The sequence below is a fragment of the Parapedobacter composti genome (assembly GCF_900112315.1).
Taxonomy (GTDB): Bacteria; Bacteroidota; Bacteroidia; order Sphingobacteriales; family Sphingobacteriaceae; genus Parapedobacter; species Parapedobacter composti.
The window spans coordinates 1-57,671 of sequence record NZ_FOLL01000004.1; the positions used below are offsets into that span (position 1 = coordinate 1).

Genomic DNA, 57,671 nt, shown 5'->3' on the forward strand with positions numbered 1-57,671 from the left:
ATCCCCACGCAGGAGGAGGCAGTCAATTACTTCAAGGACATCCCGGGCGGCCGGACCGCCCAGCAGCAGGCACAGGCGTTCAACGCCTTCATCGACGGCAATGAATACCTGTCATCCAGACGCGGCGACTTTACGGAGCGCAACGCGGGACGTACGCCCTGGAACGTGCAGGCCGACCTGCGCCTGGCGCACGACCTGCCGGTCACCGGAAGCGGGCAGTTCCTGACGCTATCGGCCGACATCGTGAACCTGACCAACCTGCTGCACCGGAAATGGGGCGTTCAGTATTTCTCGCCGAACACGTTCAATTCGACCAGCTCGGTGGGGCTGACCCCGACACTGTTCCCGCCGCAGCAGAATGCGGGCAACTGGCCGGTGTTCACCTTCAGCGACCCGGGCAGGCCCTACAGCATCGACTACTTCAACTCCCGCGCACAGGTGCAGCTGGGGGTGAGGTATACGTTTTAAGACAGCAGACAATAGATAACAGACAATAGACATGAGAATGGAAAGGCAACTGAATACCATGATAGTAGGCTGGTGCCTGCTGCTATTGGTGGCAGCGGTACAGGGCTGCAAAAAAAACGAAATGGAAACACCTGAAGCCGCGCTGCAGGTGGAAAGCTATTATCCGAATTCGGGAAAGGGCGGTACGCTGGTAACCATTATCGGCCAAGGATTTGGCAACGACATCGGTAAGCTCGTCGTGAACTTTGGCGGTAAACCGGCGGAAGTAATCAGTGCAAAGGGGGAGACCGTGGTCGTTCGTTCGCCGGCCGACGGAATAAGCGGCCCCATAGCGGTAATCAAGGGCAGCACGAGCCTTGAAATCGGCACATATACTTATCAGCTGTTAAGTGTGCAATCCGCACATCCGCTTAATGGACCGGCAGGTAGCAACATCACTATACGAGGCGAAGGATTTTCCAGCACAGCAGGTCCCGCAAAAGTGGCGATCAATGGAAATGAAGCCCAGGTAGTACTGGTAACGGATACGTTGATTGTAGCCAGCGTGCCCGAAGGCAGCGGAAAGGGAAAAATCGAGGTCAACGTAGACGGCGAAACATCCGCTGGCCCCGAATTCCAGTATCAAGCCATCTATTCCATTAAACCGGCGTCCGGCGGCAAAGGCACGCGCGTAACCATTCAAGGGGAAGGCTTCGCCCCCGAAAAAGAAAATAATATCGTCCGGTTCCACGGCAACGTGCAAGCGACGGTTGTGGAAGCTACGGCCGATCAACTGGTAGTGATGGTGCCCGAAGGTGTTGAAACAGGCGTCATGTCCGTGACGGTTAATGACGTTCGCACCACCGGGCAGCTATTCACCGTGGTTCCGCCCCCCACCATTACGGAAGTCAGTCCGTTAAGCGGTCCTGGGGGTACGCAAATGACCATCAGGGGGCAGCAATTCAGTACCATATTGGATGAAAATACGGTGTTGATCAATGGGCATGAAATAGCGGTTACTGCTGCCACTGCCAATGAATTGAAGCTGATGCTACCGGGAGGCACCGGCAGCGGCAAAGTGGTAGTCATTGTCAACGATCAGCAGACAGAGGGGCCGGAATTCCGGGATCAGACGCTCGGTATCCTGCAGGTAAGTCCCGAAAGCGGCCTGGCAGGTACTCAGGTAACGATCACCGGCACCGGTTTCAGCAGCAACGCGGCTGAAAATTCGGTTACATTCAATGGCGTTACCGCAACAGTTATGCAGGCAACCGAAAACAGTTTAACAGTAATAGCACCCGAAGGATTTACCACCGGCCAATTGATGGTGCAGGTGGGTGGGCTTTCAGCCTGGGCGCCCAAGACGTTCAACCGCGCAGGTGTCGTCACGCTTGCCGGCGGACCGGGCAGCAATGTGCTCCCGATGGGTATGTTGCGTATCGCTGTTGACGGCAACAAGCAGGTATATACGGTCACCCGCTCGCAAGTGTGGAAAATCAGTGCAGACGGCAGTCAGGTGACCTTGTTGGCCGGAAGCCCTTCTGCGGCTACTGGCTACGAAGACGGACAGGGAACCAACGCTACGTTTACCAATATGTCCGGGCTCGTTGTAGATCAGCAAAACAATATCCTGGTTGTGGATGGCGGTACCAGGCTGCGCAAAATAACGTCTGGCGGCACGGTGACTACGCTGACCACCGATCTGCCCTTTGTGTCTAACCTGACCATTGACGCCCATGGAAACCTATACATGAACAGAAGTTTCCAAGGCATGGTGAGATACAATACATCGGGCGTCCAATCTACCTACATCACCCATGCCGTTTACAACGACTGCCGTCCGGCAATCGACGCAGCAGGAACGGTATATTTCAGCGGCGACCAGTTCTACTCCTACCTCAGTATGCGCGTGGTTGCTGAAAACCGCTACGTTTCCCAGTGGGCGGGAACGGCCGGATCGGGTTTTGCAGATGGCCCTTTCAACAGTGCGCTGTTTGCGACGGCTATCCGGGCGCTGGTATTTGAAAATGAAAACAACCTGCTGATTATGGATTCCGGCAATCTTGCCCTTCGCCGCGCTCGATTGGATGTGCAGGAAATCACCACCATCTTCAAGGCAGAACGCGGTTATCAAGACGGAAGTTTCGCGGACGTCCAGATGAGCACCATTGCCGATATGGCCATAGCGCACGATGGCGATATCTACTTGTTGGATGGAGGCAACAATGCTATTCGGAGAGTATTCTTGAAGTAGTAAGCATACGCCGTGTTATACATGGCGGGTTAACCCCGGGCCGGAGCAGCAGCCGGTCCGGGTATTTTTTTAATAGGGTACAGTCAATGCGGGAAAAATCCCTACCTTTGGATTAAACCTTGCACCCATACTTTACAAGCGTTTGCTGCGCCTGTAGTCGCGGCTAATGCGGTATTGTTTGTGCCAGCTAATGACCAATTATAAAGATGAGACGAGTTTTTTTTATTCTGGCTTTTTTTCCCCTCACGGTTTTTCCTTGCGTATCGCCGAATGAAACTGAAGCGTTTGATATCGTTATTTATGGCGGTACGTCGGCTGCTGTCATAGCGGCCGTACAAGCCAAGAAATCCGGTAAATCGGTGATTGTAGTGTCTCCCGACAAACACCTTGGTGGCTTGTCATCAGGTGGCCTTGGATTTACCGATACTGGTGACAAGTCAGTAATCGGAGGTCTGGCGCGCGACTTTTACCATCGGGTGTACCTGCATTACCAAGACAGCGCTGCATGGCGTTGGCAGCAGCAAAAAGAATACGGCAACAAGGGACAAGGAACACCTGCTATTGACGGAGATGCCCGTACGATGTGGATTTTCGAACCGCATGTGGCTGAGCGTATCTTCGAGGATTATGTGCGTGAGTATAGCATTGATGTGCGTCGCGATGAATGGCTGGACCGCGACAACGGTGTGGCGAAGGAGGACGGCCGTATCGTGTCCATCACGACATTAGCAGGCAATACGTATCAGGGAAACATGTTCATTGATGCTACCTACGAAGGCGATCTAATGGCCGCGGCAGGGGTGAGCTATCATGTCGGACGGGAAGCGAACAGCCTGTACGGCGAACAGTGGAATGGCGTACAGGTAGGCGTGCTTCATCACGATCACTGGTTCAAATCGGATATCAGCCCCTATAAGATACCCGGCGATAGCACCAGTGGCTTGCTCTACGGTGTATCGTCCGAACCTCCGGGCGAATACGGGCAAGGGGATCACCGGGTGCAAGCCTACTGCTTTCGAATGTGCCTGAGTAACCATCCAGACAATCGGGTTACCTTCCCCAAGCCGGATAACTACAATCCGGACAACTACGAGCTGTTAGCGCGTGTATTCGCATCAGGCTGGAGGGAGACATTCCGCAAGTTCGATCCAATCCCCAACCGGAAGACCGATACCAATAACCACGGTCCGTTCAGCACAGACTTCATTGGGATGAATTACGATTATCCGGAAGCCAGTTACGAACGGCGGCGTGAAATAACCAAAGCACACGAAGACTATCAAAAGGGACTCATGTACTATTTGGCGAATGACCCTAAAGTGCCGGAAGAGGTGCGGCAGGAAATGGCGCAGTGGGGGCTGGCGAAAGACGAATTTACCGATAATGGCCACTGGCCACATCAGCTGTATGTACGGGAAGCCCGGCGTATGGTGGGGCAGTACGTAATGACCGAGCACGATGTGTTCGGTGAACGTGAAGTTGCCGATCCGGTCGGAATGGGATCCTATACGCTGGATTCGCACAATGTACAACGCTACGTAAAACCGGACGGCTACGTGCAAAACGAAGGGGACATCGGCGTAAAGCCGAAGAAGGGACCTTACCGCATCTCGTATGGTTCACTGGTACCGAAGCGGGAAGAATGCACGAACCTGTTGGTGCCGGTCTGTGTTTCGAGCTCGCACATTGCTTTCGGCAGTATCCGTATGGAACCGGTGTTCATGATTTTGGGGCAGAGTGCAGCGCTGGCGGCCTCGTTGGCTATTAATGCAGGCGTCTCGGTGCAGGATGTAACGTATCAGGAGCTAAAACAAACGTTGCTGGAAGAGAAGCAGGTATTATCGGCAGCCGTTAAGCCAATGGATTGATGAAAAGCGTGCCAACAGCACCTTAACTACCCCCTTTCTTCTGACCAATTTCCCCCGTCTCCCACGGCCCGCTTTGGGCTGGTCCACGGCGTGTCCACAAAATTCCAAAGAAAAAGCAAAGCAGGGGCAAAGCAGTCCCAAAGATACGGCGGGAAATAGTGGGGAGAAAGTCAGTAAAAAGTCGGGTGTTCGCAAGGCGGTATTTTTTTGCATGAGATGCAGAAAAATGATGGTGGAAGTGAGAATACCTTCTCCATAATTTGATAGGGAATGTAGCGTTTTTTTCGTCAACCTCGTTCTAAACAAGAAGCAAACGTATAGGCATTTAAGCCCAGTTATTTGCCCTATCACGCAACCGGAAACAATGGACTAACCACCAAATAATTAAACATATGATAGCCAAGGTAACAAAGTACACAATGATTCTCGTTTTACTTGCATCGTTGTCCTGCAAAAAAGAACCGAACGATTCTGATCTGGTATTCACAGAAACCTGTGATTTTTCAGGTTCCAAGGTCGAACGCGTCAGCAGGTTGAACGGTTCGCTCAGTTATACGAATAACATCATGAATCTTCCTCCCTCCGAACTTCCCCCCAACGCGGCGTATGTGTTTCTCATCAAGTCATCACCTCTTCTAAGGATGGTAGTTTGCAACATGCCGTCCGACTTTGAAATGGCCGAGGGAGAGTCAAGGAATGTGACATTCAGTGGGCGCGTTGTGGTGCTTCCCGATGAGGTCGACGCCTCAAGCGTCTCGATCGAATTGAGCTATTTGAAATTCGAATAACGCGATATTTTATGATTTTTAAAATTAACCAACCACTATCATGAAAAGAAAAAGCGTTTTACTTAAAGGAACTAAGACAAGAGGGCATTGAGATTAATGGCTGAATATTACGAACAGAACCTTATACGATATCGTGGAGAAAGGACTCGGCGGTAAGGTGAAGATTTTGATAGAGGTATAATGCTACTTCCCGTTAATAAAACGTCAAAACCCCAACCAGCGGACGGGTTTCTTTTTTGGTTAATCAGTATAAAGGGTTTCTTGTGGTACCAGCTGTACCATAACAAGCATAAATTAAGATAAAATGTGTCCTGTTAAATCGCGCTATTAGATGTATTTAGGCTGATTGTGAAAAATATTAGCAAACCGAAACAAAGCAAAAACAAATCAAACCGACAACAGATTTTGATTTTGTTGTCGGTTGTTGTCGGTTTTACGTATATTTGCTATGGTTAATATTTACAGCTATGACAAGAAAGATCGTGACGGGTAATTTCCCCGTCAATGTCCGTTTCAATCTGCGAGCCACCAAGCCCGCTAACAAGGAGACAGCAATTAACTGCATCGTTCGGTTTAACAATGAGCGCCTGGTAATTTCGGGCGTGTCCAAGGTGCAGCCCAGGTACTGGAATGCCGAAAAGGGAATGCCCACCCAGCATGCGGGGAACGCTGACTCCGGGAAAATCCGTCAGAAGCTTCTCGACGCCGATAAAACCATCAATAGGATATTTGACGACTATGTGAACGAACACAACGCATTTCCGTGCGATTTAAAGGCGTTTCATGAACTTTTACGCCGCAGGGTATTCAATATACCCGACGAGGTGGAAAAACCCGAATTCGACAACCTATTCGATTATCTGACCCATTTCATCATCCGGTGCGAAAAAGGGTTGAGGCTGAGCGATAAGGGACTGCCATTGACGGAAAGCAGCATCAAGACTTATCGCACCATGCTTCGCAATGTAAAGATGTTCAGGGATGCCGGGAATGATGTGTCGTTCAATGCGCTTGGGCTTGAATTCTATGAGGATTACAGGGAGTTCTTAACGCTGACATTGAGGTATGGTGCCAATACGGTGGGCAAGCACCTGCGTACTCTCAAAGCTGTTGTAAATGAAGCAAGGGAGGATGGTTTCACCGCTGCAATATTCTCAGGCAAGAGATACAAGGTTAAAAACGAATCGGTTACTAACGTCTACCTCAACAAGGGCGAACTGCAAAGGATATGGGAGCTTGATCTATCCGCAAACCCCACAACATTGGAACGGGCGAGGGACCTATTTATTATAGGGGCGAACACAGCGCTGCGATTTGGTGACTGGCTTAAGCTAGATCCAAGCCGGATGGTGGATGACATCATTGAAGTGAAGACGCAGAAAACGGGGGCTACCGTGGCTGTCCCGATTAATAGCATGGTAAAGGATGTCTTCGTCAAGTATTCGGATAGCCCGACCGGGTTGCCCAAGCCGATGACCAACCAGGAGCTTAACAGGTATATCAAGACAATAGCAAAGATGGCCAAGATTGACGAGCCGGTGGAGATCGAAAAGACCAAGGCCGGGAAGCGCATAACGGTCACCGTACCCAAGCATACCTTGGTGTCCAGCCATACAGCACGCCGCAGCGGTGCCACCAATATGTACATAGAAGGCATACCCACGCTTTCCATCATGAAGATAACGGGCCACACCACGGAGACCAACTTCATGAAATATATCAAACTGTCCGATAAGCAGCATGCACGCAAGGTATTGGAGGTCAGTAACCGTAAGAACCTGAAAGTAGTGGGAGGGGGGGAGTGATGCGGCCATATACATTTGAAGATTGGCTAAACAATAAGTTCGTTCATGAAAAAACGTGCTTCGATGTGGAATGCCTGAACGATAGTGAGAACTACTTAGAGCTAGTTCGGATGGGTAAAATGACCTATGACGTTTTAAACCATATTCAAAGCGAACAAAACAAAGCATATTTGTTTATGATTAACTATACCCTTGAATCCTATAAGGCATTTTTTGAAAGTAAAAGATTAGTCTCTTTGGATTATAAAAAACTAATAGAGTTAAAGGTAGAAGCAATTGAACAGCTTTTCGAAAGGGAAAAAATTCTCTATACTGACGTAATTACGCCAAGAATGCATCGTAAAATTAGATACGGAGCTAAATTTATAACATCCGACCAGTATAAAGGGTTTTTAAACGGACATTTGGACGCCAAATTTCCTCCTAGTTCTTCTTACTTTGGGAAAAACAGAATTAAGACACCAGATGGGCATGTGCGTATTGATAGTTACAGTTTGCCAATAGAAGATCAAACTGCTTATGCAAGAATGGAAGTACAAGTACTTTATCATAAATGGTTAAAAGATAAATTGTCAGAAGAGGTATCAAGTAACCATCAACAAGGCGATATTATCGACGAATCGGAAAACGAAAGTAAAATAGGCGTAAAGGCATGGGCAATAGTATTTTATTATACTATGAGAGGTGACGAAATTAAAATAAGCGATGTTGAAGAATTTAAAACGAAACATAACTTAAAGTGCTCAACTGATAGTTTGAAAAATAAAATCTATTCCGTGCGAAAAGAAATAACCGAGGCGGCGCCTAAACGTTCAATTATTAGTCAGATAGAAAAAGCGATAGATGTTTTGAGGTTGTACTATCCAGGAAAAGTATGGAGTGCAGAAGATAGTTTAAGGGATATAAAGGTAGACATCGATCACCAAAGCAACTAGTAATAAACATTTCTAAAATATAAATTTTTATCGTTGATTTTCAGCAGATTATAATTTTAATTTGTCAACAACCGGGTTAACAACTGGGTTGTTGATTAGTTACTTGCGGCCATTCTAAAACAAATAAGAATGGAACAAGTAATGTTTAGCACTTCTCTCAGCAAGCTGGAGCCCATATTCAAAGGGTGGGTTAGAGAGGTCTTAGCTGAAAACAAAGTCGCCAGCGAACAGCCTAAACCGCCAGCCAGGCGTCAAGAGGCAGCCAAATTCTTAGGTTTATCCCTTCCAACTTTGGATACCTTAATCAAGACTGGGCAAATAAAATCGTTTAGTATTGGCAGGCAGGTACGGATAGACTGGAAGGAGATAGAAGCCTTCTTAAATAAGAAAGGGGGGAGAGTATGACCCCGACCCCCAATAACTTTGTAAGTGACCAACGCAAAGTTAACCAAAAACCGCTTACAGTCCAAGAGATATTTCACCGGGCCAAGACCCAAAGAGCCAAACTCGTTATTGCATTGGAGCGAGCCGGAAGACCTTTGAGCATGCGCCAATTGGAATTGGCTACCGGAATAGAGCGCCCGACAATCTGCCGGAGGATTTCAGAATTGCAGGAATCCGGTTTGGTACGTATTGACCATTACGGAGTATGTACGATTTCAAGGTATCCAAAGGTAGGCTATTACGTAAACGTGAAAGGAGGTAGCCATGGGCAAGGAACACTCTTTTAATGTTGACGTAGCCAAAGAGTTCGGCATTCCGGCAGCTATAATTCTAAAAAACATCGCTTTTTGGATTGAGAAGAACGTTGCTAACGGGAAGAATCAATTTGACGGCCGCACATGGACTTACAATAGCTACAAAGCATGGCATGCACTATTCCCGTATTTATCGCAAAAGCAATTACGAACCACGCTAAATAAGCTTGTCGAAAAAGGTGTCTTACTGAAAGGCAATTTCAATCAAAGTACTTACGATAGAACTAATTGGTATGCCTTTGCCGATGAAAACCTATGGATGCAGACCCATTGCCCAAATGGGCAAATGGAGCGGACCAAGGGGGCAAATCAAACTGCCCAAGAGGGCGAACCTATACCAGATAGTAAACAGTTAATAAACTCAGATGGTATTGATGCCACGAAACCTGCGGTTTCTTTGGCCGATCGACAAAAAGCTTTTGGTAGGTCGTTGGAACCTTATGTGTCCAAGTACGGTGCAAAAATGATACGTGACTTTTACGAATACTGGACAGAACCCAACAAGCCTCAAACCAAATTCCGCCAAGAGCTTGAAAAGACGTGGGATACTGCACGCCGCTTAAGAACTTGGTCCGACAACGATAGCAGAAGATTGCCAAAAAGCCAGTTTCCGAAGAATGCAACGGATGGCAGGAACCTTACCAACATGTTTAACGACGCAATAGCATCAGGATACTAAAATGAAGGTTATACGCATATCTGATTACGTTGACTCGGTGATGGATCATCATAAGACCGGCACGCAACACGGAGCAAAGACCGGTTTTAAGTGCCTCGATGAGCTTATAAGCTTCAAACTTGGCTACAGCACCTACATCCTTGGTTTCGCAGCTGCCGGTAAGACCGAATTGCATTTTGAGCTGTTGATGAACCTATCTGCTAAATACGGGTGGAAACATGGGCTTCTTAGTGCTGAGGTAGGCGAGACCAAAGACGTGATAGCTGAACTTATCAAGAAGTATGTGCGCAAACCTTTCTTTGAAAGTGACCCTTACCATGCATCGGAAAAAGAAATATACCAGGCAATTAATTACCTCGACGAACATTTCTTCATTGCCCCAAGTGAAAAAGACTGGAACGTACAATCGATATACGAATATTTTAAGGCGATTGAGAAAGAAAACGACATTAAACTACAAACAACCAGCATAGACCCTTGGAATGATCTCGATGAGAATTTAGTTGATTTCGGGGGGCGTGAGGACAAATACCTTACCCATGCGCTTAAACATAGCCGGCAGGTTGCCGCTGCAAATAATTGGCACAACTTCATCATCACCCATGCAGCGAACATGCCGCCATTGGTCATGAAGTCTGTAACCGGCGGGGAAATCTATAATACGGCGGTGCCCACACTGCAAAGTTTTGCCGGCGGACAGGTTTGGGGGCGCAGGGCCATGAACGTACTTGGCTTATGGAGACCGAAGCGCGGCACGATAGATCCGCAAAGCGGGATGCCATTTGCAGACAACGAGGTCAGGCTTCTTGTATTGAAATCAAAACCGAAAGGCAGCGGAAAGGAAGGCAGTTGCAGCATCTATTGGGATTGGAAATCGAACAGGTATTATGAGAAGATTGGCGGCATGGATTTCTATGCGTTTGGTCACGAAGACAACAAAAGTTATTTGCAACCATCAATTGATTTTTATGATGCAGAGAAGGAAGAACCGGTATTCTGACGGGCAAAGTCAATCCGAATACTATGAGGCGCTGGCAATGTCGCTTCAATTCGAAATGGAGCAACGTAATGCGCTGTCCAGGCTGATAATGGACGCAAGGGTGGTATTGGTCGGCTTGATGGTAGAACTACGGTCACACGAAGCGAAACACGGCAAATCGACCAAGTCTATGGAGCGGATGAAGCAGTACGATACGATGATGGCCGCCCTTGATGAATCGGCAAGACTCGACAACGATAACTATACCCTGAATTGCACGGTAAACATGATGAAAGGGGAGATACAGAAATGGAAGCAAAAATACCAGGAAGCGGAACAGCAACTGGAAGCAACACGCAAGGCATGGGAAGCGGCGTAGACCCATGGGCCAAGGCACTATCGATATTGAAAAAATTGAAGCCGGGCCAGTGGCTGAAAGTCCGGGATGTCGCTAAGCACAATCCTGAATTTTTTAAGGAGATAGTGAAACAGTTGATTCGGGCGGGATGGAGTGAGTACGAGTTCAATGGAGAGTATACAGAAATACGAAGGCTTGATTTGCCGGATTACGCCAGGGCATATTACCGAGTAGAAGGGGATACTAACGATGTTATAAATAAAGCACGTTTTGAAAACAACAAAAAAGTACAAAATGGCGAGAGGGCTTAAAAAGGGAATGACAAAAACCTGATAAAACTTGACAAAAGTTAACATTTGAGCGATGACAGACAGGCAAAAAAATTCATCCGTACTGGATGAAAGGCATCAAAGAGGGTTTATTTCAGCGATGAGAAAGATGACATGGCAAACGCTATAAAATTTGGCCGTAGTTTAAACCACTGAAAAATTATCAATTAAATTGGCAAGATAACAACAACGATAAATCATGGAACACTTAGAAAGGACAATTGACATAGAATCAAAGGCAACTAAGACGAATTTCATTGAAAGAAATAACGAAGAGATAGTAACCGCTTTCGAAGCATTGAATATGGGAGGAAAAATTCGTTTCCTAAGCGATCTCCTGGAGAGCGAAGCAAAAATCCTAAACATCGACCGTGATGGATCCGGAAACGTCAGATTTGTGGTGAATAATGACAATTACATAAAATTGAAATAGAAATGGCAGTGAAATACACCATACCGATGCGCGATGATTTCGACCTGTTATGGCGGGCTGACATCGATATGCCCGGCTATTCCGGCGATACCATACAGTTAACGGGCGTTGGCCGTACCGCCATGGTTGCGGAATGGAATGGGGATGTTGACGAACCATACACACCGATAATCAGCTCCAAGGTTACGCTGCAATTCTACAACGAGGGAAACGTTGACATCGTGGAGTTGCAGAATTTGCAGGACATGGAGGCACGGGTACACGTGTACCGAGACAACGTGCTTTGGTGGACGGGCTACGTCGTGCCTGACGGCATACAGCGCAATTTCAGGGCTACCCCATACCCTGTCCAATTGGTGGCCACGGACGGGCTGGCATTGCTCAAGGACATCCCTTTCAATCTGCCGAATAACTGGCCCATGCCGGTAGGTGTATCAAACCGTTGCCCCATCAGCTTCATCCGGTACGTTCTTTACGGGGCAAACCACCTTAACCAGCGCCTTCCGTTGAGGTGGGCGTCGGAAGTAAAGTCGGTTAGGTACAATGACGACTTTCTGTTTGGCACGATGGAGTGGGGCGCACTCGGAGAGGCATGGAATAATCCGACCCTTGTTGAAGGCGGCCTTGATTCGTCAAGGAGCTGCATGTACATCCTCGAAAACATGGTTAAGTCCATCGGTGCAAGGTTTTTCCAGTTCGGCGGCAAATGGCACCTTGCCCGGATAAACGACATTACTGGCGGAACCTACAACTGGAAAGAACTAAGCACCGACACGAACACAGCCCCTACCCTATCCGAAGGCACGGAAGACCTTACTGCGGGGCTGAATGCCGTCTATTACCCATTCATAAGCGAAGACCATGTAATAACGAATAAGCCCGCGCTTACCGACGTGGTGGCTACGTATGAACACTACCAAGCCGAAAACATAATTCCGAACGGTGGATTCGACATGGTAGATACATACTACCAGATACCGTTCTATTGGGGTTTTTCCGATAACCCCGAATCGGCCGCATCTTTTGAAGCATACGATTCATTAATACCCGACAATTTTGGCAATTCCGTACAGCTATCATATCCGGTCACAGGAACCGTTGATAACCGTGCGATATTCACATTGATAGGCGGACTTCCGTTGGACGCAAATCTACTGTTCAAGCGGATGACGTTCGGATTCACGTTCATGCCACTCAATGGATTCCCTTATCAGCCATACAACCCGTCAGACCCAGACGACCCAAATGCCAATGTGATTAACTGGGATTCACACCCTCTAAGGGTAAGGATGTATTATAAAGCAAAAGACCAACAGGGGGTAGTACGTATACTTTACCTCAATGAGTATGGTTATTGGCAATGGGAGCCGGATGAAGGTTATCTGGTTCAGGATTCGTATAATGTAACTACAGGCGGCGGTGTAAGAACTCACAAAATATCTTACTCTGGATACCCAAAACAAGGAGACGTTATCAGGGTATTCGTAGACAACAGCGCCAACATTCTCCCTGATTTCCTATACGAACATTCAGTTACCGGTACCGAGCAGGGAGACATTGACACCATGTTGTCCAATTTTCAGGCATACTTGGTGTCTCAGGGTTTGGTTTCAGCCACGTATTCAACGACCGGCCCTTTCAGCGGATATATCCAGTTTACTATAAACGACAGTTTTACCGCAACAGTACATCCTTCGGTAACATCAGGGGCAAGCACCATCCTTCCCGGTAACTGGATACCTATATCCGTAAACCAAATGAAGATAGGCGACATCGCTTCCATAGTATTCCAGGGAAAGGGCGGTAACAGCGAAATACTGATGCCAGACCCCGGATTGCTGGACGGCCACCAATCAGTGGATACAGGTGTGCTACATATTGAATTTGCATTGCTTGAAGGCCAGCGGTACGTATTGGATGATGTATGGATACGTGTAGAGGAAAACAACGATGTATACCAGTCGCTAAATCCAGGAGCAACCCGCAAAAGCAACAGGCAGAATGTTAGTATTGGTATAAGCACGTCTTTCAGCGGCTTCTTCCTGTCCAACTACATGACCTCCTACAACAAAAGCAATGAGGAATTTTTGGTTACGGACGGGAAGCACCAAAGCAGCCTCACGGGGCTATTGGCTAACGCCATGATGCGATTCCGATACAAGCCTTCGCAGATTTTCAACGGAACAATCTACACCAACGGACGTGACTGGAAATTCCATCACATGTACATGATTTCGGCATTGGGCAACAATCTATTCCTGCCAATGCAATCAAAATACAACATCGAGACATGCCAGGTAACATTGGCCGTCATCGAAGCAAGGGATGATGAAAACACATTTGACGAAAAGCACTACGCCAGCAACGATGTGATACTATAAAATAAGTCGAACCAACAGGATATAAAAAAAAGATATGAATAACTCAAAAGCGCCCAAGCGATTAGATGCTTGGAAAACAGAACAGTATTTTTTCACCAAAAACAGGGGTGATATTGACTACATTATAGCAACAAGACTGGCTGACAATAGCGTTTTCATCGTCGAAAATGATGTTATCAGGGGTTTCTTGGCAAGCGATGCGGGACTTGATGCTGCGCTACAAGACGAAAGGGCTTTTGGCCATTTCCCGGTGCTCCGATTATCAGAAAGTGAACTTAATGAGGAATACAGCAGGGTTCACTTCTGCGGTAAGTACAGGCGGATAGAATTCAACTACACCGGCGTTGAGTATTTCAATGAAGCAGAAGCCACACTCAACAGGAACAACAGCGAAACCTCATCCGCTTATCAGCTGAATTGCTTTGCAGCGCTTGTATTTGCAGGATTCAAGGGTTACGAAAAGCGCTATAACATGCCCTCCGATCTGACGGTCAAACAGGTAGTGGCTGAAATCGGTTTTGTGAACAAACCTGCGATTGAAAAAATTCAGGGCATTTTCAGAGACACGATACAAAACGATCCGGATTTGGCTGAATGCTACGGATTTCAGTCGTTTTAACTGTTTGTAGCAATTGAACAATAACCATCGCAATTATAAAAATAGGAGACAGAAAACATGGCCAGACTAGAAGTAGGAATAGGCGCAACCAATAAGGAACTCAAATCGGTTCTTGCCGATTCGCAGACCCTTGTCCGTAATTTCTCGAATAACCTTCAAAAAATAAACCTAAACATTGGTGTCAACGACCGTATAAGCAAGCGAATCGGGGACACCAGACAATCATTGAGGTCGCTGGCGTCGACCGCCAAAGAAGTAAGGGGGATTAAGATAGACCTTACGCTTGGAAACGCCATCAACGACCTTAAAAGCCTCAATACACAGCTTGCTCAAACAAAAAAGCTGTATGGAGATATAAGAACCGTAATTCAATCCATAAACTCCACGGGACGGGCTACAGTTGGCGGTGCCGGAAGCAAGCAGGCGCTTGAAGCGGAAAAACTTGCGTTGGCACAGGCAAGAACCGAAGCGCAAAGGTATAAAAACGAAATAGCCCGCGTAAACACCGAGTTAGCCAATCTCCGATTGGCAAACGCCCAAGCGCGTCAATCCACGACGGCAGCGGCAGGAAGCTACCGGGAAGCCCAGCAGCGACTAACGGCGCTGGGTAGGGCAATAAGGGAACAGGCAGGGGGATTCAACGCCAATAACGCTGCCGTAAAGGCGCAAATAGCGGAATACCGTAAACTCAATGGACAGCTTAAGGAATTCGATGCGCTTATGGGCAACAGGCAGCGGAACGTCGGTAATTACCCATTAGGCGGATTGGGAGGCCAGTTAAAGGGATTGATAGGCACATACGCGTCACTGTATGCGGTGATGAGGGGGGCAGGTGCTGTCATATCCACCAACGTTAAGATTTCTGACAGCATAGCCGATGTTCAGCGTACCGCTGAACTTAGCAAGGACGAAGTTAAGGGCTTGGTAACTGAATTAAAATCTATTCCTACAAGGACTGGCCTCAACGAACTGCTTTCAATCGCTACGATCGGGGGCCAACTCGGCATAGCCAAGGACGAACTCGGCGGCTTTGTCCAGGCGCTGGATTTCCTTGGCGTGGCTTTGGCCAACGAGATACCCGGCGGTGCGGCTGTGGTGGCCGAAAGCCTTGGTAAAATCAATGGCGTTTTCCGTGTCGCGGAAACACAGGGATTAACAGCCGGTCAGGCTATGCAGAAAACGGGTAGTGCCATACTCGCGCTGGGACAGGCCGGTTTGGCAACAGGTCAGTTCCTTGTGGATTTCACCCAGCGTGTTGGCGGTGCCGCCCGGACGACCGGGATAGCATTACCTACGATATTGGCTTATGGCGCGGTGCTGGAAGAAGCCGGGGTGAGCGCGGAAGTCGCGGGTACGGCAATATCCAAATTGATAGGCCAGCTTGTCGCAAAAAGGCAGGACTTCCATGCGATAGCGCAAATAGCTGATTCCACACTGACACTAAAGCAATTCACTGGTCTGATAAATACGGATGCGGATGCCGCATTGAGAAAGTTCTTCGCCGGGCTTGCAGCCGGTGGAAAGACAACCACACAATTCTATGACATACTGAACAGTGCGGGCATCAAGACAGAGCGTTACCGGAACGCTGTACTTCTTTTGTCGCAGGATCAGGAGAAGCTCACAAAGCTGACGGCGTTAAGCACCAAGGAATACAATACCGGGGAAAAGGCCGCAGAGCAGTTCGCTATCAGAAATCTTAACCTTGCGGGCGTATTGCAACAGCTTGGAAGACGATTTACAGAAGCATTTGTAAACTCGGAAGCCCAGGGTGCCATTGCGCAGTGGCTCGGCCAAATGACCGGCCTTATCAGGGAAGGAGATGTACTTATCTCCAAACTCGGTGAAGTACGTGCCTCGTTCAGTGAACAGTCAGCGGAAATCAACAAACTGATAGACCGGTATGGAGACCTGATAATTAAAAAGAACAGAACCCACAAAGAAAGCGAGGAACTTAAATCGGTAGTCAACCAAGTTGCGCAGATATTACCATCAGCCGTGACCGAATGGGACAAATACGGCAACGCTCTATCGATTTCGATAGATAGGGTCCACAATCTTTCACGCGCCCACCAGCAGTTAGTAAAGGATATGAATATATCCACTGCTAAGCAGCTTAACGAAGATTTCAACGAAGTAATCAAACGCGCTGAAAGGTATCAACGGGCAATTAATAAAATGGCTGAATCCAATAAAAAGGGTTTTACGGATTGGCGCACAGGCACTAAGGGTACTCTCGATAATTTCCGGCAATGGCTTGCAGAAACCAACAGTGAGGCGTTGAAGATAGCGCAGAATCTTCAATCCATCGGGGCTGAACTGACACAGGAACAACGGAACCTCTTGGCCTATTACGGTCTTGACGAAGCAGGCGAGGCCATGAGGAAATATGATGCATCCGTCAAGAATACGACAGCATCAGTCAAAGGGCTTGGAGAAGCATTACAAGGAGTGAATGGGGACGGAAGCAACACGACTGGCAAAGGCGGCGTTAAAGCATCAGAAAAAGCTATCCTGACTCTTGAAAAACTTACCCAACTAAGAGAGAATGCTCACCTGGAGACGTTGACTGGATGGGAAAAGGAACTGCAGGCGTCAAAGTACCGGTGGGACAAGGAGCTGAACGACGCGAAAGACAGTATCGAGCAGCAGATTGAACTTAGAAAATACCAAGCGGCCGAAACGGCACGTATACTGAAAGATGTGGGTATGGAAACCTCATCAGGCAGGGTAGTGTTGAAGTCAGAACCTGCCGCATTAAAGGGGCTGACACGCCAACTGAATTTGGGGTTGGGTGAAGTGGTTCCGCAGGATTGGTCACGACAGATAGCTGAAAAGTTCAAAGAGGTCAATGCCCCCAATTTGGACTGGTCTGAATTCTCGAATGGACTGAAAAGGGTAACCAACCAATTCACTAGGAACATGATGGGCGCAATTGAGCAAATAGGTGGTATGACAGAAAAGAAAGGTAAGGATGTAATTGGATTATTGGGGAATACCATTATCGACTCATTCAGCGGGATAACAATGAACGTTGTGTCAAACAAGCTACAGAAACACCTCGATGAATCATTTGACAATCTTGGGAAAGGCTTAAGTGAGAATACCGGAAAATGGCTACAGATCGGCATCCTTGGAGCCGGGTTAGTAGGACAAGGTGTATCAGGAGTTTCTTCACGCACCAATTCCGGGACTCAAGCGGTGGGTGGGCTATTGAAAGGAGCAGCAGCCGGGGCTTCTTTCGGATCCGTTGTTCCTGTGATTGGAACAGCCGTTGGTGCCGCTGTAGGCGCAGTTATAGGTGGGATAGCGGGGTGGCTTGGTGGCGAGTCAGCAAAGAAGCAGGAAAAACTAACCGAGCAGCAGCTAGAGGAACAGCGTAAGCAAACAGCCTTGATGGAGCGGCGTAACGCCCTTTCCTACACATCACAAATCATAGGTCAGCAGACCAATCAGGGTTTGGTAACCGGGGTTGACCGTGACGAGTTCGGAAACATTCGATTCAGGATTGAGGGACGGGATTTGGTGGCGTCATTGGCAAGGACTGACATAGGAATAGGGAGGGGCGTATAGTTGGCAACAAAATCTGTTTTTTCCTTGCGAATACCGAAAATATTCCCCATTTTTGATATGCGAACTAGTCTTGGAGCAATCCAAGCAATTTATTTACTAACGATAAGCCCGGCGATCGGTTGCAAGTACCGAACTTTCTCTCTTCGAGACTAGTTCGCAGCGACCGGGCGTTTTTAAATCTATTTAGACATGGAAAAATGTCATCTAACCAATGGGGCTGCGAATCCCACAACCAATCAACATCAGGGTATTGACCCTAAAATCAGCAGGCAATTGGCCGAGATGGGATTTCGATCCTATCAAGCAGACGGAGGTTTCACCATCCACGAAAGGGACATTGGTACTATGGGTAAGATAGTAGTGTTCTATCCCAAATTCATGCAGTTGGTGATAGGCAGTGGCGGAGTACTTCATCTAACCAGCCAACAATCCCAATGATCAGCAATCTTGTACTGATGTTCAGTGCTAAAAACGAGGTCAACAGTAAAATTATTAACCGCGGTGTAGCAAGTTGCTGCATCAAAATTTGAAAAGAAATGGAAACTACAATCAAACTTGAAGTAAAACAAGAGGTTGCTCCAATCGTAGAGCAAATCGCCGAATTTGTCAATTCAGTTATCGACCCAAAGCAGTTAGCTGACAACCTCGATGAGGTGCTTTGCCTTTACGCCCAGGCTATCGCTAAATATCCAGAGGGACAAGAAATTTACGTATCCAACGATCATGTGGACAACGTATGGGCATTGAAAGAATTGATACGCCTGTTAAGGGGTGGCCAGGTCTGGCTGAGTGATGCCCTTGTGCAAAGGAACGCAGATTTTGCTGATGCATTGAGGATAATGCAGAAATACCTCATCGAGGGCAACAATAAATCATATCCATCAACCAATTCAAAATAAAGCCATGGCAACATACACGAAACCCGCAGACGGCAGGTACCTCATCGAATTGAATGAGGGTGAGGTATCCTATTTGAGTGAATTGTTCGATAGCCTTTTGGATGACAATTACAAGAATCGCTCAAATGATATGTCAAACATGAAATCAATGTTCGATGCAGCTTGCAAGGAAACGCCGCACCTGACCAAGGCTTACGCGGACACCATGAACAGCATAAACGAGACTTTTTTCATCCTTGCCGACAACAAGGAAACGATAAGGGAAATGTTTAACCTGTTCACGGGTATTTACAGAACACATATCCATAAATGTAAAACCAACAAACAACAAGACTATGAACTATCCAAATGACTTTTTGACTGCCGAGTGGTTGGATGACGAAGATAAGGCAAAATTGATGGCAGTGTACAGCACAGTGCGCTGTAGGGATGTTATCGGACAAGCGCTTCAAATGCTATATTTTGACAAACCTAACTCCAGCCCGTTTGATTATGGTACATTGGTCAGGCTTGTGATTCGGGCCTGTTCGTTAGAGCCTGTCAAAAGGCTAATCGGGAACGATGAAAGAGTACAGGAGGCGCTTGATTTGCTGGACAATATGTTGACGTTCTTTGATATTTTAAACGGAGACGATTTCCATACGCTCCTGTCAATTGACAAGGCATGCCAATACGGAGATGATCAGGGACGATATTCGCCGGCGATAGACAGGCTTTTCATCGAGACGAAAAGCACCCTGGAGCACAGATTGAAATCTATGGAATTGAAACCCGCGTCCTGAACCGTTTACAACAGTCACAATTAGCCTCGGTTTCCGCCGGGGCTTTTTTGTTAAATCAACAATAACCAGCCAATGCGCGTTGTTTCGATAAAAGCATGGCTTGTACGGGCCCAATTGTCTATAACATCAGTAACCATATCTCTTGGCAGTGAAACCTATTTGGAGTTGAAATACGAAATATCGGGTGAAAATCTGGTGTTGGAAGGGACACTTTCGGAATATTGGGGATATTTCGCAAATGTAAAATACCGCCTAAGAAAAAGATTATAAATACAAATACAATATTCTAATATTCAGCATCTTAAAAAGTTAGGAATATTTTTTTACAAAAAAGTGGAATATTTTTTCGCGTTTTGGAAAACACACTTTTACGCAGAAAATATGCGCACTAATTCAAGATATTTATGCGTTAGACATTTTTGCTGCACAAGTACATTTGTTGAAAAACAAAATGCCTTTTTATCAGTCTGTTGCGAGATTAATCAGCCTTGAGATCACATAAAATAGCATTTGCACAACTAGCTTCCGAAATACCAAGCTCATTAAAGCGTTTAGATTGTAAAAGTGAACTCATGGAAAGAATACCATTTGACGACCTGCCCAATGAGGTAGCATTACTGAGGCAGGAAATAGCTGAACTTAAGGCTATCGTAAAGGATAAGCTTACCACACCGGAAGGCTACGAGCCGGACGTAACCATGACGCCAGACCAGGTTGCAGAATACTTGGGGTGTACCGTCCAGAATGTTCATGACAAAAAGAACAAGGGAACATTGCCATATTACAAGATTGGACGGAAGGTATTCTTCAAGAAAAAGGACGTAGACGCAGCCACTAAGGTTAAGAGCTATAAGCGTAAATTTTTCCATTAATATCCATAGCAGACCATTTGAAATTCGAACACATCCCTATGTTGCTCTCTGAATTGACGAACGAAATCAAAGAGCTAAAAGCGATAGTAGAGAATAAACTGACTACAACACCGGAAGGTTACGAACCGGACACCACTATGGACGTTCAAGAGGCCGCCGAATACCTAAGGTGTACGCCGGACAATGTTTACAAAAAGGTGAGAAGCGGAAGCCTTCCACATTATCGTAACGGCAAGCTTATCCTTTTCAAAAAGAAAGAATTGGATGAAGCAATAAAGGTTAAACCTTATAAACGTAAGTTTTTTAAATAACCGATAAGCAGAAACGATTTTGTGAGGAATATCTTGTTGATTTGAATGCAACACAGGCAGCTATTCGCGCTGGTTATAGCGAAAACACCGCTAAAGAGATCGCTTACGAAAACCTCACATACAGGAATATATACAAGGTCGCCAAAAGCAGCTTCAAAATAGGCTAAATATAACACACGAAAAGGCAGTTTGAACCTGACAAAACCTGACATTCAAACTGCGCTTTTTCGGTCGGGTGGAGAAATGTGAAGCCTTAGCGAAGCAGTACGCGCGCGCGCGAGGGGTTCGGTAAGGCTCAATGCGAATTGACTACACATCAATGGAACGTTTTATAACTACATGAATGAGAACTTTAAACGCAAAAATTTCTCACTATCTGTTCGAGCGCGTAATATGGCGACAAATATTGATGATGGTCATTACGTGTGCGTGTTAAAAAAGTGAGGCGTTTTCTGACGCTACAAAATGTTGTCATGAATTTTTGGAGTCCATAAAAAAGGGGATCGAATTATGTTTGGCGCGCCGGGACCTATTGGTTGAAGGTTTACAATAGTTTACATTTTAGGACTTCATAGACCGCATTTAAGAACGTGGAAGATTTTTTCCAAGTCATTACGCGCGCGTATTTCTCTTTTGACCATTTGGTCATGAAAGTACCTCACGCAAAAAAATTCGGAACCTAATACCCAAGCTATCAATAAAACCATTTAATTTGTATAACTAAAAAAGCAATCATGAACCATAATTACAAATACGTATTATCAATACTGATATTGTTGACAGCTGTTGTCACCGCCAAGGCTCAAAAGCATTACGTGTGGTGTCCCGACGAGGTTGAGGTAAAGTCAAGGACTGGAATGGCGGAGGGTGCTGAGGTGGGCCTTGTGGTCTACGACGGACGCGTGATCAGCAAGAAGGGGAAAATAGAATGTAGCAGCGAGGAAGTTACCAGCGCAATTGCACAATTATTAGAAAAGGTTTATCCGTCCATCCGCTTTGTTATCCTCAATGAGTCGGCATACTACAAACAAGCGACTGATGATAGGCCCACTTTAAAAATCGGGCTATCGGCCTATCATGCCGGATTTGGTGTCGATGTTTCCACCGGAGTTGGAATAGTTGGAGGGAGTTTTGCTGCTATGGCATTCCCAAAAGGAGAATGGAACGCGGCCACGGCAATCTATCTGCAATTTGAGGACGGCGAAACCTCAACGGAGAAGGAAATTTCTAATGTGGCGTCACGCCCCAATATGCTTGGATATAAGAGTGCGCGTAAAGGCTTGCAAGAATCTTATGAGAAATCAATTCAGCAATTGCTGTTCTTCTTGGATAAAGAGCTTGCAAAGATTCAATGATTTTAAATCTATGGAACTAAAAGAGTCACTGATTTACCAATGTTGTTTTATTTTAGATTACTCTTTTATATCTACTGACGTGTAAGGAATAGTCGGAAGATTGCCTGATTCTTTATGGTTCAAAGTGAAAATCAACTGCTTTTTGTCTTCAGTATATGTGACTATATAATGATTACCCTCTCTAATACATTCATATACCTTTTTAAATATTGCGGCTTTAAAATCATCGGTGATGTTGGAGGACCCCAAAGAGCCAGATTTAGGATGTACAAACATAAGATACACAGCGTTATCTTTAATGACCAACAGGCAGTATACCCTATATCCACCCCTTCCGCACAATCTCTTTTTTATGTATGGGACTTCAGCAGATCCATTTAGCCTGGTGCCTGTGCATAATTGCTCTGGCGTTTTGTCAAAAAAAGCCTCAATCACACATTTCGTGATGTTTTTATAGGTACTTTTAGAAACAAGTTTTTCAAACTCGCTCTTGAAATCTTCGAGACATCTTACCTCCATCACAACAAAGTAAGTTGCCTCGTTATTTCGGTGAATCCGGGCTGGTTTGGCAAATTGAAATAGATTGACTCCAAGTCTTGAGCAAGCTCCCTCAAATCGTCTACTGCTTCATTAAACCGTTCGGTTTCCTCGGTGACGTAGTTCGTGCCACCAATAACTCCAAACCCTTCGTAATTTTTCTTTAGCATTCTGCATAAATCTCTTGCAGCTGCTATCAATTCATTCATCATCCGCAGTGATGTCTCATCAAACGGTTCGTTACTCCATGTTATCTTTTCTATCCGCTCATTCAATTGCTCGATTTGAGCAGCCTTATCAGACAAAATCTTCTTTAGATCAAGAATATGATCCAATACAGAATTTATAAGAGCTTCAGTATTGTTGGTTTTTTCCTTGTATGAAGCATCTTTAACGGCATTAACTGTATCAAACAGCTTTTCTTGTTTTTGTTCCGCGCACTCCATAGTATAATAAATCGGTTGCCAACAAATGTAATAACAAATTTGATACTTCAAATATGCTATAACAAAATTGTTGTCATTTTTGATAAGTATATAATATAAACAGAGTTAAACGAAAAAGGTTTAACGCCGCTTTTTTTTATTAAACAAAACCCACCAACTGAATGACGGGGTTAAGTGAGTTTTAGTAGGAATCGCCGACCTTCCGATTACCTATTTTGAAAAATACCATGACTATATCTCGGAAATGCAATCTTATTGCATTAATAGTCAACATATTGTAACTAATTGATTATCAGATTTTTTAGGAATTAACAACAAGAATGAAAGCGTATTATTTGTTGATATACAGATATTTAAGTTGTCTTCCATTATGGAAAAACAAAACCCCGTCCGGCTGGAAGGGGTTTTGTTTTTCGGTTAAAATTTACAGCCTCACGGCCTTGCTCCAAAGATACGGAATTATTGCCGGAAAATCGACCTTATCTAATCAAACCGACAACGAAACCGACAACACAAAACGAAAAAAACCCTCATACAATCAGTATAAAGGGTTTCTTGTGGTACCAGCTGGAATCGAACCAGCGACACAAGGATTTTCAGTCCTTTGCTCTACCAACTGAGCTATGGTACCTTTTTCCCTTAGCAACGCTATCGTTGTTTTGGGACTGCAAATGTAGCGCCTTTTTTCATTTTGGAAAACTTTTTTGAAAAATTATTTGGTATGTTTCGGCAAGACCTTGATAGCGTTGGGGATAAAATGACAGGGCAGCAACATAACCGTTAGGAAAATAGCCGTATCTTTGCATTTTTATTAAAGAGCAATGAGCAAAAGAGGTAGAGTATTGGTAGCCATGAGCGGGGGAGTGGACAGTTCGGTTGCCGCCGTGATGCTCCATGAGCAGGGATATGAAGTCATTGGGCTGACAATGAAGACTTGGGACTACGCTTCGTCAGGAAGTTCTTCCAAAGAAACGGGATGCTGCAGTCTTGACAGCATCAATGACGCCCGGGCCTTGGCGGTATCGTATGGTTTCCCGCATTATATCCTGGATATCCGCAATGAGTTCGGCGATTTCGTAATCGACAACTTCGTTGAGGAATACCTGGCTGGCCGCACACCCAACCCTTGCGTGCTCTGCAACACCCATATTAAGTGGGAGGCATTGCTCAAACGCGCGGATAAACTGGATTGTGAATTTATTGCGACGGGGCATTATGCCAACATCCGGCTGCAGGATAACGGGCGCTATGTTATCTCCAAAGGTAAAGACACGCATAAAGATCAGTCTTATGTGCTGTGGGGCGTGTCGCAGGAAAACCTTGCGCGTACCCAATTTCCGCTTGGCAGCTTTACCAAGGCCGAAATCCGCCAGATGGCCGCAGATATGGGGCAAAGGGAGCTGGCCAACAAATCGGAAAGTTATGAAATCTGTTTCGTGCCGGATAACGATTACCGGGCGTTTTTGCGCCACAGGGTGGAAGATATAGACGAACGGATAGGGCAGGGCAATTTTGTGCTTGCCGATGGTACGGTGGTCGGAAATCATCAAGGGTATCCGTATTATACTGTGGGGCAGCGTAAGGGACTGGGCATCGCTTTGGGACGCCCGGTATTCGTTACAGAGATACGGCCCGAAAGCAATACGGTGGTGCTCGGTGATGAGCACGAATTGCAACGGCAGGAAGCTTATGTGCGGAACGTAAACTTGATAAAGTACGCATCCATTGAGAATCCGCTGGAAGCCGTTACCAAGATACGTTATAAAGACGCCGGCATGGCAAGTACCATTGTGCAATCGGGCGACAACATGAAGGTGGATTTCCACCACGCAGTCAAAGGGATTGCTCCCGGCCAGTCTGCGGTATTTTATGAAGGCGACGACCTGTTGGGCGGCGGTTTTTTGATGTAAAAAAAGCCCCGGTATGCACTACCGGAGCTTTTGTCAGTTAGTCGTTCCGCCGGGATTAAAACTTACCGATTAATTCCACCAGATCCACCAGCTTGTTTGAATAACCCCACTCGTTGTCATACCAAGACACGACCTTCACGAAGTTGTCATTCAGTGAAATGCCGGCTTTGGCGTCGAAGATAGAAGTGCGTGCATCCCCCAAGAAGTCCTGTGACACCACATCGTCTTCGGTATAGCCAAGGATGCCTTTCAGTTCGCCTTCGGCAGCTTCTTTGAAGGCTTGCTTGATTTCCTCATAGGTAGCGGGTTTTTCCAGGCGTACGGTCAAATCCACTACGGAAACATCCGCTACCGGTACCCGGAACGACATGCCCGTAAGTTTACCTTTCAGTTCGGGCAATACCAGGCCCACAGCCTTGGCCGCGCCAGTGGAAGAAGGGATAATGTTCTGGTAAGCCCCGCGTCCGCCGCGCCAGTCTTTAACAGACGGACCATCTACGGTTTTCTGGGTGGCGGTAACGGCGTGGATGGTGCTCATTAGCCCTTCAATGATGCCAAACTTATCATGCAGTACCTTGGCAAGCGGCGCCAAACAATTGGTCGTGCAGGAAGCGTTGGATACGATGGTTTGGTCGGCTTTCAGTTCCTTGTGGTTTACGCCCATCACAAAAGTGGGTGTATCGTCTTTAGCCGGGGCTGACATGACCACCTTCTTGGCACCCGCATCGATATGTTTCTGGGCCGTCTCTTTGGTGAGAAACAGTCCGGTGGACTCGATGATTACCTCGGCGCCCACCTCGTTCCATTTCAGGTTGGCCGGATCCTTTTCTGCGGTTACCCGGATGGTTTTTCCGTTGACAACCAGGTTGCCGTCTTTCGCCTCCACGGTACCGTCAAAGCGGCCATGCGTAGAATCGTATTTCAGCATATATGCCATGTAATCCGGGTCTACCAGGTCATTAATCCCTACAATCTCAACGCCTGGACGGTTGATTGCTGCCCTGAATGCTAAACGGCCAATACGGCCGAATCCATTGATTCCAATTTTCATGTTGATATTAGTTTTTATTTAAATAATATTTCAATAAATTATGTATCGGTTCCCTTACCACGGTGCTGATGGCAATGCCGTATTGACCGGCGATTTCCCGAAGCCACTCCTCATAACCGGCAGCCACGCTCCCTGTGAAGTTAACGGGCAGTCCGGGGTATTGTTTTGTGAGCGGCAGCAGATAGGTCTCGATATACAGTTTAAAGCCCTTATGGATTAACTTCTTGATAAAGCGGTGTTTATGGTTTTCCATTACAAAATCGGCAAACGACGTCAGGAAAAGGGCCGGATTTGCCTGGTTGTACACCTTATCAAGTATAATTTTGCGATCAAGGGGGTACCTTGCCACAAACCGTTCCCGCAGGTCTTCCGGCATGGTTTCACTGAGAAAACTTTTCAGCAGCATGCGGCCGATCCAGTTGGCTGACCCTTCATCGGCCAGGATGTAGCCCAGTCCGAAATTATTGTCCGCCGTCTTTTTCCCATTGAAGTAGGCCGCATTCGCACCGCTGCCTAATATACCGATAAGACCTTTTTCATCGCCGAACGTGGAGCGGGCAGAGGCATTGACGTCATGATCGACCGACACCCTGGCGTGCTTAAAAAACTGGTTGAAAACAGCTGCTATTTTATCCTTCCGCTCGCGGGAGGAGGAGCCTGCTCCGAAAAAATAAATCCGTTTGATCTGCTCGGCATAGTTAATCAAGGTATTGTTCTTGTTCAGCAGTTGCAGGATGAAGCGCTCGTCGTGCAGATAGGGATTAATGCCCATCGTCCGGAAGCCGGTCACAATTTTTCCCTTGTCGGCAAGCCGCCAATCCGCAAATCTCGAACCGCTGAATACCACTGCTATCATATCGATAATACGTCCATCATTTCAAGCATGTCTTCACTTAGCTTAAACGCCTTATTGCCCAATGCTTCTTCAAGCGGCGTGGTCCTGATTTCATTGCCCCATAATCCTACCATCACCCGGTTGGCTCCGGCAAAGAGGTGGCGCACGGCGGCAAAGCCCAGTCTGCTGGCCAGCACCCGGTCGAAACTGCTGGGCGACCCGCCGCGTTGCAGGTGACCGAGAATCGTTACTTTGGTGTCGTAAAAATTAAAGCGGGCTTTCACCTCTTTGGCTACGTGGTAGGCCCCGCCGTTGGCTTCTCCCTCGGCCACGATTACAATGGTGGATGATTTATTGCCTTTGGCGGCACCTTCAAGCATCTTGCACAGCTCTTCAATAGCGGTATTCTTTTCCGGCAGAAGAATGGCTTCAGCGCCACCCGCAATGCCCGCGTTTAATGCAATGCATCCGGAATCGCGCCCCATCACTTCCACAAAAAACAGGCGGTCATGCGACGCTGCGGTGTCACGTATTTTATCAATTGCCTCAATTACGGTATTGGTAGCCGTGTCATAGCCCAGCGTAAAATCAGAACCATAAAGGTCGTTATCTATGGTGCCTGGCACGCAAACCACCGGGATGTCGTGTTCGCGCGAAAAGACCTCGGCTCCGGTAAACGTACCGTCGCCACCGATAGCGATGAGACCGTCAATACCCGCGGCTTTGAGGTTATCATAAGCGAGCTGCCGGCCTTCTTTCGTGCGAAAAGCGTCACATCGCGCTGTCTTCAGAATAGTACCACCCAACTGGATAATGTTACTTACCGATCGGCTGTTCATTTCCCAGAAGTTGCCATCTATCATTCCTTGGTATCCGTGGTAAATGCCGGTAACCGCCTTGCCGGCATACAGCGCCGTGCGGACAGCTGCACGTATACAGGCATTCATGCCCGGCGCATCGCCACCAGAAGTAAATATGCCTACTTTTGTTATGTCTTGCACTTTTCTGATAATCTTTTGTAAATTAGCAGCACGAATATAGTGTGTATTTATTACACTATCATAAATTTTTCAAGATTTATTTTTTCACTTGAAAGGTTTAAGTGAGCAAACTTAGCTAAATTGCCTTTTATATGCAAGTCATTGCAGCGGTATATATGGGCGGTTTAAAGACTGCTTTCTGCGGATAGCGGGTTATAACTGGAGAAATAAACAACACAATTAGTAAACAAATTATTCAACGGCTTTGCAAGCAAATTTACCACACCTTCAATCTACATTCACGACAGATTGCGTCATTTTCGGTTTTCACGAAGGAGCGCTCAAAGTGTTGCTCATTGAACGCAATGAGTATCCTTTCAAGGGATGGTGGGCATTGCCCGGCTTTTTCGTAGATCACAGCGAAACCATTGATGATGCGGTAAAACGGATTCTATACGAGCACACCGGACTGCGGGGTATATTTATGGAGCAACTGTATACGTTTGGCGATCTGAAACGGCATCCGCAGGGGCGTATCATCACCGTGGCTTATTATGCATTGCTGCGGCTGGATGATCTCAAGAGCCAGCCGGAGCCGGTAACTGATTATGCCCGGCAGGCCGTGTGGCATCCGTTGGACGACCTGCCGGAACTGGCTTTCGACCACAGGCATATCATTGACAAAGCCATCCAGAAAATCAGGCGAAAAATCAGCTATAGCCCCATTGCCTTTGAATTGCTGCCTGAAAAATTTACGCTTACACAGTTGCAGCAGCTTTATGAGGCGATTTGGGGACGGAAACTTGACAAACGCAATTTCCGGAAAAAGATGCTGAATTACAACATTTTAAAGGAACTTCCCGAGTTCCAGCGCGGCGTTTCTTACCGGGCCGCGCGGCTATACAAGCTGGATAAACGCAAGTATGCCAAAGTTTTTCAGAATGAATTGACATTTAGCCGTTGACCCTGCCATAGGGTTGTCACCCGCCACTGTTTTCTTTGCACGCCTCTGCTACCCCGGTCAATGTAAATACTGTGTCATAAAATCCAGCGCCCGGATAGGACATAGTATTTTATTCTTTGTGGTGTGCTGGAGAATTTATACTTTTGACCGATTTTTAAGAAAAGTCAAAAAGTAAAATGGAAAATTACGGATGATAGATGATAAGAAGAGCCAGATTATAGCGGCAGCGTTGAAGCGGTTTTCCCATTTTGGCATTGCCAAGACTTCGATGAGTGAAATTGCAGATGATTTAAAGCTGTCCAAAGCTAATCTGTACTATTATTTTCCCGACAAATTCTCATTGATTGAAGCGATTGTCTATCAGATTATGGAAGAGACGGATGTTTCTGTTGAGCAGGCATTGGCGGAGATACCGGATACGTTGGCATTATTGATAAAGATGCTGGACTTAAAAAAGGAGTACTTTGAAAAATATTACATGCTGGTGATTAACCTGCATGAGATGAACATAAGCGAAGAGAAATGGCAGTCTTTGTCTAACCAGCTGTTCCAGCGGGAAGTCCAGACCATTTCCCGCATATTTAAAAAGGGAATTGACAGCGGGGAACTTGTAACATTTGACGTTGCTACTACGTCTGAACTGTACGTCGCCATGATTCGTGGACTTGCTTTGTTTTGTGACCATGCAGCACCGCATGCGCTGATAGACAAAGCGGAATTGGTACGGATTATCCAAAAACAGAAGCAAGCTGCTTACATCTTTGTCAATGGCATTAAAAAATAGTTTGCACAGCAAATTCTAATGAATATCAGATATATGAAAATACGATTGTTTTTAGCCGCCCTGGTAACGGGCATATTAAGCATCAATGCGTTGTCTGCGCAGGAAGTGCTTACGTTGAAAGATGCACTCAATTATGCACTGAATAATAGCGAGGCATTGCGCAAGGCAAGGTTGGAAATCGAAGGCGGCCGCCATAAGGTGGCTGAAGTGAGGGCGTCTGCCTTGCCTCAGATTGACGCTGTAAGTACATTGACCAACAATTTACTGGTACAGCAATTCGTTTTGCCTGCTGAGTTCATGGGCGGAACACCGGGCGAATTTGTTGCGATAGAGGCTGGACAAACGTGGAACGCCATGTCTCAAGTACAGCTTAATCAGCAGATTTTCAATCAGCAGGTATTCACTGGTTTAAAGGCGGCCAAAAGTTCAGAGGAGTACTATCGATTGGCTGCTCAGCTGGCTGAAGAGAACCTTATCCAGCAAGTGGCCACAAATTATTATCAGGTAATCATTACCAGGCAGCAGCTAAATGTTGTGAAGGCTAATATCGAACGGGTTAGTCAATTGGAAAAAACTACGGAAAACCAATTTAACCTGGGGTTGGCCAAGAAGATAGACCTGGATCGGATAAGGGTTAACAAGGGTAACTTGCGGGCGCAGTATGAACAACTGGAATACGCGGTTACGCAGCAGGAGAATCTGTTGAAGTATTACATGGGGATGCCTATTGCTCAACCGATCGTTATTCCCGAAACCGAGGTGAATAAGTTGGAGAGCGAGGCGGTGGTTAGCTTGGCCAATGGGACGTTTAATGTAGAACAGCTGGTCGACTATCAAGTACTGAAGCGGCAGGAAGATCTCCTCGGGCTGCAGCGTAAGTCGTATGTTGCTGAATATTATCCTACATTGTCCATCAGCGGGAATTACCTGTATAATTCACAAAGTAACCGGTTCAACTTATATTCGCCCAGGGCGCTGAATTATGATATGTCTGCCGTTACCTTGAATCTTCGTATCCCGATATTTGATGGAAATGCGCGTCGTTCAAGGATCAGGCAGGCCGATGTGGAGCTGCAAAAAATCCATGAGGACCTCCGCAATACGTCCAATGCACTGACGATGGCCTATGAAAATGCTAAAATCCAAATCAAGAACAGCTTGAATACCATTGAATCACAACGGGCCAACAAGGAGTTTGCCGAAGAGGTTTTTAAGAGTACCCAAAACAACTATCAAAACGGGTTGGCCAGCCTGACCGACCTGCTTACCGCCGAAACGGACTTGGTGGCTGCACAGAACAGCTATAACGAAGCATTGCTGAATTATAAAGTGGCTCAAATTGAACTGGTCAAATCAAACGGACAAATCAAATCATTAGTAAACGAATAAATCATCATCATACGTAAACATGAAACGAGTAATCATTACCATCGTCGTCGTCATCGGGGTATTGGCCCTTATCGGATGGGTGTTAAGTAAAAATAAAGCGGAAAATGAGGCCAAAACTGCGGTAGTGGCTGAGACGGGTGGCGCGATTGTCGTCAAGACCGCCGAGGTAAGCCGGCAGCCCATTGTGCTGGATTTTTCGGCCAACGGTAATTTCGCGGCCAATCAAGATCTCCTGCTCAAGTCGGAAGTGAGCGGCCGCGTTACGCGTATTCTGGTCAAAGAAGGCGCACGGGTAAGCAGAGGCCAGACACTGGCTTTGGTTGATCCGGAACTCTCCAGCCTGGATAAGCAGGCTGCAGAGGAGGCGCTGCAGAAGCTGAAAACAGATTATGCGCGTTACCAAAGTTCTTACGAGACCGGTGGAGTTACCAAAGCCCAGCTGGATGAAATTGAATTACAGCTTCGCAACGCCGAAATTAAGTTGCAACAGGCTAACCGCCGTGTGGCCGATGCGAACATCAAGGCACCCTTCAGCGGTATCATTAACAGCAGGCTTATCGAAGTCGGTGCTTATTTGTCTCCGGGTACCGACTTGTTCGAAATTGTGGATATTTCCCAGCTTAAACTGAAGGTTACTGCCAATGAAACCCGGGTGGTCAACCTTAAAGTGGGCGATAAGGTGACCATTACGAGTACCGTATTCCCTGATAAAGAGTTTAGCGGTACGGTAAGTTTCATCGCAGCCAAGGCAGATAATTCATTGAATTATCCGGTGGAAATCACCGTTAACAACGCTGCTGCATCCGAGTTGAAAGCAGGCATGTATGGTACGGCACATTTTAGGTTCTCCCAGCAACAACCTGCCATCCTGATACCGCGTGGTGCATTTATCGGCGGCGTCAACAGCAACCGCATCTATGTGCTCGGTAAAGATACAACTGCGGTACCCCGCGAGGTGATTGCCGGAAGAATTTTTGGCGAACAGGTGGAAATATTAAAGGGGCTTGAGGAAGGTGAGACCGTTATCACCAGCGGACAAATCAATCTGTCTGAAGGTGCCAAGGTACAGCCTCAGGACTAATATGGATTTTATATCTTATCTAACATGAAGATAGCAGAAATATCAATTAAACGCCCGTCCATTGTTATCGTGGTCTTTACCGCGCTGACACTGCTGGGTATCATGAGCTACTTCTCGTTGAATTACGAGTTGCTTCCCAAATTTACGCCCAGCGTGGTGTCTATTACCACCATTTATCCCGGTGCTTCGCCGAGTGAGGTGGAGAACACAGTCACCAAAAAGATAGAAGACGCGGTCGCTTCAATGGAGAATATCAAGAAGCTGGACGCTACATCGTTCGAGAGTTTGTCGATGGTCGTCATCGAGCTTAATAGCGGTACGGACGTAGACTATGCATTGAACGATGCGCAGCGGAAAGTTAATGCGATTTTGTCCGAACTGCCGGATGATGCGGAGGCGCCGTCTTTGGCAAAATTCTCCATGGATGACCTGCCTATCCTGTCGTTGGCTACCACGGCCAATATGGATGATGCAGCGTTCTATGATTTGATAGACAAGCGCATCCAGCCGGTATTGTCCCGGGTACCGGGTGTGGCTCAGGTTAATCTCATCGGCGGACAGGAGCGCGAAATCCAGGTGAGCATCGATGCGTCTAAGCTGGAAGGCTACGGCTTGTCTATCCTGCAGGTGCAACAGGCGATCCTGACGTCTAACCTGGACTTCCCTACGGGCAGCGTAAAGACACAGAACCAGGATATATTGGTGCGCCTGGCGGGCAAGTATAAATCGGTTGACGAACTGCGGAACCTGGTCGTGGCCAATACGGCTACGGGCGGGCAGATACGTATTCGTGATATCGCCGATGTACAGGATGCGCAGAAGGACGTTGAAAAAATTGCCCGCGTAGACCAAAGGAGTGCGTTGCTTCTGCAGGTACTGAAGCAATCCGATGCCAACGCCGTGGAAGTAAGCCGCGGTACGCAGGCGATTATCGCTAACCTGATGAAGACCTACGAAAAGGAAGGCCTGAAAATTGAGGTCGCAAACGACAGCTCAACTTATACACTGGAGTCGGCCAATGCCGTTATCTTTGACCTGTTTTTGGCGGTGTTGCTGGTAGCGGTGGTGATGCTGTTCTTCCTGCACAGCTTGCGTAACGCGGTGATTGTAATGGTGGCCATTCCGGTCTCACTCATCGCTACGTTCATTGGCATCAATCTTTTCGGCTTTACGCTCAACCTGATGTCGTTATTGGGGCTTTCGCTGGTGGTGGGTATCCTCGTGGATGACGCCATCGTTGTTATCGAGAACATCTACCGCCATATGGAAATGGGCAAAAACAAGGTAAGAGCGTCATTTGACGCAGCCAAAGAAATCGGCTTTACCGTTATTTCCATTACGATGGTTATTGTGGTGGTGTTCCTCCCCATTGCCATCAGTACCGGTATGGTGTCAGATATCCTGCGCGAATTCTGCGTGGTGGTCGTTATCGCTACGTTGCTCAGTCTTGTGGTGTCGTTTACCATTGTGCCGTTGCTCACATCACGCTTCGGAAAACTGGAGCGGGTTTCCGATCGTACGATTTTCGGCCGTTTTATCCTTTGGTTTGAAAATCAGCTGCACCGGTTTACCCGTTGGGTGACCAGCGTATTGAAGTGGTCGCTCAACCATAAGGCTATTACACTGGTTGTGGTTACGCTGCTGCTGTTTGCTTCTTTCGGGCTGCTGGCCGGTGGCTTCATCGGCGGGGAGTTCTTTGCGCAGGGCGACCGCGGTGAGTTCCTGGTACAGATCGAAATGCCCAAGGATGCTTCCATCGAACAGACCAACCAGATGACGCGCAAGGCGGAAGAGTTCCTCGCTTCCAAACCGGAGGTTGTTTCGCTTATTGCAACGGTGGGGCAGTCCAGCGACGGTTTTGCGGGCACTCAGGCTACCACTTACAAGTCTGAAATCACCGTGAAGCTGGTCGGCAGGGAAGAGCGGGAAGACCCCAGCAACATTTATGCTGCCAAACTGAAACGGGAGATGGAAAGAATATTGGTAGGTGCCAAGATAAAAACCGTTCCCATCAGTATCGTTGGTTTTGCTGAACAAGCGCCATTGGAAATGGTGGTTATGGGATCGGATTTGGACAGTGTGCTGACCTATGCCGAGGGCATCCTTGACCGGCTGCGCAAGATACCGGGAACTTCTGAGGCGAAACTTTCCGTTGAAGGCGGCACGCCGGAAATCACGGTGGAAGTCGATCGCGATAAAATGGCGGCACTCGGGTTGAATCTGCAGACCGTGGGTGCAACCATGCAGACCGCGTTTAACGGCAATACCGATGGCAAATTCCGTTCGGGCGAATACGAATACGATATTAATATCCGTTTTGACGATTACGACCGTAAGAATGTAGATGACGTAAGGAACCTGCAGTTTGCCAATGATAGGGGGCAGTTGGTGCGGCTGTCGCAGTTTGCTGCGGTACGCGAGGGTTCAGGACCAAGCCAATTGGAACGGCGCGATAAGAGCACGTCGGTAAAAGTACAGTCGCAGGTTGTTGGCCGCCCCGTAAGTGCCATTGCCGCAGACCTGGAAAGCCAGCTGCCTGAAATCCGCACGCCGAGCGGGGTAAGCTTCGTCTGGAGTGGCGATATGGAGCAGCAATCGGAAGGATTCGGTACGCTGGGCATTGCGCTGATCAGCTCCATCCTGCTTGTCTATTTCATTATGGTGGCGTTATACGACAGTTTCGTTTATCCGTTTGTGGTGATGTTCTCCATTCCGCTGTCTATCATCGGGGCATTGCTGGCATTGGCGCTCACCAACAATACGCTGAATATCTTTACCATTCTTGGATTGATCATGCTGATTGGTTTGGTAGCTAAAAACGCCATCATCCTGGTCGACTTTACCAACCATTTGAAGGCGGAAGGCAAGTCAACGCGGGAAGCGCTGATTCTGGCCAACCAGGCGCGTCTGCGGCCCATCCTGATGACCACCATCGCAATGGTATTCGGGATGCTCCCGATTGCCATCGCCACCGGGCCGAGCGCCGAATGGAAGAACGGATTGGCCTGGGTTATTATCGGTGGGTTGATCAGTTCGCTGTTCCTCACACTCATCGTGGTTCCGGTAATGTACCAGATCATGGACAACATCCTTCATCGGTTAGGGCTGGATAAAAAGGGACGGCCCATTAGCGACCTCATGGTTGAGGAGTACGTGCACAAGGAAGTGAAGGAATACGAAGACGAACCGGCGGTATAATAGCTGCTATCGGATAATATATAATACTGGCCAGCCCCTTAAAGGCTGGCCAGATTTTTTTGCAACAGCACTATCTTTGCCTCAGCATCGGCTTTCTTGTTCCGTTCATTGGTCACGATCTCTGGCTTGGCATGCTGCACGAAGCGCTCATTGGCCAGCTTGGCATTCACGGATTTCAGGAATCCCTGCAAATACTCGATTTCTTTGGTGATGCGTTCTTTCTCGGCTTCTACATCAATGTTCTCCGCAATGCTTACGTAGAACTCGTCCTTGCCCACGAGGAAACTGGTTGCCCCGGTCTGTTTTTCACGGACGAAACTGATGGCCGATACGTTGGCCATTTTCTGGATGCTGTCTGTGTAACGGCTGTAATCGATATCCGACGAGGCGTTAATGGCCAGGGGCAGCTGCACCTTCGGTGATAGTTGCTTGGCGTTGCGCACATTCCGGATTTCAGACACCACCTGCTGGAATACGCAGAATTCGCGGAGCGTACGCTCGTCGGCCGGCCCTGCGGCAGGGTATTCCGCCACGATACAGCAGTCGCGCTCATCCCGCTGACCGAACAGTTCATCGTGCCAGAGCTCTTCACTGATAAACGGCATGAAGGGATGAATCAGCTTCAATACCGACTCAAAGAAACCTTTGGTGGCGTCAAACGCTTCTTGGGCGATGGGCTGTTGGTAAGCTGGTTTCACCAGCTCCAGGTACCACGAGCAGAAATCGTCCCAAACCAGCTTATAGGTGGTCATGAGTGCGTCAGATATACGGTAGCTTGCGAAATGCCCATCTATCTCAGCCAGGGCCTGGTTAAAGCGGTTGCTGAACCAATATGCCGCTTCGCGCTGCGCATCGGATATAGGCAGGTCAGCCACTTGCCATCCCTTTACCAGGCGGAATGCATTCCAGATCTTATTGGCAAAGTTGCGGCCCTGTTCACAATAGGCCACGTCAAACATCAGGTCATTGCCGGCAGGAGAGGAGAGCAGCATGCCCACGCGCACACCGTCGGTGCCGTACTGTTCCATCAATTCGATGGGGTCGGGCGAATTGCCGAGTTGCTTTGACATTTTGCGGCCCTGCTTGTCGCGCACGATACCGGTGAGGTAAACGTTTTTGAATGGCGGTGTTGCCCGGTACTCATGCCCGAAGATGATCATGCGGGCCACCCAGAAAAAGAGAATTTCGGGAGCGGTTACCAAATCGTTGGTCGGGTAATAGTAGCGGATGTCCGCATTGTCTGGATGGCGGACGCCGTCGAATACCGACATGGGCCATAAGCCTGAGGAGAACCAGGTGTCCAGCACATCGTCCTCCTGGCGGATGCCCTCGGCCGATTTGCCCTCCGCTTCAAACAGCGCCCGGGCTTCATCCTCCGTTTTGGCTACCACCCATTCGTTGCGGGCATTGTACCATGCCGGAATGCGCTGGCCCCACCATAGCTGGCGGCTGATGGTCCAGTCTTTGATGTTTTCCATCCAATGGCGGTAGGTGCTTATAAATTTATCGGGGATGAGTCTTACCTCGCCGTTAAGTATATAGTCCACCGCCGGCTTGGCGAGCTCACTCATGCGGCAGAACCACTGCATGGATAGGCGCGGTTCGATGGCCGCGTCCGTACGTTCTGAAAATCCGACCTGGGATTTGTAGGGCTCTGTCTTTTCGAGTTGTCCGGCTTCATCGAGCAGCTTGGCCACGGCCTTACGGGCTTTGAACCGGTCTTCGCCCACCAGTATTTGTGCTTTTTCGTTCAGCGTTCCGTCCTCGTTAAGGATATCTATCACCTCAAGGTTATGCTTCAGGCCCAGTTCATAGTCATTCAGGTCGTGCGCGGGGGTTACTTTGAGGCATCCCGTGCCGAACTCCATGTCGACATACGCATCTTCGATGATCGGAATTTCGCGGTTGATGAGCGGCACGATTGCCGATTTTCCTTTCAGGTGAGCATACCTGGGGTCGTTGGGATTGATGCACACCGCCGTATCGGCCATGATGGTTTCCGGCCGGGTGGTTGCAATGGTCAGGTACGTGTCTTCTTCGGTATCTTTCACCTTGTAGCGCACGTAGTAGAGTGTCTGGTTCACCTCGCGGCGGATCACTTCCTCATCCGATACCGCCGTCCTTCCCTGCGGATCCCAGTTGACCATCCGTACACCCCGGTAGATGTATCCTTTCCGGTACAGCCGGATAAACGTGTCAATCACCGCATCCGAAAGATCCGGTTCCATCGTGAAGCGCGTCCGTTCCCAGTCACACGAAGCCCCCAGTTTCTCCAATTGCTTCAATATGATGCCGCCGTATTTTTCCTTCCATTCCCACGCGTAGTTAAGAAATTGTTCACGTGTCAGGTCCTTTTTACTGATACCCTTATCCTTAAGCATCGCTACCACTTTAGCTTCCGTGGCAATGGAGGCATGGTCCGTGCCGGGTACCCAACAGGCGTTTTTACCCTGCATGCGGGCGCGGCGGATGAGCACATCCTGGATAGTATTGTTGAGCATGTGCCCCATGTGCAGCACCCCGGTTACGTTGGGAGGGGGCATCACAATGGTATACGGTTCGCGTTCATCAGGTACAGAGCGGAAAAAGCCCTGTTTTTGCCAATAGGTATACCACTTGTCTTCAGCTTCCCGTGGGTTGTATGTCTTTGTGATGCTCATGGAGTTGTTCGCATTTTTAAGGGACGCAAACTTAGCCAAACTTAGCAATTAAAGCAAAAATAGACCGCATTATCCTTAACTTCGCCGGCACAAACCTCAGGTATATGGTATACGTATTACTCAGCGTGGTCTGTAGTGTTACCGTCTCTGTCATTCTCAAGCTGGCCAGGCGGTACCATGTGGATACCCGGCAGATTATCGCCTGGAATTATCCGGTTACCGTTTTGGGGAGCTGGGCCGTGCTGCGGCCCGATTTCAGTGACGTTGTTATCACGGAGGCCCCGGTGGGCATTTACCTGTTGCTGGCCGTACTGCTTCCGGGTATTTTCGTGCTGCTCAGCGCATCCATCCGCCACACCGGCATTGTCCGTACGGAAGTTGCGCAGCGGCTTTCGCTGTTTATTTCGTTGCTGGCTGCGTTTTGGCTGTTCCGTGAAGCCCCCCATACCGGCAAGCTCATCGGTGTCGCGGTAGGGTTCGCGGGCATTTTATGCAGCATCGGCTGGCACCGGGGGAGTAACCAATACGGTCTCAACCACCGGGTGTGGCTTTATCCGCTATCCGTTTTTTTCGGTTATGGTTTGGTCGATATTCTGTTAAAGATCATTGCTCAGCATACGGGCACGCCGTATACCGTTTCGTTGTTTATCATCTTCTGCCTGGCGATGCTGGTCGCCTTTGGCTACCTGGTTGTTATTTTACAAGGCAAGGGACGGTTTTCCATGCATGCTGTATACTGGGGGTTGGTGCTGGGAGCATTTAATCTCGGCAATTTTCTGTTTTACATGAAGGCCCACCGGGCGTTGCCCGAAAATCCGTCCACCGTATTCACGGGCATGAACGTGGGAGTCATTACCCTCGGTGCCCTTGTCGGCTTGGTTTTTTTCCAGGAAAAATTATCACGGATCAATAAAATAGGGGTAATCTTGGCCGTTGTATCCGTATTGATTATCGCCTATTCGTGAATGACCAGCGAAGCATTTTTGGACTTCGGCTATTTCTTTAGCGGCTTGTCATCTTCCCATAAACCATCGTAGCTGATATTGCCATCCGGATCGTAAAGTATCCCTCGGCCATTGCGTTTATTGTTTTTCCAGGTGCCCTCATACCGTTCGCCGCTCGGCCAGGTATATATGCCGGTTCCTTCCCGCTTATCCCTGTTGAACTCACCTTCATACCGTTCACCGTCCGACCAGGTGTATGTTCCCTGGCCGTGCCGTTGATTGTCTGCCCATTCTCCTTTATAAACGCCGCCGGAATGTTCCCATATGCCGGTGCCGAATCCGTGCGCCTTGTTGTTTTTGGTTTCGCCCAGATAGTGGATGGTGGCCCCGTCGGGGTTATTGACAACCAGCACCTGCATTTGAGCTTTCCGCTCCAAAGCCCGGTTGCGGTCGCGTATCTGCCGGCCGAGCTCGGTTATCCGGCGGTTTAGGCTGTCGGTCAATTTTGCGGATGCACGGTGCAAGCTGTCATGCTGCCGGCGCAGCAGGTTCAGTGAATCAATAACAGGCTGGCTTACCGTTCGAAAGCCGGTATCCAGTTCCAGGTTGTGTTGACGCTGAGCGATCCGGTGCGTTGCGTAATCGATACGGCTTTCCAACATATTCGTGGCGGCCGGCTGCGCGGTTTGGAGCAACTGCCGGTAAATCTCGAGCGCTTGCTGGTAATGGCCGGCAAAGAGTAGCCCATCGGCGTTGGAAAGGCCGGCAATGCTGTCACACGGGCCCTCGCGGGGCGGGGATTGCGCCGCCACGGCGCGGAGCCGTTCATTATCTGCGGCCAACCGTTGCCTGTTTTGATAAACGAGCACCAATGCCAGTATCAGGCCCCCGATAATGGCGGCGAGTATGATTAACGCAGTAGTCGGTTTTGTCTGTTTTCCATTCATCGCAAAATTACTTTAGTAAGCATGTTCACGTCGCTAATGCGGGGGTGTCAGTCTTCCAAGCGTGCGCCGGGAAACCGCGCTTCCTTTTTCCGAAAATCCAACGATATGTAAACATTCGTCCGCAATATCCACCGGGACGTGTACACGTAGCCAGCATCCAATGTCTGGCCGGTGGTATACATCATGCCTACCGTATATTTCAGGCGCGGGTTTTGGATGTAACCGATGGATGGATTGATGCGTAGGTCTTCCATTGGGCTATCAACCACCGGTTTACCGCTTTGCATGATAATTTCCACATCAGGCGTAACGAAAAATGTTCCCGGAATTAGCCGACGGTTGTTAATGGGTATATTCATGTAAAATTTATACCGCCAACGGTTTCGGAATATCCAATCGGCCCCTACGGCGTTGGAACGGCTCCACCGGTGCTCGATACGTACCCGGTGGTAGGCCATGTTGCCGCCAAAAGGCATGGCAAAGAGGTATTCGTGCCAGATGCGGGGCTCCAGCACAACATCTTCAAACTCCGGATTTCCCGGTTGAGGTGTAAAGTTGAGGCGCAAGACCGGTCCCAATGAAATGCTCAGCCGGTCGTTTACCAGGTAATTCAGGGCGTGGCGGTTGTATATCTGGCCCATCCTCCCCACATAGTCGGTGTCTCCATCACCTACGCGCCGGTAGTGGAACTGCGCATCCCAGAACAGCCGTTCGCTTAGCCGGAACCGCCCGTAGAAGCCGTTCCACAAGGCAGTGCTGGTTGGCTGGGTAATGGCCTGATTGGGCCGGCTGTCTTGGGCGTAACCGGTCGCGTTCAGGGCAAGTATAAAAATCAGTAAGCATAACGCTATAGCATTCAGCTTGTTGGTCTCCATCTCAATTCTTTGTTTGCAGTTCGGTAGCGGGCATGCCTTCCGGACGGAGGCCCAGCAGTTCAAGACATTTATGCACATCGTTCCGGGATTTTCGCAGGTGGTTTTCCAGCGTCTTGGTATCTTCCTGCCGCAGCTCGGCCATCCTGTTCAGCAGCTGTTCCAGTGGGTTGAGCCTGGCGGATAACCCATCGCAGGACAGCTGCCGCCGTGCGTTTGCCCACACGTACGGCAAGACCGTTTCCTCGAAGGCCCGGTAGAGCCGTTCTTTTACCAGCTCGTCCATATAGGTGAAGGTGTAGGGGTTCCAAATGGAACGTGTATATTGCTGATCCAACTGTTCTAACCTGCTGTTATAGTCGACCAGTGCATGGTACAAACCGAGATATTCCGAGTAGCAGTGTTGTAAGGAATCTACTGCGAGTAGGCGCTGGTAGATGTCAAGTGCGGCGTATTCCTTGAACGATGTGTCGATAAACCGTTGTACGGAATCACGCATTTCCCTATGAAGCTGATTATAATCCCCGCGTTGCGTTGCATTGTTAAACCGCTGGATGACCGAATCCCGCAGGCTAACGAGTTTACGTTCCTTTTCCTTAAGGTCGCTTTGCGCCTGGTAATCGTCAAGTGTGCCCTCCATCCGGCTGATGATCGCTGACACATCGTCGAATACCGACGTGAGGTGCTCGTTGAGCGTGCCAGCATTGAATGCGGTCGGCGCCGGAGGGAATCGATGACGGCTCGATAGTTTTTCGTTCTGAAACGCATACCGCACGGTATCCGGATAATGGATGTCCACTGCATTGTGAGCAAGGATAGCATCATGATCCACGTATTCAGACGCTTCATCAGCCAGAAAGCGGATGACCGGCGCAATTTGGTTCAGCCGGTCGCGGTAGATGCTCAGCACCTCATAATAACGGCTCAGGTCCTCATTAGTGAAACGCCCCATCTCGGTATTGGGATTATCAAAAAAGTCGTCGATAAGGCTCTGCACTTCGGTAAGCAGCCGTTCATTGCTTTGATTCAAATATGTTTCCGCTTCCGAAAAGGAAAACTTGCTCACTTTCACCCGGATCGGTGGCACAGGGTCGCTGCCACCCGCGCCATGCCACACGTTGCTATCGCGGTAGCCCGCCGGCCGTATGAACACGCGTTCCAGGAATTCGTTTGCCCTGGAAATGTATTGTTGCGAGCTGTCAATATCAATCACACCGCTGATGGCCGTGGTGTCCATCACCACGTTGGTATAGCCCAGCGCGCGGAAGTAAGCCCTGGTTGCCGGGAAACGGGTGAGCAGCCCCCGGCCGCTCCTCGCCAGCGTATCAAATCCAATATGCCGGATTTCCAGCAGGTGATCATCCAATTTATAATAGTGTTTGCTGAAAAAGCCGTGATCATAGTGCCGTAATTCCTGGATTGAACGGCCACTGCCGGTGCGATGGGTGAATAGCCAGTCTCCGTTGGGAAATCCCTCTTCATCAAACTGCCCCTCCACGCGCATGTTGCGGGTGAAACCGATCAAACGGCCGGTAATATGTCCGTCGTGGTAGTGTACTTTCGAATAAAACGAGGTATCCACCGGACGGGATTCGGCAATACGCCGGATAACCAGTTCGTAATCTCCATGCGCCCGGCCGTTATGGAAGTTGGCGTTGATCAGCCATTCCGTGCCGGAAGCGTCATAGACGATTTGGCCGCCGGTAGTTTGAGCTTCCCCCGCAACGGCATATCGGCGGAATGCGTATTTCCAAGGGCCGTGTTTCAGGGCGTTCCGGAAATTGCCGTCGAGCACAAGCCCATGGATCGAGTCTGTTTCCCGGTAATGTTCCACAAAATGGCGGAAGATAAACCGCCCATCTTTAATCGTGTCGCCCTGCTGTAACCGGTATTCGAAATCGGCTACACCTACCAGCGAATCGCGGAGAACGTATCGGCCCTGATAGCGCGAAAGCTGCTGGGCATGCAGGGATAGTATGTTAGCTAATAGGAAAAAGAAAGTCAAGTGGAGGCGGTATGGCCAGCCTGGATGGCTTGTAAACATGTGACGGTATGCGTGACGGATATGACGGATATACATAAGTAAAACGCCCGGCCGGCATTCGATGATGCCAAACCGGTATTTTCGTAACTAAGGTTGCTGCTTAAGCAAGAAGAAAACCACAAAACCGGTGATTTCGCCCCAGAAACCGAAACAAAATAATGCCGCAGTGAATGATTTTTGGGAAAAAAAATAATTCATTAGCAGCTAAGCGGTTAAACATCGTCTTGAACTCCGGTCAAATTTATTGTTTCCAAATCATTCCCCATTTTGTGGAGCTTGGTCAACACCGGAAAAGCGATAAAATATCGCCAATCCATAAATTTCGGATAACTTTGGTCCCGTGAATCTGTTTGACGATACATACAAGACCATCGATACGCCCGCAGAAGGCCTGTTTAAAGACAAGGGCAGCAAGTTCATTGCCTATGCCTATCCGTTGAAGGACGAAGGGGGCGTCAAGGAGCAGGTTGCTTCGTTGAAATCCCTGCACCCCAAAGCCCGGCATCATTGCTGGGCATACAGGCTTACGCCGGACCGTTCTGTCTTCCGTATCAATGATGACGGCGAACCGGCCGGCACGGCAGGGCGCCCTATCCTGAATGTACTGCTGTCATACGATGTAACCAACATCCTCGTGGTGGTCGTCCGCTACTTCGGCGGTACGCTATTGGGGGTTCCGGGGCTTATCAATGCATATAAGACCGCCGCACAGGAGGCTTTGGAGGCAGCCACTATCGTCACGGCCACGGTAGGCGATGTATACCGGCTGACCATCGATTACGAGCGGCTGAACGATGTCATGCGTATTGTAAAGGAAGAAGGACTAACCGTGGTCAAGCAGGATTTTGACAATCGCTGCCTGTTGGAATTGGAAATCCGGCAGCAGTCAGTGCAACGGGTGTTGGGCAAGTTAGCCAATGTGCAGGGACTAACACACCGTTACTTATATACTCGTTAATTGCCGCGCTACGTAAAGCGATGCGGTGCATATCCAGAAACCTTATATTTGTATAGCAATTAAACACAGCTATGGAATCATTATCAGCACCCTGGCCCTGGTACGTGGGCGGCAGCCTGGTGGCCGCCATTATGCTTATCCTTGTACTGCTGGGCCGGTATTTCGGATTTTCGTCTAATTTCCGGACGTTATGTGCTGCCTTGGGAGCAGGCAGGCACTGCAGTTTCTTTGACTACGACTGGAAAGCCCAGCGATGGAACCTATGGTTCCTCGTCGGTGCAGTTATCGGTGGATTCTTGTCGGCAAATTACCTGTCAGACCACCATGTCCCCGATATCTCGGCAACAACCGTCAGCCAATTGCACCGGATGGGATTCGCCAGCGCGGGCGACGCTTATTATCCCATCGAGCTATTTGATGTATGGACGGTCAGGAATATTGCCATTATGGCTGTTGGTGGACTGCTCATCGGGTTTGGCACCCGTTATGCCGGGGGATGTACTTCCGGCCACGCGATTTCTGGGTTAAGCGATCTGCAGTGGCCTTCGCTGGTAGCCGTTGCTGGATTTTTCATTGGCGGACTGTTAATGGTTCACTTATTGTTCCCCCTTATCTTCAAGTCATGAGATACACACTTTTTATCCTGTTAGGCATCGTATTCGGCATCGTGATGTATAAAGCCGAGGCTGCCTCTTGGTTCCGCATCTATGAGATGTTCAGTTTTCAATCGTTTCACATGTATGGGTTTATCGGCACGGCATTGGTTATCGGGATAGTTGGCCTTCAAATCATCAAACGGAGGCAGGTCAGGGATATCGATGGCAGGGCTATTACCTTGCCTCCGAAGCAAAAGTCCCTGTCCCGTTACCTCATTGGCGGCATAGCATTCGGGATGGGGTGGGCGCTGGTAGGTGCATGTCCGGGGCCTATTTTTGTATTGCTCGGATCAGGATTGTATGCAATGCTCATCGTTATTGCATTTGCGATTTTAGGCACTTACGTATATGGAATTATCCGCAGCAAACTACCGCATTAGCCCTCAGCTGGCGTCAGAACTCTTTTTCTCCGAATTCGCTGCGCGGCAGTTTAAAGTCGCGCGTCAGTCTGTTTAGGTTAAAGGAAAGATTAACCATAACTACATCAACCTCATAAATATAATTTGTGGTTGTGTAAAAGTCCGGAGCCCAGGTGGTTATCCGTTGCTCGTTGCTCGACAATAAACCCATACCGATGTTCTGCCACTGCACCAGTGCGGTGAGCGCGCCGTCCATAAACGTGTGTTTCAGTGAAAGGTTCGGTGAGAGAAACCTGGAGTCTTCCCCTTGTACGGTGGGCCGGTCTGACAGGAAATTTACATTACCCTGTATGCTGAAACGCCGTGTCAATTGTACATTCGCGTTCGCGTTGATGGTATATACCCAAGCGGCATTTTCCAACCTATCGGCATAGTCAAGAATCACACCGCTTGTCCGGCTCTTGTATACATTAGTGCCTAAATAAAGCTGAGCCCACTTCACCGGGCTATAATTTGCACCGAGTTCGATACCCAGCCGCGTAGCCCGTTCGGCATTGGTATATACCCGGTTCAGTATGGTATCCGCAAATACGTTATTGACCCGCTGTATCGGATTTTTGATATCCTGAAAATACACTGTCGTAAACCACGAGCCCTGTTTGAAATTCCGTATAGCACCCAGTTCAGCCAGGTAGATAAACTCCGGCAGGAGATTTGCGTCGCCCTGTTCCAACGTTTCGGAGTGTTCTCTTTCGGGAATGGGGTTCAGCTCAAAATTGTTTGTACGTTGTACGCGCCGGCTTATTCCCGCCCTGGCTTTCCAGCGGTCATTGAATGTGTATAGGGCATTTGCTGAAGGAAAAAGGTTGTGCAGTGTCAGCTTATGTTCGCTCACATCCACGGATTGTACGTTTAAATCCCTGTCAGCATATTCATAACGCAGTCCGCCCATGTATTCCAGCCGCGCGCTGTTGCCCGAATACTGGGTATAAACCGAGTGAATCTGGTTCACCGCTTTCACCTTGCCGGTAAATTCAGGAACCACCGCAAAGTCCGCGTTGTTCATTTCACGCACGCGGTACACAAAATTCCCGTCCTGGTCATCCCGTCGGTATTGGTACCCGCTTTCCCATTTTCCCTGTCCGAGGGGTGTGCTAAAGTCTACTTTCCCACGGAATCCATTCAACGGATTGGTATAGGTACTTACCGTGTTTTGTATGGTATCAACGCCCTCAATATTGCGGTTCAAGGTAGAACCGTACAAATCGGCCCGCTCATACAGTACAGTGAAGCTCAAAGACGCCCCGTCGGCGAACGCATGCGTATAGTCCAGGTTGCCCAGCACAAAATCTCCCTGTTTATTCTGCAAGTTGGCATTGAAATACCGGCTCCGGCCAATAACAGCGCCCGTATTGATGTCCGTTGTCGTGTTATCATAATGGATATCGGCAATGCGATCCTGAAATTTATGACCGGCGAAAAAACCTATTGAAAACTGGTTACGTTCATCCGGTTTGAACCCCACATTGAATCGCCCGCCGTAATTATACTTGTCGAAGCTACGCTCGCCAAGCGACGGGAAAGCGGTGCGCCTGTTTCCGGTAATGGTATATACATCACCGTCCCTTAGTCCCGCATTATCGTTTCGAAGGTAATTTGCACTCGCTGTAAGGTCCCAAGCTCCCCGGCGGTAGTTTATCGTCATGTCAGCGCCGTGGCGCTGTTGGCGTTCCATATTGCCGTAGTCTTCAATAGAAGGCAAGCCGCCCTGTACGTTGGCAACAAGTGCGAACCCATCATCCGCTCCGGCTTTAGTGATGATATTGATAATGCCGCCGCGGCCATCGGGGTCGTACTTCGCCGAAGGCGACGTGATGAGCTCAATGTCCTCCACCTGGTTGGCCGGTATCTGGCTCAGCATGGTAGCTGCATCCGCCTGTACCGGCTTTCCATTGATGAGTACAAGAAATCCCTGTGCCCCGCGCAAGGTGATCTGGCCCTGTCCGTCTACCGAAACGGAAGGCATGTTGCGGATCACGTCGATAGCCGTTCCGCCTTTTGCTGCCTGGAACTGTTCCGCCTTATAGACCTGTTTATCAATTTTGTTTACCTGCTGCAGCTGCTGCCCGGTCACCTGCACCTCATTGAGCAACTGTTGGTTGGCCAGAAGGCCAATCCGGCCGAGGGCGACATGCTGCTGGCCGTCGCCGATGACGATAGACGAAGATGCTGCCGGTTCGTAGCCCAGAAACTGCAAGCGCACCATGTACGTTCCGCGCTTCAGACCCTCGAAACGGAACAGGCCGTCCGCATCGGAAAGCTGTCCGTTTACCAACGACGAGTCTTTCATGGAGTACAACGAAACACTCACGAATCCCAGTGGGACTCCAGCCGCCTCGTCAAAGGCGGTACCCGTGATGGTTCCCGTTTGGGACATGGCATGCAGGGTCATCACTACGGCAAGGATAACAGTTAGGAGGGCTTTTCTCGTCATTTGGTCATATCATTTTCCGTGGGCAAAGGTAGCGCAGCATCATCTGCAAATATGGTCAATTTGAAAATAACACGGTATAATTGCTCGGCAGTCCTAAGGGCTAAGCCAGTCGGCGGAACGCAACCGGGGTGGTTCCGGTATGCCGTTTAAAATACTTGATAAAATGAGAGCTATCCCCGAAGTCAAGTTGGGCGGCAATTTGGCTCACGGTCATATCGGTGTACAGCAATAGACGTTTCGCTTCGCTCGTAAGGTGACCGGCCAGCACGGCTGCCGCAGATTGGCCCGCTGCCCTGCGGCACACGGCGTTCAGGTTCTGTGGCGTGGTGTTGAGCAACGCGGCGTAATGGGCCACGCTATTCTTCAATACATGGGTTTGTGCCAGCAATGCCTCGAAGCGCTGAAACATATCGGTAGGTACTCCGCGCTGATGTTCGTCTGCGCGTGCATATTGCAGCACCTTCGCAAGCAGCGCCTTGAGCAGCCCTTCCATTACCTCGTTGCGATGTGGAAGCGTCTGTTCCCATTCCCTGAGCAGGAGCGCGAAGAGCGAAGCTACCGCCCCCGGTTCAGGGATATGCAAGCACGTGTGTATACTCGCTTTCCGGAGGATATCCTGCAAGGATTTATCCAGACTATCATCAACATACTGTTTTTTGATAATGAGTACGTAGCCTTCGGGCTCGCCCTCCAGCTCCCAATGGTGGATTTGCTCTTTCCGGATGATGAACAGTACGGGCGGATCTACCGCATAACGCTTCCCGTCAATGGTATGCCAGCCCGCGCCTTTGGCGAGCCAGACAAACTCAAAATAGCTGTGGTGCTTGTGAGGGGCGGTGTTGCGGATATCCTTGCGGAACTCCGCTACTTTGATAAGCTGGTGGCTGTCAATTTTGTTTTTTACGGTAAGCATGTGAAAAAGTGCTCGAAGATACAACTACGGTTTTGCAAATCCTATGATAACTGCATATTGAAATCAAAAACGCTTTATGTCTTATCGTGGCATTGTGAACAAATCGGTTTTTCATAAAATAAAACATCTGGTTTGCATGCTTGTTGGCTTATGTGGAAGTGATTCATAATGTGAGAACCTGAACGATGGCGATACGTATAAGTTTAATTTGGTTGTGGGCTCCATGTGTGCTGCTATCGGTGGCACGGAATGATGGCGGACGCGAGACAGGCCGTCTGAGTGATGGCGAATTTGTAGCATGGGCGGTCAGCGCAAGCCGGTTTGAAATTGAGGCAGGTGGGCTGGCTTATGCAAAAGCCGCAGACAACGGTATGATGGAGTACGGGCGTTTGCTGGCCTCCGATCGCGGCGCAATGTGTGCAGAACTGGCCATATTGGCTGATTCGGGCGGCTGGGATCTGCCTGACGGTTTGATGGCCAGCGAACAACGCATGCTAACAGCCTTAGGCGGGTTGGAAGGAGAGGCCTTTGAACGGGAGTTTATGCATAGCATGGCACGCCACCGGGACGATATGGTGGCGTTGTTTGAGTGGGCAACGGGACCAGAGGGAGTACGGGACGATGAATTGCGGCACTGGGCTGCAACAAAACTTCAAGTAATGCAATCGTGCTTTTGGCAAGCGCCGGCCCGAACGGGCAGTATCACCGTGGCGTCTGCCCGCTAACCGGAGTAGCTATCGCCCGGGCGCCGGAGGCCGGTGCAAACCCTTTAATGATAAGCCAGGTGCCCAAGGCTACCTCAAATAGGCTGCTGGGAATAACCAGGTAACTGCCTATGTCCTGGCCGAACCACTCAAACAGCAAACCTGCCAACAACAACAGATACATACTGATGCCCACGGCCGGTATTACTACCGGAACAAGGTGAAAACGCCAGAGCAGGTAGCAGAGGCCTAAACTGCTGATGGCAAGGGCAGCCATGGCCAGTGGATAACCGTAATAGTAGAAAGCTTCGGTTGTGGTGACCAGCGCTTGAAAATGGCTGGCCGGGGAAGGCGCGGTTAACGAACGGCCAATCATGGACTGCGATAGTACCGATAACGGACTGATTGCAAGAACTACCGCCTCAAACGATCGGGCACAAAGATAGCTCAGGGCGATACACTTGCTTAACGTTCTGAGCAGGGGATGGAGGAGTATGCCAAGGGCAGCAATGGCGATACAGTCGAGCACAAGCAGGATACCGCCGGTGTATAGCATGCGATCTGCCGGCGCACCGGGGGTATACAGCCCCCCTGCAACTGCCGCTATGAAGTAGCTGCCAAACCCGTGCGCAAAAAAGGGAAGCAGGAACAGGGCGCCGATAACGATGGAGTAATGTCTATGCAATTGCATAACATAGGTGTTGTTATGCAGGCAAAACTATATGCCGGAGACTGAATCTCCATTGACATAGGTTAAGAAAACACGTTAGTTACAGGCTGCCGGATTGAACACCTGTCCGGTGCTGCGTACCAGCCGCCTGCCTTCTCTGAAGAAAATCTCTTCTTGGGTGCTATGCATGCCTTCTGCGTGGAAGTCATATAAGACGACCAGCGTGTCGCTTCGGAAACGGCCGGCTACGGTGCCGTGACTGTCGTCTATCTGATAGTTGTTAAATCGCAGCGTGCCGGATACGGAGTCGGCTTGGACGTGCAACCGCAGCGTGATGGTGTCCCGACCGTGTATATGTTGATAGCAGACAGTGTCTGCCAAAGGGGATATACCCGTGCTGGCCGAGACGGTGTCGTCATTGGCCGGTCGGGTTGCCGCGGTGCCGGCGTCCCCGGAAGTGCCCGTAGGCCGGCAGCCGTAACCCAACAGCAAACATAAGATTAAAAGCCGTTTAAAGCCGGCGTGTTCAAGTGCCTCCATAGTTAACCTGTAAACAAAATCCATGCAAAACTGGGTATTGCCGTTGAAAACTTGCGGGTATAATTGAGTTTACTTAAGTTTGGGTGACGGTTATGATATGAAACTCATCAGATATTGCTGGCCATTGGCGGTGGCTATGGCTCTTATTTATGTATTTAACCGGGCTTGGGGCACGGTGCCACCGCTCGGCAAGGTTTTCAGTCCGTTTGTCGGGGTATTGCAAGCGGCACGGGATGCCACTACGGAAGATACGGAGATCCGGCTGACTGGCATCCGGGGCGGGGTGGTGGTGCATTATGACGATAATGCCGTACCCCATATTTTTGCGGAGAATGAGGAAGACCTGTATTTTGCCCAAGGTTATGTGATTGCGCGTGATCGTTTATGGCAGATGGAGTTTTATACGCTCGTAGCTGCGGGAAGGCTTTCGGAAGTAGTGGGGGACGCGGCACTGGACTACGACCGTTTCAACCGCCGTATCGGTATGGCGCGGACGGCCACAGCGATTGCGGAACGCCTGGAAACGGATACGGTAGCCAACCGGATGCTGCAGGCATATGCTAATGGGGTGAATGCCTACATCAACCAGTTGACTTACCAAGATCTGCCGGTGGAGTATAAGCTGCTGAATTACCGGCCGGAGCCTTGGTCGCCTTATAAATCCATTCTGATGCTGATGAACATGCGCTACACGCTGAACGGAGGGAGTAACGACCCGCGCCTGAGCAATGTACTTGCGAAACATGGCCCGGAGGTAGTGGCCAACCTTTTTCCGGATTATCCGGCAATGGAGTCGCCCATCGTTCCGGCGGGTACGAAATGGCCGTTTACGCCCGGACACATCCCTCCGGCGCCGGATACTGTAGCGGATCTGCCGGATAGCAATCCACTGGCGCTCCGCATACCGGAGCCGCGGCCGGAAATAGGCAGCAACAACTGGGCGGTGGCCGGAAACAAATCGGCTACGGGCCTGCCCATCTTGGCGAACGACCCGCATTTGCAACTGACACTGCCTTCTATCTGGTATCAGATGCAACTGTGCACGCCGGAGATGAATGTATACGGCGTGGCGTTGCCGGGAACACCGGCCATCATCATCGGGTTTAATAAGGATGTGGCCTGGGGTGTAACCAATGTGGGATCAGACGTGATGGATTTTTACCGGATCCGGTTCGGCGACGGGGGCTTTGAGAAATATTGGCATGATGGCCAATGGAAACAGACCGTGTCGTATGTGGAGCGTTTTAAACTGAAAGACGGCTCGGAAGTGTCCGACACGTTGTACTATACGCACCACGGGCCAGTGGTATACCACGATGAGCGGGATGCCGGCCGTACGCGTGGCATCCCTGTGGGATATGCCATGCGGTGGATAGCGAACGAGACTGACGGCGCGGATGTACTGGCCCTTTACTACCTGAACCGGGCTAAAAGTTATGAGGACTATCAGGAGGCACTGACCTATTTTACAGCGCCCGCGCAGAATTTCGTGTTTTCCAGCAACCAAGGGGATATCGCTATCACGGCCAACGGAAAACTGCCCCTGAAATGGAAAGGGCAGGGGAAATTCTTGCTGGATGGTACACTGCCCGCCCACGACTGGCCGGGTTGGATACCGCAGCGACATAACCCTGCGGTGAAAAATCCGGCGAGGGGCTTCGTGAGCTCGGCCAACCAGTTCCCGGCAGATACCACATACCCATACTACCTGGGCTGGCAGTTTGCCCATCCCAGCAGGGCGCTGCGCATCAATGAGCGCCTGGCAGCCATGACAGCCGCAACGGCGGACAGCATGCGGCTGTTGCAGAACGACAACTACAACGTGGACGCACAACGGATTTTACCGTACCTGCTGCCTGTATTGGCGGGAGATGATTCCATCCGGCGGTCGGCTGAATTTGATGCTATAGAAAGATGGGATTACCGGAATGACGCGGATGCCGTAGGGGCCACCATCTTTGAGCAATGGCTGGCCGATTTACGCAGGGCTATCTGGGCGGATGAATTCCCGGAAGCGGAACACTTGCTGCTGCCCAGCCTTGACCGTACATTGGAGCTGATTGAACGGGATCCCGGAGCCAAATGGTTCGATAACGTAACTACCACGGATCGGGTGGAAACCATGGATGATATTATCCGCGAAAGCTTCAGGACGACGGTGACCGGATTGCGTGAACGGTATGGGGATATGACGGCTGCAAACTGGGCGTGGGGCAAAGTGAAAGCGACGCGCATCATGCACCTCGTACCAAACTTCACTTCGTTCGGCCGTAAGGAGGTGATCAACGGCGGTGGTGCGGGCATCGTAAACGCCACAACGGGCACGCATGGTCCATCATGGCGGATGGTGGTGCAACTGGACAGGGAATGGCCCGTGGCTTATGGTGTGTACCCGGGCGGACAATCAGGTAACCCGGGAAGCCGGTACTATGATAATATGATTGACCGCTGGGCCGAGGGCGAGCTGGATACGCTGCTGTTTATGAAACATGCCGGAGAGCGCTCAGGAAGATTGATACACCAGATTGTATTGAAACCAGCATCAAAACCGTAAACCGTTATGTTATTGTACCTGCTGATTTTGTTGATAGGCGGACTACTGGCCGCAGTTGGGCCCTGGTGGATCATGGCCCCGGTATGTTTTGGTCTATGCTTTTTTCTTGCACGCAGCGCATCCCGCGCGTTCCGGATATCGGCATGGGCGGGCGTTACGCTATGGGTGGGGTATTCACTTTATCTGCACCTGAAGGCAGAGGCAGACCTGGCTGGGCGCGTAGCGGGGATTTTCACGGGTGGGATGTCCGGTGTGCCGGGCATTGTGGTGGTAGCCGCGATAGCCGCGTTGGTGGCAGGGTTGGTCTGTGGCTTTTCCGGTCTGGCAGGCGCAAAGATGCGACAGCTTATACGCCGGCTTCCTGAATGACCGACAGGGTCTTCCGCAGGCCGGTTTTCGCCACTTCCAGCAGATCTTGCTTCCAATAGTCCGGATTGTACAGTTCCAACGAAACACATTTTTCGAAACCGATGGCTTTCAGATCGCTGAGTATCTGCACCAGAGGCAGGATACCGTCTCCGGGGTATACCCGGTGGCTATCGTCCAACTGGGCGACGGCAGGTGCCGCCGGGGCATCGGCAAACTGGAAAATGGCAATGCTTTTGCCGTTGAGGAGCTTCAGCCCTTCGAACCCGCCTTCGGAAATGTACATGTGATAGGTATCTGGTATAACCATAGCGCCCGGATGGTTGGCATCCAGTGCTACGGCCATAGCCTGGCCGAGCGTCTTTAACGGAAAGTATTTGACAAACACGAGCGCAGCTTCCAGGTTGTAGTCGTTCTTGGCCAGCTCAATAATATCACGGTAGCGTGCAGCTACCCACCGCTGATCGTAACCTTCACCTACGGTGTTAGGGATCGTCTGGATATGCTGTGAGCCGATGTCGGCAGCCATCCTCAGCCGTCGGCGTGTGTCAGCCAACGAAGCTTCGAACAATTCGGGGGTGGGTGGAAGGGCGTTCCACAGGCCGATCACGCTCGGCACAAACAGTCCCCGATCTCGAATTTCCCTGCCCAGCTCTTTTAGATTGCCGCCCTCCGCTTCGAACTTCTCTAACTCGCCGTCCCAAGGTTCAATGGCATCATATCCCGCTTCTGCGGCGATACGGACTTTCTCCGGTAGCGAAGCGGGCCGGATGGTGGCGGTATCCAGGCAGATGGGCCAGGGACTGGCGCCTTGCTGGTAACGCTTCTGCGGGGCGCGAACATCGGTAAGGGCGGAGGGGCTGGCCAACCATGCGCCGGAAACGGCACTTGCCGAAATGAATTGCCTGCGATCCATAGTGGTCTTGTTAAGGGGTTTCCCAAATATAGCCGACTTGGTTTACTTACACAAATAAAAAAAGGGTGGAGGCCAGGATGAGCGTAACCATCAACAGTTTGAATTGCTTTTCGGGCAAAACATGCACAATGCGTATACCCATAAGACCGCCGATGATGATGAAGGGCAAGGCGGTTAAATCCAGCAGGAAGCCGGTCCACGACAGGTTGTCCCACACGAAAATCTGCAGGGGGATTTTGGCGTAGTTCAGTATCATAATGAACCACGCTCCAGTGGCAACAAAGGCATATTTGGGTAATCGCATAGATAGGAGGTAAACCGCCAAAGCCGGGCCTGCAGCATTGCCAATCATCGTGGAAAATCCCACGATGAAACCAAACAGGGGTGAAAACCAAGGGGCAGCCGCTATTGCCTCTATTTTGCCCGCACGTTCCATCCAAAACAGGATAACCAGGCCCAGCAAAATGCTGCCTCCCATCAGGAATTTGAAACCCGCTTCAGGTACGGCATGCCCGGCGGCAAGAGCCACAAGGAGGCCAGCCAGCGCCCAAGGCAGCGGCTTCAATACAAGTTGGCGGTGAAAGGCTTTACGGTAATAGACAATGGCCATGACATCTGCCATGCAAAGAAGGGGAAGAACGATGCCTGTGGAGTGCTTGGCGCCGAAGAGCAGGGCAAACAACGGTACGGTGAAGGTGCCGATGTTTTGGATACCGGTTTTGGACATGCCGATGAGCGTGGCACAGCAGAAAAAGAGAACCCACTCTGCGGGACTCTGGAGCAGGTGCGTGAAGTCAGCCATTGCCGGACGCGAATAGCTGCTTAACCCGTGTTGCGTCTACCCCGCGGTAGTCGTAAACATAATCATGGCAGGGCGGAAGTTGTTCGCGCGTGTGGGAGGTGAGCACGCCCACTACCTTGGTACCCGCACGGATGGCGGCAGTGACGCCTGAATGGGAGTCTTCAAAGACTACACAATGTGTGGGGTCAACACCGAGGTTCTGCGCCGACTTCAGGTAGATTTCAGGATCGGGCTTATGGGCCTGGACGTCTTCGCTGGAAAGGACAGACGCCATCTGTGTGCGGAAGCCGAGGCCGTCCATAATCAAATCCAGATTGGCACGGGGCGCGGAGGTAGCCACCCCCGTACGGAAGCCCGCGGCCTTTAATGACGCCAGGAATTCCAGAAAGCCATCAATGGGCTTAATCTGGGCTTTATAAATTTCCCTGAACAGGCCTTCTTTTTCGTCCTCCAGCCGCTTAAGCTCATCGCCGCGGACAGGGCGCTTGAAGAAATGGCTCATGATATAGCTGTTGTGCTTTCCGTACATGTGTTCTTCAAATTCCTGCTCGGTGTAAGGAACCCGGTACTTGTCAAAAAATTGCTTGAAAGCTTCGGTATGGTAAGGGTTGGTGTGGGCGATAACCCCATCCATGTCAAAAATGACCGCGTAGTTGTCCATGCCCGCAAAGGTAAGGGTTTTCGACGGAATGTGAGGGCCGGCGATAAACCGCCGTTTTTCTCCAGCTATGTCGTTAACGGCTCCGCTTTGAACCCCGCTTTGGCAACGGCGTTGATGACCGCCTCTTCCGTGGCGGCCTGAACAGCTACCGTGAGCACCTTATCGGGGTCGTTGATGTCCACCTGCCAATTTCCTTTGCCCACCGCCTCGTTGAGGGATGGCGTAACGGCTGCCACGCAGCCTCCGCAATTAATCGTTGTTTTGAATTTGAATGATTTCATATGGTTTTGTTTTTTTTCTTTTCCTAATCATTAACCCCAACGTAACCGCAGGCTATTGCTCACAACACTTACGCTGCTGAGCGCCATGGCGGCCCCCGCAACCATCGGATCCAATAGAAAGCCATTTATAGGATATAGCAATCCTGCGGCGACCGGTATACCGATTACATTATAGATAAACGCCCAGAAGAGGTTTTGTTTGATGGTAGCTACCGTCTTGCGGGAAAGATGGATGGCCTGAGATATGTGGGTAAGGTCGCCCGAAATGATGGTCATCTTAGCCACATCCATGGCAATGTCGCTCCCCCTGCCCATGGCAATGCTCACATCGGCTTGGGCAAGGGCATTGCTGTCGTTGATGCCATCGCCCACCATGCCCACCACCTTGCCCTGGGCTTGCAGCGCGTTGACGAATGCTGCCTTTTCGGCAGGCAATACATTGGCCTGGTAGTGGGAAATGCCTGTTTGCCTGGCCACAGCCGCTGCGGTTTGTTCATTGTCTCCGGTAAGCATGTACACCGCCACACCTGCAGACTGCAGCCGGTTTATGGCCCCCGCCGAGGTGGGCTTGATTTTATCGGCAATGGCAATGGTGGCCAGCAGGGCGGATTCGTCCGCAAAATGGATGACCGTATGGGCAAGGTCCAGTTGTGCCGCAACCCATTGGCGGGCGTCGTCGCTCAGATCGACTCCGTGGTCCTGCAGCAGTACCGCATTGCCGATGAGATAGGTTTTCCCTTTATATTGGCCACGTATACCTTGTCCGGCGAGGTTTTCCACGTCCAATCCCTGCAGGAATATGGCTTCGTCGCGAAGTGCTTTCACGACGGCGTCGGCCAGTGGATGTTCAGATGTTTTTTCGATGCTGTATAGAATATTTCGCAGTTCGTCCGTTTCGGGCACAAACCACCGATGTGTCACCACTTCCGGCTTGCCTTCGGTGATGGTACCCGTCTTGTCAAGGATGATAGCATTCAGCTTTTTGGCACGTTCGAGGCTTTCGGCGTCTTTAATGAGTATGCCCTGTTCGGCACCTTTCCCCACGCCAACCATGATGGCCGTGGGGGTAGCCAGCCCCAATGCACAGGGGCAGGCGATGACCAGCACGGTGACCAGTGCCAATAAGCCGTGCGTAAACCCTTCCGGACCGCCGAATACGATCCACAGCACCAGGCTCAGCGTGGCAATGCCGATGACGATGGGCACGAAGATGCCCGAAATTTTGTCTACCAGCTTTTGCACGGGCGCTTTGCTGCCCTGTGCATCCTGCACCAGTTTGATGATTTGCCCGAGCAACGTTTCTCCGCCGACTTTTTCGGCTTTGAACTGGAAGCTGCCTTTTTGATTGATGGTGCCTGCAAAGACGGCTGAACCCGCTTGTTTGGCCACGGGAACGGGTTCGCCGCTGATCATGCTTTCGTCTACATAGGAGCCGCCGGCGATCACAGTACCGTCCACGGCCACTTTTTCGCCCGGCTTCACCAACAGTACATCGCCCACTTTTACCCTGGCGATGGGTATTTCCACTTGGTGGCCGCCCTGGTGAACCACGGTCACCGTCTTGGGCTGCAACCCCATCAACTTTTTAATGGCAGAAGACGTGTTGCCTTTTGCCCGCTCTTCCAGCAATTTTCCCAAAAGGATAAAGGCGATCACTACGCCTGCTGTTTCAAAATAGGTATGGGCATGCAGCCCCCGGCTGTGCCAGAAATCGGGAAACAGCGTGTTGA

General features: G+C 49.5%; 54 protein-coding genes, 1 tRNA gene and 1 pseudogene (1 of these 56 running past the window's edge). 37 read left to right on the top strand and 19 right to left on the bottom strand.

Annotation, left to right across the window (positions count from 1 at the left end; all coding sequences use genetic code 11):
- The 24 genes and pseudogenes from BM030_RS19820 to BM030_RS06190 all read left to right on the top strand — a co-directional run.
- Nucleotides 1–468 (top strand): annotated as a pseudogene (locus BM030_RS19820) (TonB-dependent receptor); the annotation flags it as partial.
- Between the two features lie 31 nt (nt 469–499).
- Nucleotides 500–2,701 (top strand): IPT/TIG domain-containing protein, encoded by a 2,202-nt coding sequence (locus tag BM030_RS06080; RefSeq protein WP_090972265.1) that lies wholly within the window; start codon nt 500–502, stop codon nt 2,699–2,701.
- Nucleotides 2,702–2,907: 206 nt separating this feature from the next.
- Nucleotides 2,908–4,569 (top strand): FAD-dependent oxidoreductase, encoded by a 1,662-nt coding sequence (locus BM030_RS06085; RefSeq protein WP_090972268.1) that lies wholly within the window; start codon nt 2,908–2,910, stop codon nt 4,567–4,569.
- A 656-nt stretch (nt 4,570–5,225) separates the two neighbouring features.
- Nucleotides 5,226–5,357 carry a hypothetical protein gene (locus BM030_RS20320; protein WP_262987338.1) on the top strand — a complete coding sequence of 44 codons (132 nt, stop codon included), beginning with the start codon at nt 5,226–5,228 and terminating at the stop codon, nt 5,355–5,357.
- 467 nt (nt 5,358–5,824) lie between these two features.
- Nucleotides 5,825–7,162 carry a site-specific integrase gene (locus BM030_RS06095; protein WP_090972273.1) on the top strand — a complete coding sequence of 446 codons (1,338 nt, stop codon included), beginning with the start codon at nt 5,825–5,827 and terminating at the stop codon, nt 7,160–7,162.
- A 65-nt stretch (nt 7,163–7,227) separates the two neighbouring features.
- Nucleotides 7,228–8,097 carry a hypothetical protein gene (locus BM030_RS06100; RefSeq protein ID WP_139215826.1) on the top strand — a complete coding sequence of 290 codons (870 nt, stop codon included), beginning with the start codon at nt 7,228–7,230 and terminating at the stop codon, nt 8,095–8,097.
- A gap of 129 nt (nt 8,098–8,226) precedes the next feature.
- Nucleotides 8,227–8,502, top strand: a complete 276-nt coding sequence (locus BM030_RS06105) for a helix-turn-helix domain-containing protein (protein ID WP_090972278.1) — start codon at nt 8,227–8,229, stop codon at nt 8,500–8,502.
- The gene (locus BM030_RS19630; protein WP_139215827.1) at nt 8,499–8,828 is read left to right on the top strand and encodes a MarR family transcriptional regulator; all 330 of its coding nucleotides are present in this window, start codon (nt 8,499–8,501) and stop codon (nt 8,826–8,828) included. Before BM030_RS06105 ends, BM030_RS19630 begins: the two co-directional genes overlap by 4 nt.
- Nucleotides 8,806–9,534 carry a hypothetical protein gene (locus tag BM030_RS06110; RefSeq protein ID WP_090972281.1) on the top strand — a complete coding sequence of 243 codons (729 nt, stop codon included), beginning with the start codon at nt 8,806–8,808 and terminating at the stop codon, nt 9,532–9,534. The genes BM030_RS19630 and BM030_RS06110 overlap by 23 nt, the downstream gene beginning before the upstream one ends.
- Before the next feature lie 40 nt (nt 9,535–9,574).
- On the top strand, nt 9,575–10,534 hold the full coding sequence (locus tag BM030_RS06115; RefSeq protein WP_139215828.1) for a hypothetical protein: 960 nt from the start codon (nt 9,575–9,577) through the stop codon (nt 10,532–10,534).
- Complete coding sequence (locus BM030_RS06120; protein WP_090972287.1) at nt 10,503–10,892, top strand: hypothetical protein; 390 nt, start codon at nt 10,503–10,505, stop codon at nt 10,890–10,892. The genes BM030_RS06115 and BM030_RS06120 overlap by 32 nt, the downstream gene beginning before the upstream one ends.
- Nucleotides 10,877–11,182, top strand: coding sequence for a hypothetical protein (locus BM030_RS06125; protein ID WP_090972289.1), 306 nt, complete (start codon nt 10,877–10,879; stop codon nt 11,180–11,182). The genes BM030_RS06120 and BM030_RS06125 overlap by 16 nt, the downstream gene beginning before the upstream one ends.
- A 217-nt stretch (nt 11,183–11,399) precedes the next feature.
- Nucleotides 11,400–11,633: a hypothetical protein gene (locus BM030_RS06130; RefSeq protein ID WP_090972291.1), complete on the top strand. Its 234-nt coding sequence runs from the start codon at nt 11,400–11,402 to the stop codon at nt 11,631–11,633.
- Nucleotides 11,634–11,635: 2 nt separating this feature from the next.
- Nucleotides 11,636–14,014 carry a hypothetical protein gene (locus BM030_RS06135; protein ID WP_090972293.1) on the top strand — a complete coding sequence of 793 codons (2,379 nt, stop codon included), beginning with the start codon at nt 11,636–11,638 and terminating at the stop codon, nt 14,012–14,014.
- 34 nt (nt 14,015–14,048) lie between these two features.
- On the top strand, nt 14,049–14,633 hold the full coding sequence (locus BM030_RS06140; protein ID WP_090972295.1) for a hypothetical protein: 585 nt from the start codon (nt 14,049–14,051) through the stop codon (nt 14,631–14,633).
- A gap of 57 nt (nt 14,634–14,690) precedes the next feature.
- Nucleotides 14,691–18,206, top strand: coding sequence for a phage tail tape measure protein (locus tag BM030_RS06145; RefSeq protein ID WP_090972297.1), 3,516 nt, complete (start codon nt 14,691–14,693; stop codon nt 18,204–18,206).
- Nucleotides 18,207–18,395: 189 nt separating this feature from the next.
- Nucleotides 18,396–18,644, top strand: coding sequence for a hypothetical protein (locus BM030_RS06150; RefSeq protein WP_090972299.1), 249 nt, complete (start codon nt 18,396–18,398; stop codon nt 18,642–18,644).
- Between the two features lie 98 nt (nt 18,645–18,742).
- Entirely contained in the window at nt 18,743–19,105 is a 363-nt protein-coding gene (locus BM030_RS06155) for a hypothetical protein (RefSeq protein WP_090972301.1), read from the top strand.
- A gap of 4 nt (nt 19,106–19,109) precedes the next feature.
- Nucleotides 19,110–19,457, top strand: a complete 348-nt coding sequence (locus BM030_RS06160; RefSeq protein ID WP_090972303.1) for a hypothetical protein — start codon at nt 19,110–19,112, stop codon at nt 19,455–19,457.
- Nucleotides 19,441–19,887: a hypothetical protein gene (locus tag BM030_RS06165; RefSeq protein ID WP_090972305.1), complete on the top strand. Its 447-nt coding sequence runs from the start codon at nt 19,441–19,443 to the stop codon at nt 19,885–19,887. The genes BM030_RS06160 and BM030_RS06165 overlap by 17 nt, the downstream gene beginning before the upstream one ends.
- 572 nt (nt 19,888–20,459) lie before the next feature.
- Entirely contained in the window at nt 20,460–20,759 is a 300-nt protein-coding gene (locus BM030_RS06175; RefSeq protein WP_090972309.1) for a helix-turn-helix domain-containing protein, read from the top strand.
- A gap of 17 nt (nt 20,760–20,776) precedes the next feature.
- Nucleotides 20,777–21,070, top strand: coding sequence for a helix-turn-helix domain-containing protein (locus tag BM030_RS06180; RefSeq protein WP_090972311.1), 294 nt, complete (start codon nt 20,777–20,779; stop codon nt 21,068–21,070).
- Complete coding sequence (locus BM030_RS20410; RefSeq protein ID WP_211657543.1) at nt 21,067–21,237, top strand: terminase small subunit; 171 nt, start codon at nt 21,067–21,069, stop codon at nt 21,235–21,237. Before BM030_RS06180 ends, BM030_RS20410 begins: the two co-directional genes overlap by 4 nt.
- A gap of 567 nt (nt 21,238–21,804) precedes the next feature.
- A complete protein-coding gene (locus BM030_RS06190; RefSeq protein ID WP_090972312.1) occupies nt 21,805–22,425 on the top strand; it encodes a hypothetical protein in 621 nt (206 codons plus the stop codon).
- 57 nt (nt 22,426–22,482) lie between these two features.
- Here BM030_RS06190 and BM030_RS06195 read toward each other — a convergent pair whose 3' ends face one another.
- The 3 genes from BM030_RS06195 to BM030_RS06205 form a co-directional block, all read right to left on the bottom strand.
- On the bottom strand, nt 22,483–22,944 hold the full coding sequence (locus BM030_RS06195; RefSeq protein ID WP_090972314.1) for a hypothetical protein: 462 nt from the start codon (nt 22,942–22,944) through the stop codon (nt 22,483–22,485).
- Entirely contained in the window at nt 22,944–23,408 is a 465-nt protein-coding gene (locus BM030_RS06200; protein WP_090972316.1) for a magnesium transporter CorA family protein, read from the bottom strand. Before BM030_RS06200 ends, BM030_RS06195 begins: the two co-directional genes overlap by 1 nt.
- A 558-nt stretch (nt 23,409–23,966) precedes the next feature.
- Nucleotides 23,967–24,039 (bottom strand) — tRNA-Phe (locus BM030_RS06205).
- Nucleotides 24,040–24,229: 190 nt separating this feature from the next.
- Between BM030_RS06205 and mnmA the strand changes: the two genes are divergently transcribed.
- The gene (mnmA, locus tag BM030_RS06210) at nt 24,230–25,318 is read left to right on the top strand and encodes a tRNA 2-thiouridine(34) synthase MnmA (protein ID WP_090972318.1); all 1,089 of its coding nucleotides are present in this window, start codon (nt 24,230–24,232) and stop codon (nt 25,316–25,318) included.
- Nucleotides 25,319–25,373: 55 nt separating this feature from the next.
- Here the strand turns inward: mnmA and gap are convergent, their stop codons facing one another.
- From gap to pfkA, 3 genes are read right to left on the bottom strand one after another with little or no spacing between them, the layout of a single operon-like run.
- Nucleotides 25,374–26,369, bottom strand: a complete 996-nt coding sequence (gene gap / locus BM030_RS06215; protein ID WP_090972320.1) for a type I glyceraldehyde-3-phosphate dehydrogenase — start codon at nt 26,367–26,369, stop codon at nt 25,374–25,376.
- Between the two features lie 7 nt (nt 26,370–26,376).
- Nucleotides 26,377–27,225: a hypothetical protein gene (locus BM030_RS06220; protein WP_090972322.1), complete on the bottom strand. Its 849-nt coding sequence runs from the start codon at nt 27,223–27,225 to the stop codon at nt 26,377–26,379.
- Entirely contained in the window at nt 27,222–28,205 is a 984-nt protein-coding gene (gene pfkA, locus BM030_RS06225) for a 6-phosphofructokinase (protein WP_090972324.1), read from the bottom strand. The genes BM030_RS06220 and pfkA overlap by 4 nt, the downstream gene beginning before the upstream one ends.
- Before the next feature lie 244 nt (nt 28,206–28,449).
- Between pfkA and BM030_RS06230 the strand changes: the two genes are divergently transcribed.
- From BM030_RS06230 to BM030_RS06250, 5 genes are all read left to right on the top strand, one after another.
- Entirely contained in the window at nt 28,450–29,148 is a 699-nt protein-coding gene (locus tag BM030_RS06230; protein WP_090972326.1) for an NUDIX hydrolase, read from the top strand.
- A gap of 190 nt (nt 29,149–29,338) precedes the next feature.
- Nucleotides 29,339–29,932 (top strand): TetR/AcrR family transcriptional regulator, encoded by a 594-nt coding sequence (locus BM030_RS06235; RefSeq protein WP_090972328.1) that lies wholly within the window; start codon nt 29,339–29,341, stop codon nt 29,930–29,932.
- A gap of 33 nt (nt 29,933–29,965) precedes the next feature.
- Nucleotides 29,966–31,321 carry a TolC family protein gene (locus BM030_RS06240; protein ID WP_090972692.1) on the top strand — a complete coding sequence of 452 codons (1,356 nt, stop codon included), beginning with the start codon at nt 29,966–29,968 and terminating at the stop codon, nt 31,319–31,321.
- 19 nt (nt 31,322–31,340) lie between these two features.
- On the top strand, nt 31,341–32,402 hold the full coding sequence (locus tag BM030_RS06245) for an efflux RND transporter periplasmic adaptor subunit (RefSeq protein ID WP_090972330.1): 1,062 nt from the start codon (nt 31,341–31,343) through the stop codon (nt 32,400–32,402).
- A gap of 24 nt (nt 32,403–32,426) precedes the next feature.
- A complete protein-coding gene (locus BM030_RS06250; RefSeq protein ID WP_090972331.1) occupies nt 32,427–35,600 on the top strand; it encodes an efflux RND transporter permease subunit in 3,174 nt (1,057 codons plus the stop codon).
- A 38-nt stretch (nt 35,601–35,638) separates the two neighbouring features.
- Here the strand turns inward: BM030_RS06250 and BM030_RS06255 are convergent, their stop codons facing one another.
- Complete coding sequence (locus BM030_RS06255) at nt 35,639–38,260, bottom strand: valine--tRNA ligase (RefSeq protein ID WP_090972334.1); 2,622 nt, start codon at nt 38,258–38,260, stop codon at nt 35,639–35,641.
- Between the two features lie 104 nt (nt 38,261–38,364).
- Here BM030_RS06255 and BM030_RS06260 point away from each other — a divergent pair, with 104 nt between their 5' ends.
- Nucleotides 38,365–39,225 carry an EamA family transporter gene (locus tag BM030_RS06260; RefSeq protein WP_090972336.1) on the top strand — a complete coding sequence of 287 codons (861 nt, stop codon included), beginning with the start codon at nt 38,365–38,367 and terminating at the stop codon, nt 39,223–39,225.
- A gap of 29 nt (nt 39,226–39,254) precedes the next feature.
- On the opposite strand, the gene BM030_RS06265 is transcribed toward BM030_RS06260, so the two are convergent.
- From BM030_RS06265 to BM030_RS06275, 3 genes are read right to left on the bottom strand one after another with little or no spacing between them, the layout of a single operon-like run.
- Entirely contained in the window at nt 39,255–40,151 is an 897-nt protein-coding gene (locus BM030_RS06265) for an MORN repeat-containing protein (RefSeq protein WP_090972338.1), read from the bottom strand.
- A 47-nt stretch (nt 40,152–40,198) separates the two neighbouring features.
- Entirely contained in the window at nt 40,199–41,026 is an 828-nt protein-coding gene (locus BM030_RS06270; RefSeq protein WP_170845650.1) for a DUF2490 domain-containing protein, read from the bottom strand.
- 1 nt (nt 41,027) lies between these two features.
- Nucleotides 41,028–43,028, bottom strand: a complete 2,001-nt coding sequence (locus BM030_RS06275; protein WP_139215829.1) for a hypothetical protein — start codon at nt 43,026–43,028, stop codon at nt 41,028–41,030.
- A gap of 379 nt (nt 43,029–43,407) precedes the next feature.
- Between BM030_RS06275 and BM030_RS06280 the strand changes: the two genes are divergently transcribed.
- The 3 genes from BM030_RS06280 (at nt 43,408) to BM030_RS06290 (ending at nt 45,061) form a co-directional block, all read left to right on the top strand.
- On the top strand, nt 43,408–44,025 hold the full coding sequence (locus BM030_RS06280) for an IMPACT family protein (RefSeq protein ID WP_090972344.1): 618 nt from the start codon (nt 43,408–43,410) through the stop codon (nt 44,023–44,025).
- Between the two features lie 71 nt (nt 44,026–44,096).
- Complete coding sequence (locus BM030_RS06285) at nt 44,097–44,651, top strand: YeeE/YedE family protein (protein ID WP_090972345.1); 555 nt, start codon at nt 44,097–44,099, stop codon at nt 44,649–44,651.
- Nucleotides 44,648–45,061, top strand: a complete 414-nt coding sequence (locus tag BM030_RS06290; protein WP_090972347.1) for a DUF6691 family protein — start codon at nt 44,648–44,650, stop codon at nt 45,059–45,061. The genes BM030_RS06285 and BM030_RS06290 overlap by 4 nt, the downstream gene beginning before the upstream one ends.
- A 13-nt stretch (nt 45,062–45,074) precedes the next feature.
- On the opposite strand, the gene BM030_RS06295 is transcribed toward BM030_RS06290, so the two are convergent.
- A complete protein-coding gene (locus BM030_RS06295; protein ID WP_090972349.1) occupies nt 45,075–47,534 on the bottom strand; it encodes a TonB-dependent receptor domain-containing protein in 2,460 nt (819 codons plus the stop codon).
- A gap of 100 nt (nt 47,535–47,634) precedes the next feature.
- Nucleotides 47,635–48,447, bottom strand: coding sequence for a helix-turn-helix domain-containing protein (locus tag BM030_RS06300; protein WP_090972351.1), 813 nt, complete (start codon nt 48,445–48,447; stop codon nt 47,635–47,637).
- A 185-nt stretch (nt 48,448–48,632) separates the two neighbouring features.
- On the opposite strand from BM030_RS06300, the gene BM030_RS06305 reads away from it, so the two are divergent.
- On the top strand, nt 48,633–49,172 hold the full coding sequence (locus BM030_RS06305; protein WP_090972354.1) for a DUF4142 domain-containing protein: 540 nt from the start codon (nt 48,633–48,635) through the stop codon (nt 49,170–49,172).
- On the opposite strand, the gene BM030_RS06310 is transcribed toward BM030_RS06305, so the two are convergent.
- Nucleotides 49,150–49,842 carry a DUF4386 domain-containing protein gene (locus BM030_RS06310; RefSeq protein WP_090972356.1) on the bottom strand — a complete coding sequence of 231 codons (693 nt, stop codon included), beginning with the start codon at nt 49,840–49,842 and terminating at the stop codon, nt 49,150–49,152. The genes BM030_RS06305 and BM030_RS06310 overlap by 23 nt on opposite strands.
- Before the next feature lie 75 nt (nt 49,843–49,917).
- Entirely contained in the window at nt 49,918–50,361 is a 444-nt protein-coding gene (locus tag BM030_RS06315) for a hypothetical protein (RefSeq protein ID WP_090972358.1), read from the bottom strand.
- A 97-nt stretch (nt 50,362–50,458) separates the two neighbouring features.
- Here BM030_RS06315 and BM030_RS06320 point away from each other — a divergent pair, with 97 nt between their 5' ends.
- Together BM030_RS06320 and BM030_RS06325 are read left to right on the top strand one after the other, a co-directional pair.
- Nucleotides 50,459–52,915 carry a penicillin acylase family protein gene (locus tag BM030_RS06320; RefSeq protein ID WP_090972360.1) on the top strand — a complete coding sequence of 819 codons (2,457 nt, stop codon included), beginning with the start codon at nt 50,459–50,461 and terminating at the stop codon, nt 52,913–52,915.
- 6 nt (nt 52,916–52,921) lie between these two features.
- The gene (locus BM030_RS06325; protein ID WP_090972362.1) at nt 52,922–53,284 is read left to right on the top strand and encodes a hypothetical protein; all 363 of its coding nucleotides are present in this window, start codon (nt 52,922–52,924) and stop codon (nt 53,282–53,284) included.
- Here BM030_RS06325 and BM030_RS06330 read toward each other — a convergent pair.
- The 5 genes from BM030_RS06330 to BM030_RS06350 form a co-directional block, all read right to left on the bottom strand.
- The gene (locus tag BM030_RS06330) at nt 53,262–54,197 is read right to left on the bottom strand and encodes a sugar phosphate isomerase/epimerase family protein (RefSeq protein WP_090972364.1); all 936 of its coding nucleotides are present in this window, start codon (nt 54,195–54,197) and stop codon (nt 53,262–53,264) included. The two genes, BM030_RS06325 and BM030_RS06330, sit on opposite strands and share 23 nt — an antisense overlap.
- A gap of 46 nt (nt 54,198–54,243) precedes the next feature.
- Nucleotides 54,244–54,999 (bottom strand): sulfite exporter TauE/SafE family protein, encoded by a 756-nt coding sequence (locus BM030_RS06335; RefSeq protein WP_090972366.1) that lies wholly within the window; start codon nt 54,997–54,999, stop codon nt 54,244–54,246.
- On the bottom strand, nt 54,992–55,660 hold the full coding sequence (locus BM030_RS06340; protein WP_090972369.1) for an HAD family hydrolase: 669 nt from the start codon (nt 55,658–55,660) through the stop codon (nt 54,992–54,994). The genes BM030_RS06335 and BM030_RS06340 overlap by 8 nt, the downstream gene beginning before the upstream one ends.
- Before the next feature lie 65 nt (nt 55,661–55,725).
- Nucleotides 55,726–55,941 carry a heavy-metal-associated domain-containing protein gene (locus BM030_RS06345; protein ID WP_090972372.1) on the bottom strand — a complete coding sequence of 72 codons (216 nt, stop codon included), beginning with the start codon at nt 55,939–55,941 and terminating at the stop codon, nt 55,726–55,728.
- A 30-nt stretch (nt 55,942–55,971) separates the two neighbouring features.
- Nucleotides 55,972–57,671, bottom strand: partial view of a heavy metal translocating P-type ATPase gene (locus tag BM030_RS06350; protein WP_090972374.1) — the 3' portion only. The gene runs 526 nt beyond the window's last position; only the last 1,700 of its 2,226 coding nucleotides appear in the window; its start codon lies beyond the right edge, outside the window; it ends in the stop codon at nt 55,972–55,974.

Excerpts from the sequence above, each read along its gene's own strand:
- BM030_RS06080 (WP_090972265.1), top strand. The coding sequence starts at position 500 with ATGAGAATGGAAAGGCAACTGAATACCATGATAGTAGGCTGGTGCCTG.
- BM030_RS06085 (WP_090972268.1), top strand. The coding sequence starts at position 2,908 with ATGAGACGAGTTTTTTTTATTCTGGCTTTTTTTCCCCTCACGGTTTTT.
- BM030_RS20320 (WP_262987338.1), top strand. The coding sequence starts at position 5,226 with ATGCCGTCCGACTTTGAAATGGCCGAGGGAGAGTCAAGGAATGTGACA.
- BM030_RS06095 (WP_090972273.1), top strand. The coding sequence starts at position 5,825 with ATGACAAGAAAGATCGTGACGGGTAATTTCCCCGTCAATGTCCGTTTC.
- BM030_RS06105 (WP_090972278.1), top strand. The coding sequence starts at position 8,227 with ATGGAACAAGTAATGTTTAGCACTTCTCTCAGCAAGCTGGAGCCCATA.
- BM030_RS19630 (WP_139215827.1), top strand. The coding sequence starts at position 8,499 with ATGACCCCGACCCCCAATAACTTTGTAAGTGACCAACGCAAAGTTAAC.
- BM030_RS06110 (WP_090972281.1), top strand. The coding sequence starts at position 8,806 with ATGGGCAAGGAACACTCTTTTAATGTTGACGTAGCCAAAGAGTTCGGC.
- BM030_RS06115 (WP_139215828.1), top strand. The coding sequence starts at position 9,575 with ATGGATCATCATAAGACCGGCACGCAACACGGAGCAAAGACCGGTTTT.
- BM030_RS06120 (WP_090972287.1), top strand. The coding sequence starts at position 10,503 with ATGATGCAGAGAAGGAAGAACCGGTATTCTGACGGGCAAAGTCAATCC.
- BM030_RS06125 (WP_090972289.1), top strand. The coding sequence starts at position 10,877 with ATGGGAAGCGGCGTAGACCCATGGGCCAAGGCACTATCGATATTGAAA.
- BM030_RS06130 (WP_090972291.1), top strand. The coding sequence starts at position 11,400 with ATGGAACACTTAGAAAGGACAATTGACATAGAATCAAAGGCAACTAAG.
- BM030_RS06135 (WP_090972293.1), top strand. The coding sequence starts at position 11,636 with ATGGCAGTGAAATACACCATACCGATGCGCGATGATTTCGACCTGTTA.
- BM030_RS06140 (WP_090972295.1), top strand. The coding sequence starts at position 14,049 with ATGAATAACTCAAAAGCGCCCAAGCGATTAGATGCTTGGAAAACAGAA.
- BM030_RS06145 (WP_090972297.1), top strand. The coding sequence starts at position 14,691 with ATGGCCAGACTAGAAGTAGGAATAGGCGCAACCAATAAGGAACTCAAA.
- BM030_RS06150 (WP_090972299.1), top strand. The coding sequence starts at position 18,396 with ATGGAAAAATGTCATCTAACCAATGGGGCTGCGAATCCCACAACCAAT.
- BM030_RS06155 (WP_090972301.1), top strand. The coding sequence starts at position 18,743 with ATGGAAACTACAATCAAACTTGAAGTAAAACAAGAGGTTGCTCCAATC.
- BM030_RS06160 (WP_090972303.1), top strand. The coding sequence starts at position 19,110 with ATGGCAACATACACGAAACCCGCAGACGGCAGGTACCTCATCGAATTG.
- BM030_RS06165 (WP_090972305.1), top strand. The coding sequence starts at position 19,441 with ATGAACTATCCAAATGACTTTTTGACTGCCGAGTGGTTGGATGACGAA.
- BM030_RS06175 (WP_090972309.1), top strand. The coding sequence starts at position 20,460 with ATGGAAAGAATACCATTTGACGACCTGCCCAATGAGGTAGCATTACTG.
- BM030_RS06190 (WP_090972312.1), top strand. The coding sequence starts at position 21,805 with ATGAACCATAATTACAAATACGTATTATCAATACTGATATTGTTGACA.
- BM030_RS06195 (WP_090972314.1), bottom strand. The coding sequence starts at position 22,944 with ATGGAGGTAAGATGTCTCGAAGATTTCAAGAGCGAGTTTGAAAAACTT.
- BM030_RS06200 (WP_090972316.1), bottom strand. The coding sequence starts at position 23,408 with ATGGAGTGCGCGGAACAAAAACAAGAAAAGCTGTTTGATACAGTTAAT.
- mnmA (WP_090972318.1), top strand. The coding sequence starts at position 24,230 with ATGAGCAAAAGAGGTAGAGTATTGGTAGCCATGAGCGGGGGAGTGGAC.
- gap (WP_090972320.1), bottom strand. The coding sequence starts at position 26,369 with ATGAAAATTGGAATCAATGGATTCGGCCGTATTGGCCGTTTAGCATTC.
- BM030_RS06220 (WP_090972322.1), bottom strand. The coding sequence starts at position 27,225 with ATGATAGCAGTGGTATTCAGCGGTTCGAGATTTGCGGATTGGCGGCTT.
- BM030_RS06235 (WP_090972328.1), top strand. The coding sequence starts at position 29,339 with ATGATAGATGATAAGAAGAGCCAGATTATAGCGGCAGCGTTGAAGCGG.
- BM030_RS06240 (WP_090972692.1), top strand. The coding sequence starts at position 29,966 with ATGAAAATACGATTGTTTTTAGCCGCCCTGGTAACGGGCATATTAAGC.
- BM030_RS06245 (WP_090972330.1), top strand. The coding sequence starts at position 31,341 with ATGAAACGAGTAATCATTACCATCGTCGTCGTCATCGGGGTATTGGCC.
- BM030_RS06250 (WP_090972331.1), top strand. The coding sequence starts at position 32,427 with ATGAAGATAGCAGAAATATCAATTAAACGCCCGTCCATTGTTATCGTG.
- BM030_RS06255 (WP_090972334.1), bottom strand. The coding sequence starts at position 38,260 with ATGAGCATCACAAAGACATACAACCCACGGGAAGCTGAAGACAAGTGG.
- BM030_RS06260 (WP_090972336.1), top strand. The coding sequence starts at position 38,365 with ATGGTATACGTATTACTCAGCGTGGTCTGTAGTGTTACCGTCTCTGTC.
- BM030_RS06265 (WP_090972338.1), bottom strand. The coding sequence starts at position 40,151 with ATGAATGGAAAACAGACAAAACCGACTACTGCGTTAATCATACTCGCC.
- BM030_RS06270 (WP_170845650.1), bottom strand. The coding sequence starts at position 41,026 with ATGGAGACCAACAAGCTGAATGCTATAGCGTTATGCTTACTGATTTTT.
- BM030_RS06285 (WP_090972345.1), top strand. The coding sequence starts at position 44,097 with ATGGAATCATTATCAGCACCCTGGCCCTGGTACGTGGGCGGCAGCCTG.
- BM030_RS06290 (WP_090972347.1), top strand. The coding sequence starts at position 44,648 with ATGAGATACACACTTTTTATCCTGTTAGGCATCGTATTCGGCATCGTG.
- BM030_RS06295 (WP_090972349.1), bottom strand. The coding sequence starts at position 47,534 with ATGACGAGAAAAGCCCTCCTAACTGTTATCCTTGCCGTAGTGATGACC.
- BM030_RS06300 (WP_090972351.1), bottom strand. The coding sequence starts at position 48,447 with ATGCTTACCGTAAAAAACAAAATTGACAGCCACCAGCTTATCAAAGTA.
- BM030_RS06305 (WP_090972354.1), top strand. The coding sequence starts at position 48,633 with ATGGCGATACGTATAAGTTTAATTTGGTTGTGGGCTCCATGTGTGCTG.
- BM030_RS06310 (WP_090972356.1), bottom strand. The coding sequence starts at position 49,842 with ATGCAATTGCATAGACATTACTCCATCGTTATCGGCGCCCTGTTCCTG.
- BM030_RS06315 (WP_090972358.1), bottom strand. The coding sequence starts at position 50,361 with ATGGAGGCACTTGAACACGCCGGCTTTAAACGGCTTTTAATCTTATGT.
- BM030_RS06320 (WP_090972360.1), top strand. The coding sequence starts at position 50,459 with ATGAAACTCATCAGATATTGCTGGCCATTGGCGGTGGCTATGGCTCTT.
- BM030_RS06325 (WP_090972362.1), top strand. The coding sequence starts at position 52,922 with ATGTTATTGTACCTGCTGATTTTGTTGATAGGCGGACTACTGGCCGCA.
- BM030_RS06330 (WP_090972364.1), bottom strand. The coding sequence starts at position 54,197 with ATGGATCGCAGGCAATTCATTTCGGCAAGTGCCGTTTCCGGCGCATGG.
- BM030_RS06335 (WP_090972366.1), bottom strand. The coding sequence starts at position 54,999 with ATGGCTGACTTCACGCACCTGCTCCAGAGTCCCGCAGAGTGGGTTCTC.
- BM030_RS06340 (WP_090972369.1), bottom strand. The coding sequence starts at position 55,660 with ATGGACAACTACGCGGTCATTTTTGACATGGATGGGGTTATCGCCCAC.
- BM030_RS06345 (WP_090972372.1), bottom strand. The coding sequence starts at position 55,941 with ATGAAATCATTCAAATTCAAAACAACGATTAATTGCGGAGGCTGCGTG.